Here is a 55,375-nt window from a genome sequence, read left to right as displayed (position 1 = left end):
CCTAAACCTCAACCTCAGATGCCCACCGTCTCTCCGGCGCGTCTCAACCGTCTTTCCAGTCCGTCAGGCCAACCTCAGTTGCGCCGGTGAAGGGGGTTCTAAGTATTACTCTCAAAACCCGCAAGCGGAAAATGACGTTATTGGTCTTTTTTTTGAATTTTCTTTGTTTATTGTTTTACTTCAACGGCTTACATTCATTCAAAATTGACCTCCACCCTTCTGTCCGGGTACTTTTGGGCACGATCTGACTGGCAAGCCCCATGAGACAAAATGGGCCGACACAAGATATAGAGACTCCGCGATTTCAAGATACAAGTCAGGGCGACTCGAAACGGGAAAACGAGTCGGAACTGCGGCCAGAATCCGGTCAAAAACCTCTCACCCCCGCCGGACGCCTAATACTGCGGGTCGCTCCCTGCCGGGATGTGGACGGAACAGGCACGATGTCCGCTATTGAACGCCCTGTCTTGCGCATCGCCTAAAGATGCGGTCAGGTTCCACCAATTCACTCTTCGATCCGAAAGCAGATCAGCAATGGCGCGCAACATTCAGTTTCCTTTGGTCAGAACCGTCGGATTTGACGGCGCGCTGGTGACCTTTGCGGATAGGATGACCGACACCGCGAACCGGGCAGCACTGGCGTTTCGGTCTGAAGTCGATCGTCTGCACTGGGATGAGGTGACCGAGTCGTCAGCCTCCCTGGGCTCGGCCTTTGTTCGGTTCGACACGCAGCGCCTCTCTCATCAGAAGATGCTGCAAAAGCTTCGGGATCTGGTTGACCAGAAGGACTGGTACACTACACCCCTGCCCGCGGGTCGCAGGTTGTGGCGCGTTCCGACGGTTTACGGGACCGACCTTGCGCCCCAGCTTGACGATGCCGCCGCTGCTGCCGGCCTGTCACCGGAAGAAGCAATACGTCGGCTTGGACAATCCCGCGTGCGGGTTCTGACCATCGGCTTCGCTCCGGGGCAGCCTTATCTTGGGCCTCTGGGACCCGAATTCAACATTCCCCGGCTGCAAAGCCTGACCCCCATGGTGCCGGAAGGGGCTCTGGTTCTGGCGATCTCGCAATTTGTTCTGTTTTCCGGGCCGACGCCAACCGGGTGGCGGCATATCGGGCAGACCGCCTTTCGGTGTTTCCGTCCCGAAAGGGTCGAGGCCTTTACCCTTAGACCTGGCGATGAACTGTTGTTCGAGCCCGTTTCCCGCGACGTTCTGGAACACATCAGAGTCAACAACGAGGACGGCACAGGCGGCGCAACCTGTGAGGAGATCGCGCCATGAGCCTGATCGTCCACCGGATTGGCCCGGCCTGCACCATTCAGGATCAGGGGCGCACAGGTTTTCTGGATCAGGGGCTGTCCCGATCAGGGGCCGCGGATATTCTGGCCTTGCATGAAGGGGCGGCGTTGCTGGATCAAAGCCCAAACCTTGCGGCGCTGGAAATGGTCGGGATGGGGGGCGAGTTCGAGGCGACGCATAACATGCGCATCGCCCTGACTGGCGCACGAATGCAGGCCAGCATTGATGGCAGCCCTGCGGCCTGGAACGCGTCGCACCAACTGAGCGCCGGGCAAAAGCTGAACATCGGGGCGACGCTGGCAGGAAACTATGGCTATCTGCATCTGGGCGGCGGCATCGAAGCCGAGGTTTTTCTGGGGTCCCGCTCTACCCATCTGACAGCGCGGATTGGCCGGGCGCTGCAGCAGGGAGACAGGCTGACCTGTGGACCGGATGCAGGCAACATTGGGATGAAACTGGCTGCTGCCGAGCGGTTTTCGGGTGGGGTGCTGCATGTGGTTGCCAGCTTTCAGACCCCTTTGTTTGATGGCGCAACACTTGAACGGTTTGCCCAAACCAATTTCCGGCGCGGCGCACGCGCCAACCGAATGGGCATGCAGGTGGACAGCGACGGCGACGGCTTTGCGGCCTCGGGCCAGCTGAACATCTTGTCCGAGGTGATCACCCCCGGCGATATCCAGATGACCGGCACTGGCGAGCCGTTCATCCTGTTGCCGGAATGTCAGACCACGGGCGGGTACCCTCGTATCGCGACCGTTCTGCCATGCGATATGTCCCGCGCGGCACAGACACCCGCAGGCGGCGACATCCGGTTCGAATTTGTCAGCATGGAACAGGCTGAAGAAATGCACAAAGCGTTCCTGTCAGACCTTGCGCGCCTGCCCTCAAAAGTCGAGGCACTGGTGCGTGATCCCCATGACATACCGGACCTGTTGTCCTACCAATTGATCGGCGGAGTGATCTCTGCCACAGACTAAGGAGATGTGCCAATGCGAAGCGTCGATCTGAATGCCGATATGGGGGAAAGCTTTGGCCCCTGGAAAATGGGCGATGACGAAAGCCTGCTGAAAATCATCACCTCGGCCAACATCGCCTGTGGGTTTCATGCCGGTGATCCGGATGTGATGGCATCAACGATGAAACTGGCGGCCGAAAACGACGTCGGCATCGGCGCGCATCCCGGCTTTCCCGATCTGCAGGGATTTGGTCGGCGGAACATGAAGCTGCCCCATGACAACCTGCGCAATCTGGTCCGGTATCAGTTGGGGGCCGCAATCGGCATGGCCAACGCGGTTGGCACCAAAGTACGGCACCTGAAACTGCACGGGGCGCTGGCCAATATGTGTTCAGCCGATATCGATATGGCGCGCGCCTGTTATCAGGGCGCATTGGATGTTGATCCCGATATCATCGTCATGGTGCTGGCCGCGACAAAACAGGAAGAGGCCGTGCGTGAGCTCGGGTGCAGCTGGGTGGGCGAGATTTTTGCCGACCGTGCATATAATGACGACGGAACACTGGTTGACCGCAGCCTGCCCGGCGCCGTCATCCACGACGCCGACGTCGCCGGACCTCGCATCCTGAACATGGTCCGCGAAGGTGCGATCATCACCGAAAGCGGCAAGCGGCTGGAAACGTCCATCGACACGATCTGCCTGCACGGGGATGGTCCAACTGCCGTTCAGATTGCCCGCTCAGTTCGCGAAAGCCTGATCGGGGGAAGTGTCGAGGTGACGAAATTCACCCGCTGAACATCATGCGTTAACGTCAGCAACCCAATTTCACGACTGTTGCCCGCACAGGTCTCAGCGCCTAGCATGGCGGGCAAGCACATGTTCTGAAAACCACAATTTCAAGCGATGCCTTGCTGCAGTCAGGGCTTCGTGCACGGAGGTAGTCGAATGTCCTTTGATCTGATGTCCTATCAACCCCGGGGCGACAAGAAGAACTCGGACTTCTTTGCGGAATACCTGCCGAAAATCTACGAGCGCCGGACAAGCTCGGGAATTGCCGATCAGGTCGGGCCAATGCGCGCGATCTGTATGCAGGTCGAAACCGGCGCGCTGTTCGATACGCTGGTCGAGCTTTACGTGATGACACCCTATCGCCACACCGCCAGCTATCTGGGGCAGACCCACAAATTTTCGGTCCTGCATTCGCATCCCGATTATCCCGCGCTGATCGTGATGGCCCCGCTCAGCCCCGGTTTCGAAGACTTCATTCCCCGCATCAATCGCATGTACCCGCTGGCCCGCAACACGCCGCAAACGCGGTATGTTGGCGAGGTTTTCGGCGCCAGCGATCTGAAGGCGCTGACCGGGACGCTTGAGGATCAGAATATCCGCTTCGAATATGCAGGAGACACAGAAAACCCGTTCTACACATTGGACGGCTTCCGCTTTACGACCCCGTCGGATTTCACCTGCAACCGGGTCGGGTATTCGACACATGACTTTAACGACACAGACGGCCTCGGCCTTGGTGATCGCGTGTTATTGAGCGACGCGGAACAGGCGCGGCTGGATCAGGCAGCCGCGTTCGGGTCGGACAGCAAAATCGCGCCTTTGATGCTGGGCATCGATCATCTGGCGACCCGCGTGCTGGCGGGTGAGCGCGAGGATGCGATCCTCGAATTCCTGACCATGGTGCCCTACTATTTCTGGGGGGCTTACAACATCTTCGACATGAACTCGTCCACCAATGTGAACCGCAACGCCAATGTGGACGATGACAAGAAATCTCCGGCCAAGGTTTTCACCGCCAACAACACGCCGTCCTTCGTCAACTCATTCGCCAAGCTGCCGATGCCGACCGAGGATTTTGTGCGCAATTTTGGCCGTCGCCTGCATCACATGGCCGTCGAGATCAAGGATGGCGACCATGGTGCCGGGGAAAAGAATGTCGACTTTGTCGTGAACACGCTTAAGGACAAGGGCGTGCCGTTCCTGGCCCATGTGGTGGGCGAATGCAAAGACGACCCGAACCTGAAACAGATCTTCTCGAAACACTCGAAGAACACGCTGCTGATCACTGAATATATCGAACGGTGTCACAAGTATGACGGGTTCTTCACCAAGGACAATGTCGCCGCCCTGACCGCCGCCGCGGGACAGGACGAACAATATCAGCACGGTCACGTCTTCGATTAAAAAAAGGGCCGCGGATGACCGCAGCCCAGACCCAACAGGAGAGATTATGCCGGACCTTATGATGGCCCGATCATGAAACAGGTGACATTGCGGGCTTGCAGACGGCGACACGCCAAATCGGCCTGTTCCCGCGTCATGCCCTGGAATGTCGCATCAAAGCCGCGCGAGCTCTGACTGACCTTGCGCAGACTGCCATCCAGCGTGGTCATTTCCGACAGCGCCGTTTTCAGCAGGATCTTCTCGGCCTCATATCGTGTGGTGTAGCGGCCCACATTGACCCCCCACAGATGCCCACCGGACGAGGACAGGCGGGTAATCACTTCCTGCTCGGGCTCTGGTGGGCTGGCGGGCTCGGTCGAGGCCAGCACCAGATTGTCCGGGCGCAATGCCGGGCGGGTGTCCGACGTTTCAACCGGCGGGGCGGTTGGGGCAACATCCGCTTCGGCAATCGCTGCGGCAATGCCGCTGCTGATACGGTCGCTGTTCTGGTCTGCCGATGCAGCAACCGCACTTGCAACCTGTGTCCCGGCACTCGGGCGCCCAAGCGGGCGCAGGCTGGATTTCGGTGCTCCGCTCAGCGCTGCGACCTGGGTATCGCCCCCCAACCCGACATTGCCCGCATAGACCGGGCGCTCAGGTTTGCGGATAGGTGCACGAGACGGGGCACGGCGAAACCCCAGATCCAGCAGTTCCGCAACTTTGGCATTCCGCGACGCCCCGGATTTACCGCCAAAGACAGTTGCGATGATACGCTCATCCTTGCGTTTGGCCGACGCCACCAGGTTGAACCCCGCCGCACGTGTGTATCCGGTCTTGATCCCGTCCGCGCCTTTGTAGGCAGCCAGCAGGCGGCGGTTGGTGTTGGGAACAGTTTTGATACCGGCATCCGTCGATTGACGCGAGAACAGGTTGTAATACTGAGGGTAATCATACAGCAGATGCCGTCCCAGCGTGGTCATGTCGCGCGCGCTGGACAGGTGCCCTGCCTCGGTCAGACCATGCGCATTCTTGAAGGTTGTGCGGCTCATCCCCATCGCTTTGGCGGTTCGGGTCATACGGCGGGCAAAGGCCGCTTCCGAGCCACTGATGGCAATGCCGATCGCCGTGGCCGCGTCGTTGGCCGATTTTACCGCAGCGGCGCGGATCAGATAGCGGAACGCAATCGTCTGGCCCGCGCGCAGGCCCAGCTTCGACGGGGGCTCTGCGGCTGCCTTCTGGGTAATCCGAACGGGTGTATCCAGTGTGATCTCGCCGTTTCGCACCGCCTCAAACGCGATATAGAGCGTCATCATCTTGGTCAGCGAGGCCGGGTGCAGCCGCGCATCCGCATTTCGTGAATGCAGCACCTCGCCAGTTCGGGCGTCAATCACCATAGCTGCATAAGGCGCCGCTATGGACCTGAGCGGCGCAAACGCCAGCACACATAGCAACGCTATAAGGAAAAAGCCCATTCGGGCCGGAACTGTCCGCCGAATCTGCACGATCTTTGCCTCTGTCTGCCTCGCGCTGCCGGGTTTTCCCGGTCAGCAATATTTATTTTATTGTCTCCAAGGCTATCACAGCGACCCAATGAAATAAACCGAAAGCTGAGGTTTTCGCAGTTTCGTTTTGCCTCTGGGCCGAGGCTATATTTTGCGAATTTCCCCCTCAGAACCACCAGATGTGCGATAAAGGCAAAACTGCGCCCGGTTGCGGCAGGGTTTATGTGAAACTGAGGCGAAAAGGCAACATCACTTCAGGTCGCGCAACAGATCGGCCAGATCACCCAAATCTCTCAACTCGCGGAATCGGGTGCTTTCGACCGGGGCTTCTGCATGTTCCACCTCCCAGACCAGACCGTGGGGCACGTAGACACCCCAGCACCCGGCCTGAATCGGGGCTACGACATCTGACCGCATCGAATTGCCGATCATCATTGCGGCAGTCGGGCCATCACCATGACGGTCGAACACGAACCGATAGGTTTCGGGGGTCTTTTCGGAAACGATTTCCACCCCATCGAACAGATCACCCAGCCCGGACTGGGCCAGTTTGCGTTCCTGATCGATCAAGTCGCCCTTGGTGATCAGGATAACCCGATACGCATCGGCAACACCTTCGACGGCCTCGCGGGCATGGGGCAACAGCTCGATCGGATGGGCCAGCATCTCTTGCCCCGCTTCGATCAGCTGCCGGATGACCCAGGCCGGAACGCGGCTTTCGGTAACTTCGATCGCCGTCTCGATCATCGACAGAACAAATCCTTTGATGCCGTACCCATAGCGCTGAATGTTTCGTTTTTCTGCCGCAAGAAGACGGTCCAACAGGTGATCACGATCGGCATGATCGGCCAAGAGTTCAGCAAAACGAGCCTGCGTCATCTGAAAAAACCGTTCGTTATGCCAAAGGGTGTCGTCTGCATCAAACCCGATTGTCGTCAGCTTGGTCGTCATCCCGTTTACGTCCGCTTGCTCTTTTCACTGGCCATGCACACGTTATATAAGCGCCAAGATAAACCCCAAGCCTGAATCGGACAGTTGCACACGATGCTTGAAATGATCTGGATGATGTCTGACAAGCCGGACGACGACAGTGACGCGTCCGTCCTGGTACAGACACGCCCAAAAACCAAGCGTCCGCCTTTATACAAGGTCCTGTTGCTGAACGACGATTATACACCGATGGAATTTGTGGTGCATGTGCTTGAACGCTTCTTCGGCATGACCCATGCGCAGGCGTTCGAGATCATGCTGACCGTTCACAAGAAAGGCGTGGCCGTAGTCGGTATTTTCAGCCACGAAATTGCCGAGACCAAAGTTGGTCAGGTGATGGATTTTGCCCGCAGGCACCAGCACCCTTTGCAATGCACAATGGAACGCGAAGAGTAAGGCCTTTGGCCTGACGCGCGCGCCTCTCTCAGCCGGAATTGCCCATGTCCCCTCGTCTGGAACTTGCCTTGCAAAACGGCCTGACGCTGTCCCCCCCTCTTAGCGTGATTTGCCCCACACCCGACCATGATCTGTCTGCGCTGGCGGGCGGCGCACAAGTTGTGCAGCCTTTCAAACCATTTCACGACCATTTCGCCGCGCAGGGTTTTGAAACGGTGCCCGACGCAGATGGCCCCTGTCAGGACGCCATTGTCTTTCTGCCCCGCGCCAAGGCACTGGCCCGGTCGCTCATTCATCAGGCCTGTGCGCGGGCGAGCGGCCTGGTTGTCGTCGACGGTGCCAAGACGGACGGTGTGGACAGCATATTGAAGGATGTGCGCAAGCGGGTTCCGGTCGAGGGACCGCTTTCCAAAGCACATGGCAAGATTTTCTGGTTTCAGGCCGATGATCAGGCCTTTGCGGACTGGGCCGCGCCGAAACATCAGATGGTTGACGGATACCACACAGCGCCGGGTGTGTTTTCAGCGGACGGGATTGATCCTGCCTCAGCCCTGTTGCTGAAGACTCTGCCTGACCGGCTTGGTCCCTGCGTGGCCGATCTGGGTGCGGGATGGGGGTATCTGTCTGCGGAAATCCTGAAGCGCTGCGGGATAACCTCGCTGCATCTGGTCGAAGCTGACCATGCGGCCCTGACCTGCTCGCGGCTTAATGTCACTCAATCCCAGGCGCATTTCCACTGGAGCGATGCCGTATCCTGGACCGCCCCGGAACCTATCGACACCGTTGTGATGAACCCGCCATTCCACACGTCTCGCAGCGCGGATCCCGCCTTGGGGCAAGGGTTTATAACCTCCGCCGCCCGCAATCTGACACGCAACGGAACCCTTTGGATGGTCGCCAACCGGCACCTTCCTTACGAAGCTACACTGAACGAACATTTCGCTCAGGTCGGTGAAATTGCCGGCGACAACCGGTTCAAGGTATTCCAGGCCTCTCGCCCTCGGCGTTAAGGCCCGTTAACCTGCGCCCCAATTCAGGAGGATTCGGATGTCCTTTTCCATCGCTGGCAAGACAGCAATCGTAACGGGCGGGGCCAGTGGCATCGGCCTGGCCATCGGGCGGCATTTCGCGGATGCGGGCGCAAATGTCATGTTTGCCGACATAGATGAAAAACGCCTGATCGACGAGCTTGGAGAACAGGCCGAAGGCAGCAATATCCGGTACTTTGCGGGCGATCTGCGCGAAAAGCTGACCATAGCCAACCTGTTATCTGCGACGCTGGATGCGTTCGACCAGGTGGATATTCTGGTCAACGGCGCACGGCAAGTGATCCCGTCTGATCCGCTGGATCCGGATGACGATTCGATGCGCACCCTGCTGAACCAGAACCTGATGCCCGCCTTGCGGCTCAGCCAGTTGGTCGCAAATCGCATGATCAAACAGGCCGACGGCGATGTCGAAAACCCGGCGGGGACGATCATCAACCTGTCCTCGATCGCGGCCCGGCGGACCCACCCCGATCTGATGGCCTATTCCGTTTCGACCGCTGCACTGGATCAGCTGACCCGGTCCCTTGCGGTTGCGCTGGCTCCGAAACGGATCCGCGTCAACTCGATCGCGCTGGGTTCGGTCATGAGCGCATCGCTACAATCGACCCTCAAGGACAATCGCGACTACCGCGTCGATATCGAAAAGCACACGCCCCTGGCCCGTATCGCCTCGGCCACGGAACTGACGGAAACCGCGCAATATCTTGCGTCTGATGCAGCTGGTTTCGTCACCGGGCAGATCCTGACAATCGATGGTGGCCGTACCCTGCTTGACCCGGTCGCAGCCCCTGCACATTAAGACCCATGTTCGAAACAGAAAAATCTACCGCCTCCGCCTGGTTTCGCCAATTGCGCGATGACATCGTTGCAGCGTTCGAAGCCCTTGAAGACAGCCACACCGACGGGCCGTTTGCCGATGCCGCACCCGGTCGGTTCGAGGTCAAGGAAACCAAACGCCAGTCGAACGATGGGTCAGACGCGGGCGGCGGGCTGATGTCGGTCATGCGCGGCGGGCGTGTGTTTGAAAAGGTCGGTGTCAATGTCTCGACTGTCTACGGCACGCTGGGCGAACGTGCGCAACAAGCGATGGCGGCGCGCAAAGGCATCCCCGGAATGACCGAAGACCCGCGCTTCTGGGCGTCGGGTATCAGCCTTGTGGCCCATATGCAGAACCCCCATGCCCCGGCGGTCCACATGAATACACGCATGTTCTGGACACCCCATGCCTGGTGGTTCGGTGGCGGCTCGGACCTCAACCCCTGCATCGAGTATGACGAGGACACCGCGCATTTCCATGCCACGCAAAAGGCGCATCTGGACCCGCACGGACCCGCCCATTACCCGCGCCTCAAGGAATGGGCTGACGAGTATTTCTATATCCCTCACCGCAAACGCGCGCGTGGCGTCGGCGGGATCTTCATGGACGACTATTGCACCGGTGACTGGCAGGCGGATTTTGCCCTGACACAGGATATTGGCAGGGCCTTTCTGCCCGCCTTCCTTCCCTTGGTTGAAAAGCGCCGCGTTCAGAACTTCTCAGAAGCGGACAAGACCACCCAACTGGTGCATCGCGGCCTTTATGCGGAATACAACCTAGTCTATGACCGGGGCACAAAATTCGGTCTGGAAACCGGGCATGACCCGGATGCCGTTCTGATGAGCCTGCCGCCGATGGCAAAATGGGTCTGACGATCAGAACGTGTCCATGATGAAATTGTCGTAGCAATAGTTCTGCGCCGACACCGCCGACATGTTTGCTCCGACTTTCTTGACCGTGATCGAATAGCCGGGTTTCGTATCGGCCCCCGGCGGCGGAGTCATGGAAAACTGCACCGTTCGCACGCCGGGTTCATACGCCCGCCAGATATAGATCCTCTGCGAGTTCGGAACGCCCAGTGTGCGAATGGCATAATCTCCGATCCCGCACCAATAATTGACCGGCGCGGATGAACCGACAGCCTTTACTTCGTAAACCCCGTCCGGCAAGGGCGTGATCTCGGTTCGGAACTGCGGCCGGACTGACAGGCCGAACCCAACGGCCCCGGCCACCGCAGGCGTCATAACAAGTGTGGCAGCGATGAATGGCTTGAGAAAACGCATGATCCAGATATCCCGAAACAATGGCACCAATACCGATAGCATAACCACGACACCCTGCGAGTAAAGTGGGGCAAACCAGCTGCGCCGGCACAGTTATCCGGGGAAATTCCACTATTCATATCGCCGGAAACAAGTACACTACCCCAAAGAATTAATAACGCATCAAACTGTCGGCAGTTCCGTTGAACAAGAGTTTTCCAAAAGACTGGTTCGATTTCCCACCCGAGAAATATGCGGATCTGGGGGCGATGTTCTATCTCGCGGGTCTGACAAAAACGCACCAGAAACGTAACCTTGCGCAAGTTCTTTATGCGTTCGAAACCCCGTTCCGCCTGGGCCAATACCAGATCTTCAGGCAAAATGGCTTTCCCCGCGGATTTGTCACTTTTGCCGGTCTCAGCCCCGACGCCGAATATCGCTATGCGGTGAAAGAAACCTCACTGACAGACAAGGATTTTACCAGCGGGTCTTCCTTCTGGATCATCGACCTTGTCGCGCCGTTTGGACAGACCAGCCAGATTGTTGATATCCTCAAGCAAGAGATCCCGCATCCGCGCGTGCGCACCAACCGAATGGACAGCGACATGACACGCAACCGGATTGTCGAATGGACACGGGACGATGCAGGCGAGGTTCATATGCGCCTGTACCGAAAGAAGGAATTTGAGCGGATGCTGCAACAAGGCGAGGTCTAGTTGGTTTCAGTTCCGATCACAGGTGAATTGACCGGCAACGTGACCGGGTCCCCACCCAATGTGGCGATGGGGCAACCCACGCTGAACAACGGAAACTTTACACCGCTCACCCAAACCTGGACAATTGCGACACCCCCTGCCAACGGTACAGCCACGATCGACCCAAATACCGGTGAGTGGACCTATACGGTCGATCCGACGTTTTTCGACAGCCTCGACAATGGTGAAGTTGTTTTTGATTCCTTCTTCATCAGTGTCTCGGGAACAACGCAAGCCGGTCCGATTACACTTCCGTTTACCGGCTCCCCGGACCCGGTAGAGGTGGTCATCCGGATCGAAGGCGTGTGTTTCGTAGCCGGAACCCTGATCGAGGCCGAAAACGGCCCCCGCGCCATAGAGACCCTGAAGGTCGGGGACAAGGTGGCGACAGCCGATCACGGGTTGCAACCTGTTCGCTGGATCGAAAGCAGCACGATCCCACCCGACCGATTACGCAATGAACCCGCAATGTGGCCCGTTCGCATCTCGGCAAGCAGTCTGGGATCCAACACACCCTCGCGGGATCTTCTGGTGTCTCAGCAGCACCGTATTCTGGTGAAAGGCCCCCGGGTCGAACTGCTTTTCGGAACCACCGAAGCGCTGGTTGCCGCCAAGCACCTGTGCAGATGGCCCGGAATAGGGCTCGATACCTCGGTTGAAACGGTCGAGTATCTTCACATCCTGCTGGATCGGCACGAAATCCTCTCGGCGGATGGGGCACAGGCAGAAAGCCTGTTTCTGGGGGAAGAGGCGCTACATACCCTTTCATCCGACGCGCTCCAGGAACTGGCCGCCATATTTCCCGACCGTCCCTCCTCTGGCCATCAGGGGTTTGGGCGCGCCGCGCGCCTTATCCTGCTGGAACACGAAGCCCGCGCACTTGCCTGAGGTCAGGTGCCAGTCCCGATACGGCCACCGACATTCTGCGGGGCCAGTGCAACCGTCTTGATCACGGCATGGCACGTGCTGCCCGGCTGCAAGTTCAACGCCGCAACTGACCGGCGCGTGACCCGTGCAAGAACAGTCCCAGCCAGTGTCCTGACCGACACGATCGCTCCGGGACCTTCACCCGACCGGATCGAGTCGACCGTCCCGCTGAGCACGTTCAATGCCGACAGACCCTCGGGCTTTTGGACGGACAGGATCACCTCTTGCGCCGGAATGCGAATTCGCAGATGCGCGCCGACCTCCTGCCCGATACGTGGCAGAAACAGACGCGCGCCATTTGCGTTCAGCTCGGTCAACCCGTCAGCGTGGTGCTGGTGCACCTGCACTTCCAACACGGCCCCGACCGCGCGCACACCTGCGGGCGCCACGGACGGATCCGACAGAACCTCGGACGCGGGGCCATGGCGGACGACCCTGCCATCCTGCAAAGCGACAACCGATGTGGCCAGACGGGCCACCTCGTCGGCTGAGTGGGTCACATACAGGATCGGGACAGACACCTCATCCCTGAGACGCTCGAAATAGGGCAGAATCTCCGCCTTGCGGGCCTCGTCCAGCGCCGCAAGCGGTTCATCTGCAAGGATCAGTCGCGGGCTGGCCAGCAACGCCCTGCCTATCGACACGCGCTGTTTCTCGCCCCCTGACAACCCGGCTGGACGGCGATTCAGAAGGTGGCCGATCCCCAGCATCTCGATGACCTTTTCCGGGTCTTCACGCTGCGCGCTTTTGGGGGCGAACCAGCGGCCATAGGCAAGGTTCTGGCGCACGGTCAGATGCGGGAACAACCGCCCTTCCTGAAAGATATAGCCCAGCCGCCGCCGGTGCGGCGGCAGCCAGTGCCCGCGTTCGGTGTCAATCAACACCCAGTCATCCACGGCCACTCTGCCCGCGCGCGGCCGCAGCAATCCGGCCACCGCGTTGACAATCGTGGTCTTGCCCGACCCGGAACGCCCGAACAGCACAGTCACACCGGGTGGCGCGTCAAAACTGACCTCCAGATCGATCCCCGGCAGCTGATGATGCAAGCGAACGGACAGGCTCATGATCCGGCCACCCGCGCGGCGGCGCGCCGTCCCACATATTCCGACAGCAGTAACGCGCCCATGGCAATGACGATCGAGATCAGGACCAGCCGTGTTGCAGCAGCTTCGCCCCCCGGCACCTGCAAAAAGGCGTAAACAGCCGATGGCAATGTCTGCGTCTGGCCCGGAATATTCGACACGAATGTAATCGTCGCCCCAAACTCACCCATGGCCTTTGCAAAGGCCAGAATGGCCCCGGCGATGACACCGGGCAGGATCATCGGCAAGGTCACGGTCAGAAACACCATAAGCCGCGACGCCCCCAGCGTCGCCCCCGCCTGTTCCAGCTTCGGGTCCACCGCCTCGATCGACAGACGTATCGCCCGGACCATCAGCGGAAACGCCATGATACCAGCGGCCAGCGCGGCCCCAGTCCAGCGAAAGGCAACCACAATGCCGAACTCGGCCAAGAACCGCCCCAACGGCCCCTGAATGCCGAAGGTCAGCAACAGCAGATACCCCGTCACAACCGGCGGCAGGATCAAAGGCAAATGCACCAGACCATTCAGAACCTGCCGCCCGGGGAACCGCCAGCGGGCCAGAATGTAGGCAACAAAAATGCCGAACGGCAAGGTCGCCAGCGTCGCCCAAAACGACACGCGCAGCGACAGCTTCAGCGCTTCAACTTCGGCGGGGCCCAACCACTCCAACGCGATCACCCGCCCGGCAGGGAAAATCCCTGCTCCTGAAAAATTGCCAAAGCCGCATCGCTGTGCAGATGATCCAGAAAAGCCCGCGCCGCACCTGTGGCATTACCTGTCATCGCCGCCGGATAGATGATCGGAGGGTGCAGGTCGGTCGGAAAACTGGCCACAACACTGACCCGCTGTTCCGCCTGCGCATCCGATCGATAGACGATCCCCAGAGGCGCGGCACCGGTTGCCACAAGGGCCAGCGCAGCGCGCACATTATCGGTTTGCGCCACACGCTCCTGCACCGCCTCCCACTGGTTCAACCCCTGCAAAGCCGCCTTGCCGTAGATACCGGCGGGCACCGCATCGACCAGCGCCATGGCCAGAAAGCCTTCGCCCAGTTCGGCCCTGAGGTCATGAACCGTCCGAATGTCACCCAGATCAGGACGCCCAGCAGCGCCGATCAGAACCAGACTGTTGCCCAGAAAATCCGACCGTGTCCCCGGCTGCAACAAGCCCTGCTGTTCCAGATAATCCATCCATTCGACGTTGGCCGAGATGAACACGTCCGCAGGCGCACCCTGCTGAATCTGCCGCGCCAGTACCGAAGACGCCGCGTAAGACACGGTGACATCCTGCCCCGTCCGCTCTGTGTATTCCGTTGCAATTTCGTCCAAAGCGGTCTTGAGACTGGCCGCGGCGAAAACCAAAACCCCTTCTGCCCCGGCCCGGACCGGAGCCAGCACAAATGCGCCAAGGACCAGTGCCACCATCCAGATACGGCAGGCGAAGGGTAGGATCATGTGTGCTCCCGACCGGAAAGTTGCAGTCTCTTCGGGCATATCGGAGGCCATAGGGCGCTTGCAAGCGCCTTTGATCTTTTCCAGACCACATGCCTGAAACCCACGCAGACCTGCCTCATAAGCCCATGCTCACCGAGGCTGGCGTCTTTGAGGGCGGCATTTCCTATCCGCAACCCATCGCGGAATAAAAATCTCACAGACCCTCTTGCGCCCGCCCGCTGGCTTGGCTACATGCAGCGTCACGGGTGATTAGCTCAGTTGGTAGAGCGCTTCGTTTACACCGAAGATGTCGGGAGTTCGAGTCTCTCATCACCCACCATCCTTTCCCCACAATTTATCAAGGTCTTACGTGACTGGCACATTTTGCTGTGCTGCGCGTGAAACTGTGTCCGCTGCGCATTGATCGCCCCGCTGAGTAAATAGCGTTTTCTTGATTAGTGACACGTATCTCAGCATGATCCGGATATGTCGGTTGAAATGGACACGTGGCTAAACGACCTCGGATTGGGTCAGTACGCAAGTGCCTTTGCGGAAAACGACATTGATGCGCGGGTTTTGCCATTGCTGACAGGCGACGACCTGAAAGAGCTTGGGGTAAGCCTTGGTCACCGAAAGATCATCCTTGCGGCGGTTCAGGATTTGGTTGGCTCTGGGCGCCTGTCTTCATCAGCGCCAGCCGCAGGGGAGCCAACCAGCGAGAAAACTCAGCCATCCGCCCTTGATGATGTGCATGGCGAAGCTGCACCAGCAAAAAAGCCCATCGCACCTGCGGCTGAGCGGCGTCATCTGACAGTCTTGTTCGCTGATCTGGTCGGCTCGACGGAGTTGACCAACCGATTTGATCCCGAAGACATGCGGGATCTGCTACAGAACTATCAGGATACCGTCGCGGGGGCAGTGAGCAGGTATGGTGGCTATGTCGCGAAATATCTTGGCGACGGTCTTCTTGTGTTTTTCGGCTGGCCAACAGCCTACGAAGATCACGCCATTCGCGCGATAAAGGCGGGGCTTGAGTGCGTCCGTCGGGTTGAAGAGCTCAACGCCCCTGACGGTGAGCGTTTGTCAGCCAGACTGGGTATTGCCAGCGGCGATGTCGTGGTCGGTGACACGATCGGCGAAAACTCGTACGAAGAAGGTGCCATGACCGGGCCGGCGGTCAATCTGGCGGCGCGGATACAGGAACGCGCCCTGCCAAACTCGGTGGTTTTGTCTGCAGAAGAAACCGAAGCCGCCTTGCACCGGATATTCGAGTTCGAGACCCTTGGATCAACTCAGTTGAAGGGTTTCAAAGACCCTCGGACCTTGTTGAAGGTCGTATCGGAACGCAGCGCGGAAAGCCGGTTTCGCGCGTCATACAAGGATGACGCTGGCAGCACCATGATTGGCCGGGACTACGAAAAGGGTATCCTGTTGCAATCGTGGCAACGTGCCCAAAACGGTCATGGTGAGGTCGTTCTGCTGTCGGGGGAGGCGGGGATTGGAAAGTCGCGCCTGACTGAGGGGTTTCTTGCGGACGTTACAGCAACCGGACAAGCCGATGTGATAAGGCTGAACTGCTCGCCCTATCTGACCAGCAGCCCCTTTCATCCGGTCACCCAGCGAATTTCACAGGATGCGGGCGTTGAACCGGATTTTGACGACAATCAAATTCTGGAACATGTCAGGAAGCTGCTGGAAGGCCGGGAAGGTCTGGACTGGGAACAGGTTCTGCCTGTCTTTGCAGCGCTGGTTGCGCCGCGCAGCGCGCTGGCTCGTGAAGTTCTCGAGATGTCGCCGCAGGAGCAACGCGACATAACGATCCAAACCCTTATCCATACGGTGCAGGTCCGGGCCGGCGTGCGCCCGGTTATTCTGTGTGTTGAGGATGCACATTGGATCGATCCCTCGACGCAAGCCCTGCTGGAGCGGTTCAAGGCGATTTGCACCGATCTTCCCCTGATGATCTTGATGACCCACAGACCTGGGTGGGACCTGGCCCGCGATGACGGGGACACGCATGTTCAAACACTCCTGTTGCGCCGGTTCGGTTCTGCTGATGTCTCGGATCTGGTCCGCAATATCACCGGCAAGGACCCGGACGATGCCTTGATCGCGACAATCATCGAAAAAACGGACGGTGTGCCCCTGTTTGTCGAAGAATTGACCCAGGCGATCGTGAATGCTGATGAGCAGGGACAAGTCCACATACCATCCTCGCTGAAGGGTGCCTTGATGGCGCGGCTTGATGCAGTTTCGCCCGAGGCCAAACAGGTCGCGTTGACGGGGTCAGTCATTGGGCGGGAATTTGAACCAGATTTGTTGAGGGCCGCGATGGGGCTGGAACGCGCGGATATCAATCTTCGTCTCGAAGAACTGTCGCGAACGGGACTGATCTTTGAAAGCGGAAACAACCGCGGGCATTTTGTGTTCCGCCATGCCCTTATCCGCGATACGGCATATCAATCCATGCTGAGCTCTACCCGCAGGCAGCAACATTCAAACGTTGCCCGTGCACTGATCGCAATGCGATCAGCTGAAATCGAACGCCGCCCCGAACTGGTGGCCCGCCATCTGTCAGAAGCAGAAGATTGGCGCGCCGCATTCGACAAATGGGAAGCTGCGGCTGAAATGGCATTGGCCCGGTCAGCCAGCCAGGAAGCGATGACCAATGCCCAGGAGACGCTCAAAGCGGCTAAGCGGCTGAACTCGGAAACCAGCCCGGAAATGGTCAGGGGCATGATCCTGGTTGGCCGCAGCCATGACAGCCAGGGTCAGTTGTCCGAGGCGATGGCGGTTCTGAAAACTGCATCTAACGCTGCACGGAAACTCCACGATGTGCAGTTGTCAGCCGATGCAGCCAATCATTTTGCTGACTCGTGCATGATGACAAGCAAGCGACATCACGAAGCCATTGACCTTTGTGAAAAGGCGCTGAAAGACCTGTCTGACAGTGACGAAGTCAGGCGGTGCCGGTTGATGAGCCAACTAGCACGGGCGTATATGTTTGTCGGCCAGTTTTCCGAAGGCACCCGCTTTGGTCAGCAATCCATGGAACTGGCAGCAAAGCTTGGGGATCATAAATCCCAGTTTTCGGTAATGATGATGCATTTTGGGGCGCCATTCATCGCGCGCAACGGGCGAGAGGCGCGCCATTGGCGTGATAACCTGGATGCCATGCATCGGGTCGCAGAAAAGCTTGGCACCATTGATCAGGGCCGCGACCGGACGCTCAGCCTGTTTGTCGGTGCTGAAATGGCCGACCGTGACCTGATGGACAACTCGCTCGAGTTGCTGACAGCGATTTCCGAAAAGGACAATCATCTGCAACTCTATTGGGTTCAGAAACACGCACGCGCCATGGTTGCAATCATGGACGGCGACTTTGTTCAGGCTGAAAAGCACGCCACCGAAGCAGTCAAGATCGGCCGAAAAACGCACGGCGAACATGTCGAGGGCGTTTTCGGCGTTCAGATGTTCACCATCCGCCGCGAGCAGAACCGCCTGCACGAGGTCGCGCCTGTGATCAAGAAACTGATGACCGACAGCCCCGAAGACATCTCGTGGAAGCCGGGTTTTGGCCTTATCGCAGCCGAACTGGGGTACACGGAACCAGCCGGAAAAATACTGAATGAAATGGCGGAAAACGGCTTCGACCTGCCGCCAGATGCCATGTATTCAACAACACTGTCCTATCTTGCCGACATCTGCGTGGCAGTCGGGCATCCGGATCATGCCCAGACGCTTTACGGTATGCTGCAACCCTACGAGGACCTGACGATCACCGCAGGGGCAACCACAGTCTGCACAGGTGCCGCAGCCCGACGCTTGGGGAACCTGGCAACGGTGCTGAAAGACTGGGAAATTGCCGGGAAGATGTTCCGGAAAGCCATCGAGATTGACACGAGGATGAATTGCCCGCCATGGATTGCGCATTGCAAGGCAGCGTATGCATCCGCACTCAGACAACAGGGCCGCCCCAGCGATTTGGAACTGGCGTTTCAACTGGAAGGGGAAGCGTTGGCAATATCACAGAAATTGAGTATGGTTTCCCTTAAGTCAAAGCTCGAAGGGGTAGCCAGTTAAGGCCCGGAAAATGCTTGGGGGGCATAATGCCACGATACATCATTGAACGGAATTTTGCCGAGCAGCTGAATATCAGCGACAACGACAAAATTCACATCAAAGAAATCAACGACGAAGTCGGCATTGAATGGATCTTTTCCTTCCTCAGCGCAGATAAGCGCAAAACATACTGCCTTTACGAAGCCCCGGATGAAGAAAGCCTGCGAAAAGCGGCCGAACGTCTGAACATTCCAGCCGATGTCATCACGCCGGTAGATCGGATCGATCCGGGAATATTTGCCTGACGACCAGCTTTCTCCCACAACCAAATATCCCCTTCCCAGGGCAATAACAAACTCACGAGGCAGCCGTGCGCGAAACCTTTCCTGAAACAAGGGAGGCCTAAGCATGTTTGACCTGAAAGCACTCGACGGACATATCGCAACTGTGGATCAAGGCGATTTGGACGCGCTTGATGCCTCACTGCGCGGCGGGGTCTACCTGCCGGGAACCCCGGAATACGAAGAAGCCAGGATTACCTGGAACAGCATGTTCGAGCGTTTCCCCGCCTTCGTGATCCGTGCGATGGGGGCGAGCGACGTCCAGAAGGCAATAAACTTCGTCCGACAAGCAGGCCTCATGATGACCGTTCGATCAGGTGGGCACCAGATTGCAGGGCACGCCGTCGCGGACAAGGCCGTCATGCTGGACCTGTCCCAGATGCGTTCGGTTCACGTGGACTCTGCCCGCAAAACTGTCCGCGTTGCACCCGGTGCGTTGCTTGGAGACGTTGATCGCGAAACACAGGCCCATGGTCTTGTCGTCCCCACAGGCATAAATTCGACCACCGGCATCGCCGGGCTGACCCTGGGCGGCGGTTTCGGCTGGACGACCCGGAAATTCGGCATGACAATCGACAACCTTCTGTCGGCAGAAGTTGTCACAGCGGATGGCACGATTGTCACCGCATCATCCACGAGCCACCCGGAACTTTTCTGGGCCATTCGTGGTGGTGGCGGAAACTTTGGTGTCGTCACCTCATTCGAATTCCAGTTGCATGATCTTGGGCCCGATATCCTGTCCGGCCTGATCGTGCACCCGATCGAAAAGGCACCAGAACTGCTTTCCGAATTTGTGGCCATTGCGGACACGTCCCCCGATGAGCTCACCGTCTGGAGCGTGATGCGAAAGGCGCCGCCGCTCCCGTTCCTGCCGGAAGAGTGGCACGGGCGCGAAGTGCTGATTTTCGCAGCGTGCTATAGCGGCCCGATGGATGAAGGTGAAAAAGCGATGTCGGCCTTGCGCGCGCTGGGTGAGCCGATTGTGGATGTCATTTCACCGCACAGATTCGTGGACTGGCAGGCGGCTTTTGATCCTCTGTTGTCGCCGGGCGTCCGCAACTATTGGAAAAGTCATGACTTCAACACGCTGCCCCCGGCCGCCATCACGGACCTGCTGGACGCGATTTCCACTCTTCCTGATCCCGCCTGCGAGGTATTCATTGCTCATGTCGGTGGCGCGATGGCCCGCGTTGAGCCCGCTTCTACCGCCTACCCACAAAGATCTGCGCATTTCATCATGAATGTCCACACGCGATGGGAAGACCCTGACAAGGATGACACCTGCATCGGTTGGGCACGCCAGCTGTACGAACAGATGAAACCGTACTCAACAGGCAGTGCCTATGTGAACTTCATGCCTGAAGACCAATCCGATCACATGAAAGGCGCTTATGGAGTGAACGGCGAAAAGCTGTCCAAGATCAAAGGAAAGTACGATCCCACCAACTTGTTCAGGATGAACCACAATATTCTACCAACGTAAGACAACCAGAGTGGCAATTCCCGAACTGCATTGATGTTGGGACCGCTGTCTTAGCACCACTCAATTTTTCTCGCTGTTCGGCTATCGCGCCAAGCGGTTCCTCTCACCTATGGCCGCGCTGGCACTCATGCCCTCTTGTCGTGCAGCTACCCTAGATGCTGTATCCTTAGAGCGTTGAACTTGCGGGGCGCGACCGAACCGACGTCCCTGATCCCGCTTCAAACACCTGTTTTACGCTTAAGCCTGCAATCTGGGTCGCTAAGAACAATTCATCGAATAACCGCCTCGGAATTCGCGGGGCAAGTTTCTTTCGACTACTGGCCGAAACTATCCGACAAGCCCATTGCGGCGTCCGGTTCCCAGAACCTTCACCTCGAGCCAGTGGAACACCAAAGCAATTACGCCCGCTACGAGAATGTAGAATACAGCCAACAGGATAAGCGGTTCGTAGACGATAAACGTATCGGCACGCACACGGGACGACACGGCATAGATATCAACCACGGTTATTGTGGCGACCAGCGGTGTTGCCTTTAATTGCAGGATAGTTTCACCGCCCAAAGTCGGCAGAACATTGCGGATTGCCTGCGGTAACCAGATGCGGCGAAACATCGTCAGCCTTGGCATACCAAAAGCCTTGGCCGCCTCCAGCTGTCCTTTGGCAACGCCCTTGAAGGCTCCGCGCATGACCTCGCCTTCATAACCCGCATAAGAAAGTGTCAACGCCAGCACCGCATAGGGCCAAGCCTGACGCAGGTACGGCCAAAGTTCAGACGATCGTATCCATGGAAACTGCGGAAACAGAGAGCCGAGGCCATAATACAACAACCAAAGCTGCAAAAGCAGCGGTGTGCCGCGAATGATGGTACAGAACGCCTTTGAGGGTGCCGCAAGATACCATGGCCCAACGGCCTGCGCTAATCCAAGGGGTACAGCCAGTAAAAATCCAAGAACGATCGTGACAACCAGCAACCAAAGCGTGGTCCAGATACCCTTCAATGCAAGAGGCGCATAATTGGGTATCCAATCCCACCGCAATGTCATCGCGCACCAAACCGCGATCCCGGCAAAGATCAGCATCATCACGATACGATGAGGTTGCATCAGAGATCTGAGGTCGATCATCTGCTGCCTCCGTTCAGAGCGGGTTGGCCGCGACGGGCCCATTTCTCAATCCGCGCAAAGATTCCACCCGAAAACAGCGTAACCATCAGATAAAGGAAGCCCGCCGCTAGGAAAAAGGTGAAGTAGGCCCGCGTGCTGCTGGCCGCCTGGCGCGTTTCCAGCGTCAGCTCGTTAAAGCCGACAACGGCCAGCAATGCGGTGTCTTTGGTTGCAATCAGCCACAAGTTGGCCAGACCCGGTACCGCAAAGCTCATCATGGCGGGGATTGTGACGCGCCGCATGGTCATGAAGGCCGGCATCCCGTAGGATTTCGCCGCTTCGATCTGACCGGGCGGAACCGCCTGAATGGCACCGCGCAGAATCTCGGTCGCATACGCGCCCTGAACGACGCCCAGCACCCAAATGCCTGCGGCAACGCCGTTGATCTCGACGCGGCCACCACCCATGGCAGCAGATATTTTGTTGATAATATCGGATCCCACGTAATACAGGATCAGGATCAGGACCAGTTCCGGCACGGCCCGGATCACGGTCGTATAAATGGCAAGAAGGTCGCGCGTGACCTTCCCGCCGTAAAGTTTGCCATACGCTCCGAACAATCCGATCACGAGGCCCAGCGCATATGCGCCAAAAGCGATCTGCAAGGAGTGGGACAATCCGCGTAGCAGATTGGCCCCCCACCCCGGCGGCGAGAGCGACAGAAGCTCTGCGCTCTGCGCCAAACCAAGTGATTCCAGAAATCCGGTCACGGCAACGGCTTAGTAGATGCTGGTCGAGAAATAGTTCGACGTGATCTTCTCATGCGTGCCATCGGCAAGAATTGCCGCGATGCCCTTGTTCAACGCCGCAAGCAGGTCATCCTGCCCTTTACGAACGCCCGCACCGACACCACGCCCCAAAATGGCGGGATCGTCCTTCACGGCACCTTTTATTTCGCAGCAAGCACCGGCATCCGAATTCACAAAATCGGCCATCGCAATGCTGTCAGCTTGTGTGGCGTCGATCCGACCCGCAAACAGGTCCTGATTGGCCTCATCCTGAGTTTGATAGACGCGCAGTTCGGAATCCTTGAAGTATTCCTGCGCATAGGCTTGGTGGATCGTCGAAGCCTGAATGCCAATGACTTTACCCGCCAGCGATTCCGGGGTTGCTTCGATATCCATCGATTTATCGGCAACGATAACCGCAGGTGTGTTGTAATAAGGATCGCTGAAATCAATGGTTTTCAACCGTTCCTCGGTGATCGACATCGAGGCCATGATGGCGTCGATCTGCTGCCCCGTCAGCGAAGGGATGATACCGTCCCAGGCCACCGGCGTGATAACACAGTCAAGTTCCGCAGCGGCGCAAACTGCATTGATGACGTCGATCTCCCAACCAACCCAGTTGCCTGAACTGTCCAGCGACGCGAAGGGCGGATAAGGCTCGGCCGCGATGCCGATCTTGACCTCTTCTGCACTGGCAACACCAGCCGAAAGGACAGCGGCGGCAAGACCGGACGCGAGCAGTTTCTTGACGTTCATTTTGTTACTCCCTTTAGGTTTATTTTGTTGTTTTTTGTAGTGGATCAGGCGACCGAGCTGAGGAACTGCTTCAATCGTTCTGATTTTGGATTTCCGAAGACCTCGGCAGGTGGACCCTGCTCTTCAATGCGGCCCTCGAAAAGATAGACGACATGGTTCGCGACTTCGCGCGCAAATTTCATTTCATGGGTCACAAGCAGCATGGTGCGCCCTTCCGCTGCAAGATCCCGGATCACGGTCAGAACCTCGCCGACAAGCTCTGGGTCAAGCGCTGAAGTTGGCTCATCGAAAAGCATCACCGAAGGATCCACCGCAAGCGCGCGTGCGATGGCGGCGCGCTGTTGCTGACCGCCTGAAAGATAGGCCGGATAGGTGTCGGCCTTGTCACCAAGCCCCACCCTTTTCAGCAGGTCATGCGCCCGCGCGACAGCTTCGGCCTTTGGTACCTTAAGGACATGTACCGGTACCTCGATCACGTTTTCCAGAAGCGTTCGATGTGTCCACAGGTTGAACTGCTGGAAAACCATCGCAAGCCGCGTACGGATACGTTCTATCTGGCGGCGGTTCGAGGGGCTGCCGTCGGCATGCATTTCAACCAGCTCACCGCCGATGGTGATCTTTCCCGAGCTTGGTGTTTCCAGAAAGTTGATACAGCGCAGCATGGTGGATTTGCCCGAGCCTGAACCCCCAATGATGGCAACGACATCGCCCTTGTTCGCTGTCAGCGAGACACCTTTCAAAACCTCCAGCGTGCCGAAAGACTTGTGCAGGTCCTCAACCCTTATCGCCTCTTCAGACGTGGTTGCTTCGCGTGCGGGTGTTGCTGCTTTGGCTGTGTCCATATCCAAGAATCTTCTGATTTCAGCTTGCAGTAAGCCTCGAATCTCGCAATTATGCAAGTGTATAATAATTCCGTACCATGGATGGCCCGGACGTGCAGGACGACAGCCGTAAATTTACACGTGAATCTGCCGAGTTTCGGCGCGAGGCGCTGATCCTGGCGACTTTGGACCTGATTGCCGAGATGGGCGTTCGGGGTGCCACTGTGCGTCAGATCGCGGCCCGCGCGAACGTGACCCAAGGGCTGATCCGGCACTATTTCTCATCCAAGGAGGAACTGGTTCAGGCTGCGTACGAACATCACATGAATACGCTGACCGATCAGACAGCTGCGTCGTCAGGGAAAGGCAGCGCAGTATCTCAGTTGACCAACTTCGTTGATGCGTCGCTGCGACCGCCAATCGTTGATCCAAGCGCTGTGGCCTTGTGGGCCGGCTTCCTGAACAAGGTGCAGCGTGATCCGAAAATGCAACGCATCCACCAGCAAACCTATAACTATTTCCGGGATCAGCTTGAAAAGCTGATCGTCGCCGCATTGCAAGAAACCGGACGTCCAGTCACCACGCCGCAAGCCGTGCAACTGGCCATTGCCTGCAACGCGGTTATCGATGGTCTTTGGCTGGAAGGCGGTGCGCTTCCAGATGAATTTTCCGAAGGTCAATTGGCGCAGATCGGATTAGATTCCGTCAGTGCTATCGTCGGTATCCCATTGATCAAAGAGGTGGAACAACCATGAAGACCACATCTGTGACAGAACGGTTAGCGGGCTTGGGTGGCGCCAAATGGGGCGTACATCTGAAAGCGCGCGACCTTATCAAGGCCGGAGCGGACATCGTCGAAATGACGATAGGTGAACCGGACGTGCCGGTGTCGGACGCGCTGGTCGAAGCCACCGTAACCTCACTGCGGGCCCAGCGAACGGGCTACTCCAATGGCCGTGGCGAAGCTGGCTTGCTTGACGCGCTTTCCGCCCGTTACTCGGCTTCCCGCGGACGTGTTTTCGGGCCCGAGAATTTTCTGTGCTTTCCCGGAACGCAGACCGCACTGTTCGCTGCCATGGCCGGCGTTGCCGAGGCCGGTGACGAAGTTCTGGTCGGTGATCCGATGTATGCAACCTACGAAGGGGTCGTGCGTGCTTCCGGGGCGGAAATGGTGCCCGTACCTCTGCGCCCGGAACACGGGTTTCGCATGCAGGCCAAAGATATCGCCGCACGCGTAACACCGCGCAGCCGCGCCGTTCTTCTGACAACGCCACACAACCCAACGGGCGCGATCCTGACCGCCGAGGAGTTAACCGAGATCGGACAGCTCGCGATTGCGCATGATTTGTGGATTATCTCGGACGAGGTCTATGAAGAACTGATCTTTGACGGGGCCAGATTTGTGTCGCCACTGGCAGACCCGGAACTGGCGGATCGTGTCATAGGCGTATCATCCATCTCGAAATCACATGCCGCGCCGGGGTTCCGCAGTGGCTGGTGTGTCGGGCCAGCCGCGTTTTGCGAAGCGCTGCTGCCCTATTCCGAGACCATGCTTTTCGGCAATCAGCCCTTCATCGCCGATATGACCGAAAAAGCGATCCGAGACGGGTCCGAGGTTGCCTCCGGCATGGCCGCCCGTTTTTCAGCGCGCGCTACGCTTTTGGCTGATCGCCTCGAAGCAGAAACGGATCTGACCGTTCACCGGCCTCAGGCGGGAATGTTCGCCATGATCAACGTCTCCGCCACCGGGTTGGACGGCGAAGCCTATGCCTGGGACCTGTTGCAGACCGGGGTGGCTGTCATGCCGGGTTCCGCCTTTGGGGACAGCTTGAAAGACTGGGTACGGGTCGCACTGACGATCAGTGACACCGACTTTGCCACTGCGGTCTCTCGCATAATCGATCACGCCAACAGAAAATCACGCGAGGTTGCATGAGTGAAATGACCGTGGGCGAAGCATTGGTTGCCAGGCTTCGCCAAAGGGATGTGACCTGCGTCTTCGGAATTCCGGGCGTTCATACGGTCGAGCTTTACCGCGGGCTTGCAGGCTCGGGCATTCGTCACGTTACACCCAGACACGAACAGGGCGCAGGATTTATGGCCGACGGCTATGCGCGCGTGTCAGGCAAACCGGGTGTGGCCTTTGTGATCACCGGGCCCGGATTAACCAATACATTGACGCCGATGGCGCAGGCCCGCGCGGATTCAATACCAATGCTGGTGGTGTCTGGGGTCAACAAAACCGCGTCGCTTGGCAGGGGTTTAGGGCATCTGCATGAGTTGCCAGACCAGTCGGGACTGGCCAGGACCGTTGCGTTGTTGTCCGAACAGGTTTCCGCCACCAACGCTCTGGACCCGGCCTTGGACCGCGTGTTCCACACCCTCACCAACGGTCGACCCGGACCGGTGCATATCGAAGTTCCGTTGGATATTGCAGCGGCTGATTATCAGGAAACACAGGTCGAACCGCTTGTCTCAGCCTCTCCGATTGACCCGGCTTTGATTACACAAGCCGCACAGCAACTGGCCAAAGCGAAGAACGTTGTCATTCTGGCGGGCGGCGGCGCAAAACGTTCCGAGGCTGGATTGCAGGCTCTGGCCGAAGCTCTGGATGCGCCCGTGGTGCAAACGGTCAACGCGCGCGGCCTGATGCACAGGCATCCACTGACCGTTCCGGCCAGCCCCAGCCTGAACGCCGTACGCGGCTTGATAGAAAGCGCCGATTGCGTCCTTGCACTGGGAACCGAGCTGGGCCCAACCGACTATGATATGTATGCCACCGGCCAAATTGCCAAAATGTCAGGGTTGATACGGATTGATCAATGTGGCGGGCAACTGACGCGACATGAGGCAGCGCTCATCATTCAAGGTGACGTCAACTTGGCTGTATCAGCGCTGGTTGACGCCTTGCCGCACAAGCCAAAGCAAAGCGATGGCGCGGAACGTGCAAGCAAAACACGTGACGCCGCCTGGGCGGAAATTGGTCCGGACTATCGCAAACAGGTGGAAATCCTCAACGCAATGCGTTCTGCGGTCCCCAACACCCTGATGGTCGGAGACTCCACCCAACCGATCTATGCCGGCAATCTTTTCTACGATCACGACCGGGCCGGAGGCTGGTTTAACGCGGCAACCGGGTACGGCGCGCTGGGCTATGGAATCCCCGCTGCCATCGGCGCTTCGGTCGCCGATCCCACGGCACGTGTGATATGCATCGCGGGCGATGGGGGCGCGCAGTTTTCTCTGCCTGAAATTATGGCCGCGGTCGACGAAGACCTGCCGGTCACCTTCGTGATCTGGAACAACCACGGATACCAGGAAATTGCCACGTCAATGCAGGATGCGGGCGTGACAGTCATAGGATGTGATCCCTCGCCTCCTGATTTTTCGGCGACGGCCAAGTCATACGGTATTCCATTCGCTTCGGTTCCAGCTGAACCGCAGGCTGTCGCGCAGGCATTGCGCCAAACTGCCGCCCAGAACGGGCCGGTAATGATCGAAGTCACCGCTCCGAAATTCGCAGCTCAGAAAGATTGAAACATGTCAGACCCAACCTTTGAGTTTTCCCGCGCCATCACCCGCCGTCCGGCTCCGACTATTGCAGGCGGGTTGCGTGCAGAAGATATCGGAAACCCGGATTTCGACGGGATGACAACGGCGCATAAGGCATATGTGGCAGCACTGAAAAGCACCGGAGCAGAGGTGATCGAACTGGATCCCCTGAACGCGTTTCCCGACGCGCAATTTGTCGAGGATACAGCCCTTTGCCTGCCGCAAGGTGCGATATTGATGCGGCCCGGCGCACCTTCGCGGATGGGTGAAGTGGCTGAAATGGCGCCGACCCTTCGCGACTGCTACGACACGGTTCTGGAAATTCAGGGACCCGGCCATGTCGAGGGTGGAGATATCCTTGTTACCGGTCGCGAAATTCTGGTGGGCCGGTCAGACCGGACTGACGCGGAAGGTGTCGCCGAGCTGGCGAAAATCACCTCGGAGTGGGGGCACAAACTGCGCGAAGTTTTCACGCCCGAGGGCGTCCTACACTTCAAGACAGATTGTTCGCTGATGGACGCCGAGACAATACTGTCGACCCGACGGCTGGATGCATCGGGCTGTTTTGAGGGCTACCGGGTGCTGCATGTTGCGGACGGAGAGGAAGCTGCCGCCAATGCGATCCGCTTCAACAATCTGGTGCTGATGGCCGCCGGCTTCCCACGCACCGCTGAGATGTTGGATCGCGAAGGGTATGAGGTCGTAGAAATCGACAACACCGACTGCGCAAAGCTGGATGGTGGAATGTCCTGCCTTTCGTTAAGGTTCTAAGGGCGTAACCGGTAGCGTTCGATCCTTGGTGTTTCTTGCGAGAACCGTCGCCTGTACCGGTCTTTCCTTTCCCGCCATTCGCTCATAAACATAGGTGGCCGCCGATGATCTCGTCCGCCTAGTGCGACCTGCAACCGGTTGCAAGACTTTTGCGATGGTGCATAATGAATCTCTGATGCAAAACACCTTGATATCTCTGACCATCAACGACCGGAGCCGCACTGCGTGAGCGTGACCCTGAAAGACGTCGCAGCCTTGGCTGGTGTATCGCGATCCGCGGTGTCGCGCACCTTTACCGAAGGCGCCTCGGTCTCTGCAAAAACACGCAGCAAAGTTGAAAAGGCCGCGCGAGAGCTTGGCTACAGTCCCAACGCCCTCGCCTCGTCCCTGACCACCGGGCGCACCAAGTTGATCGGGTTGATTTCGAACAACTTTCACAACCCGATTTTCCTTGAGGTGTTCGATCAGTTCACCCGCGCCTTGCAGGAACGCGGGCTACGCCCTTTGATCGTGAACCTGACGGACGAGACCGAGCCCGCAAACTCGGTCCGCATGCTGCGCCAGTATTCGGTTGACGCGGCCATCGTTGCCTCTTCGACGCTGCCGCCCAGCTTTGCCAAGGCGTTCCACGATGCGGGCGTACCGGTGGTGCACACGTTCGGGCGCTCGGCAACCTCACCCGAGGTGCATGTGGTGGGAATCGACAACGTCGAATGCGGGCGCATGGCCGCACGCGAGCTTTTAGCGCGCGGATACAGGCGTGTCGGCTATCTGGGCGGGCCCAAAGATGCAACCTCGGCACTCGACCGGTATCGCGGGTTCATGGAAGAATTGGCAGATCATCCCGATATCGAAGTAAGCCATTGTTTCGCGGGGGCTTATTCCTTCGAGGCCGGCCGCGCCGAAATGTTGCGCCTGTTGGCCAACATCCCGTCCGAGGCGTATTTCTGCGGCGATGACATCCTGTCTGTAGGCGCATTGTCCGCACTGGCTGATCATGGGCTGAAACCCGGTCAGGACATTGGAATTATCGGACTGAACGACATGGAAATGTCGCGCTGGGAAAGCGTTAACCTGACAACGATCCACCAGCCGATCAAGCAGATCATCACCTCATCCGTCGATCTGGTTGTCGAGATGCTGAAAGAGCCTCAGCGCTATCCCGAGGCCCGCATTTTCCCCTGCCGCGTGATCGAACGGGGCACATTGCGGCCCCGCCCCTGATCAGCGAAACATCGGCGGCCGCGCATCCCGCCACGCGCCATCGGCCTTGCCCGACGCAACAGCCGCGTGAACGGCCGCAATGGACCGCAGCCCATCTGCCGCACCGGGCAGACCGTCGCGCCTTTCCCCGCGGATTGCATCCGCCAGATCGCAATAGATATTGGCAACGGCCAGCGGGAACCCTTCGGGGTGCGCGATAGCGACCCGAGACAGGCGCTGCACTTCATCATGCAAACCGCCCTCACCCTTTTCGATGATCTGCGTACGCCCGCCGACCGGAGTATAGATCAACTGGTTGGGCTGTTCGGATGCCCAGCGCAGCCCACCGGTTTCGCCAAAGACCTGAATGTCAAAGCCATGCTGCCGCCCGATCGCCACCGAAGATGTCCACAGGCGTCCAACCGTGCCGCCCTCCATCCGGAAGTTGATCATTGCATCATCTTCCAACTCACGGCTGGCGATGGTCGAGGCCATGTCGGCAGACAGGGTTTTCACCTGATCGTCACAGATGAAACTGGCCATGTGCAACGCATGGATGCCGCAATCGGCAAACTGCCCCGAAACACCGGCCATCGCTGGGTCATAGCGCCAGCGCACGCGCGGATTATCCGCATCTGTGGCGTCGCCATGATGACCGTGGCTGAAATTGGTCACCACCAGACGTACCTTGCCGATATCGCCTGCACGCACCATCGCGCGGGCCTGACGCACCATCGGATAGGCAGAGTAACAGTAGTTCACCGCACAGATCCTGCCCGAGGCTTCGGCCACGCGCACAATCTCTTCGCCCTCTTCCACCGTCATGGTCATCGGCTTTTCACACAACACGTTAAAACCTGCCTCAAGATAGGCCTTGGTAATCTCAAAATGGGTCGAATTGGGTGTCGCGATGGTTACCAGATCAATCCGATCCTCTCGGTCTTTTTCACCCGCCAGCATCTCTTGCCAGTCGCCATAGGCGCGATCGGCAGCAACCCCCAATCGCTGCGCGTATTCGCGGCCCACGTCGGGCCGGTGATCCAGCGCGCCAGCAGCAAATTCGAACAACCCGTCCGCCTGCGCCCCAAGGCGGTGTGCCGGACCAATCTGGCTGCCTTCACCACCCCCGATCATGCCCCATCTCAACTTAGCCATGGTCATTGTCTCTCATTGGAATTGTCACATAGAGCGATCAGAAATCGCTGATGTCCTGCCATTGCCGCTGATCGGACGAGGCCAGCGCGGCGGCCAGCACGCGGTTGACCTCATGCCCGTCGCGGAACGTGGGCCAGATCGCCTCGCCGGTGTGGATGGCCTGTAAAAAGTCCTTGGCCTCGATGATGATCTGATCCTGATAGCCGGTTCCGTGACCCGGACCCTGACAGAAGGGCTCATAATCCGGGTGTGCTGGGCCGGTCAGGATCTTGGTGAAGCCGCGCGCGGCTTCGGGCCCTTCGCGCTTGTACAGCCACAGCGCGTTCTGGTCCTCCTGATCGAACCGGATCGCGCCTTTTGTGCCCGAAATTTCATAGGCATAGCCCATTTTCCGACCCGTCGCGACGCGGCTGAAATACAGGTTTCCCATAACCCCGTTTTCAAACCGACACATCATCTGGGCATGGTCGTCATTTGTTACCTCACCACCGGGGCGGGTTTTGTGAACGGTCTCAACATCTGCCATCACCTGCGCAATGGGCCCGATTAGCGCCAATGCGCCGTTGACCATATGCGGGGCAAGATCGCCGATTGTGCCGTTGGCCCTACCGGTTGTGCGCCAGGTGGCCGGGGCCTGCGGATCTGCATAGAAATCCTCGGTATGCTCGCCCCGGAACCACGTGATGTCACCAATCGCGCCATCGGCAATCAACTGGCGGGCATATTGGCTGGCGGGTGTGCGGATATAGTTGAACCCCACCATGTTCACCGCCCCCGAAGCCTCTGCCGCGGCAACCATCGCCCGACTGTCTTCAAGCGATGCACCCAATGGTTTCTCGCACAAGACCGGTTTACCCAAGGCAAAAGCCGCTTCGGCAATCTGACGATGTGTTGACTGAGGCGAGGCGATCACGATTGCCTCGACCCTGGGGTCTTCAACCAACATGCGCCAGTCATCGGTTGCCCGCTGAAATCCATAGGCCGCCCGGTAGCGTTCGGCACTGTCCGGGCTCGACGCGCAGATGACCTCAAGCCGGGGGCGCAACGCCGTGTTGAACACCGCACCGACGGCCGACATGGCAACGGAATGGGCCTTGCCCATATAACCGCCCCCCACGATTCCCACTCCGATTTCAGGCATCTGCCATGGCCTCGCACATTGTGTTTGCAACCGGTTGCAAAATCAGTATCGTGTGAATCGATTCAACGCAAGGTCCAAACTTTGCCCACCCCACTTTGCCGGAGGACATGACGTGAGCGCTTTGATGGAGGGTATCAAAGGAAACAGCTTTGCCGTTCTGGGGCGTGCGGGTATGGACCTTTACGCAGACCCGATCGGTGTCAAAAGCGAAGAGGCCGATACGTTCCATGCCGATCTTGGCGGCTCGTCCGCGAATATCTGCGCCGGTCTGGTCAAGCTGGGCAGTCAGGCATCCTTGATCACCTCCGTCTCGGACGATGCAATTGGTCGGTTCTGCCTCAACCGGTTGCAACATTACGGGGTGGATACCTCTTATATCCGCGTGTTGGGGGGTGAGTATCGCACCTCTCTGGCCCTGTATGAAAGCCGGACCGATAACTTTCAGAATGTCATCTACCGCAACGGTGCGGTCGATTTTCAGGTTACTGACGCGGATGTCGACAAGGTTGATTATTCATCCTTCTCGGCCCTGATCTCGGCTGGTACCGTCTTTGCGTCGGAACCCTCGCGCAGCGCCACGTTCCAAGGGTTTGAAAACGCGCGCAAAGCTGGCCTTCCGATCATTTTCGATGTTGATTACCGCCCCTACAGCTGGCCATCGCCAGAAATTGCCGCTGACGTTCTGTCCCGTGCGGGCGAAGCCTGTGACCTGATTGTCGGCAATGATGAAGAGTTCGGCTTCATGGCCGGCGGCATGGAAAAGGGCTTTGCCAAGGCACAGGACCTCGCCAGGAAACCGGGCCGGGTTGTCATTTACAAGATGGGCGAAAAAGGCGCCGTGACGCTGGCGGATGGGCAGGAAATCAGAACCGGGATCTACCCAGTGGACGCCATCAAGCCAGTCGGGGCTGGTGACAGTTTCATGGCAGGGCTTCTGGCTTCGATCGCGGCGGGGCACTCGCTGAAAGACTCGGTGATGCGCGGTTCCGCCTGCGCATCCATTGTCGTTTCCAAACCCGGCTGCGCCCCCGCCATGCCGACGACCCCCGAACTGAACGCGTTCCTCGCCTCTCACCCCGGCCCGACCACATAGGAGTATCCCATGCATATCGCGCCCTATGACAATCAGAACAAGCCCATCGTTGACGCCGGTGATCCGTCCGTTCCGCTGAACTATTTCAACATCGTCAAACTGAAAAAAGGCGAGGCGTTCGAATACCAGGTGCCGGGCTACGAGACCTGCATCGTCCCTGCAACCGGCAGCGTCGATGTGGATGTCGAAGGCGTTTCCTTCCCCAGTCTGGGCAACCGGGGCGAAGATGTCTGGGATGGCGAGCCCGAGGGCATCTATGTGCCCGTCGGCGCAAAGGTACAGGTGGTCTGCGTTTCTGACGCGACCGAGGTGTTCATTGCCGGTGCGAAATACGACAAGGTGCTGGACCCGTTCGATGTGCGCGAACACGACCTTGTGCAATATGGCAGCGACGACACCAAAACCCACCGCAAGATCAAACACATCCTTGGCCAAAAGCAACACGACAAGGTCGGCCGCCTGCTGGTGAGTGAGCTGTTCACCGTCGGTCAGGGCGGCTGGTCGGGCTTCCCCAGCCACAAGCATGACACCAACCGCCTGCCGGACGAGACCCGCCACGATGAGACCTATAATTTCCGGTTCAAGCCCAACTGGGGCTCGGGCCTTCAGATGTTGCAGCGCGAAGATAACCAGCCGGGCGACGCCTATCACATCGTGGATGGATCGACCGTTTGCATCGACAAGGGCTATCACCCCTGCTGCGTTTTGCCGGGGTACGAGATGTATTATTTCACCATCCTCGGCGGCCTGACCCAGCGTTCTCTGGTGCAGTATTTCCAGCCCACACATGCCTATCAGATCGAGACCATTCCTGGCATCAAAGACATGATTGCGAAATTCAAATGACCCTCGTCACACTGAAAGACGTCCTGCAACCCGCTTATGAACAGGGCTATGCCGTAGGCGGGCTGGTCACACTCGGCTGGGAAGACATGCGCGCCTATGTAGCCGCGGCCGAGGCCGAGAATGCGCCCGTGATCCTGCAAGCCGGACCCAGCTGCCGCGAGCACACGCCACTGCCGATCCTGGGCAAGATGTTCCGGTATCTGGCCGAAAACGCCTCGGTGCCCGTCGTGGCGCATCTGGACCACGGCTATACCTTCGAGGACTGCAAGATCGCGCTGGACAGCGGGTTCACCTCGCTGATGTTCGACGGATCGCGCAAACCCCTGCGGCAAAACATCGATGAAACCGCCGCAATTGCCGAGATGGCCCATGCGGCAGGGATTTCCTGCGAGGGCGAGATTGGTTTTGTCGGGTACTCGGGCGGTGAAGGATCGAACGGCACCGACCCGGCAGAAGCGGCCCAGTTCGCACGTGAAAGCGGTGTGGATGCGATGGCGATATCGGTCGGCAACGTCCATCTGCAACAAAACAAGGAAGGCGGTCTGGACGAAGCCCGTATTGCCGAGATCGACGCCATGACCACAGTACCTCTGGTCATTCATGGCGGGTCGGGCGTGCCGATAGATCAGCGCGTGAAGCTGTCCCGCGAAACCTCGATCTGCAAGTTCAACATCGGGACCGAGCTGCGTATGGCGTTCGGAAATGCCATGCGTGAGGCCGTCAATCGTGACCCGGATCGGTTTGATCGCGTCACGATCCTGAAAGAAACCCACGATCCGGTCGAAGCCGCCGCGCGCATGGTCATCCGTGCCTTTGGCGCACCACCGCAACGTTAACGCGCGCTTTCGCCTTCAGATCGAGCCGCCCTCGACCATGAAGTTGCCCGCGCTGCACATGGCGGCGTCGTCCGAGGCCAGAAACAGAACCATGCGCGCGACATAGACAGGCTCTATCGGATCGGGCAGGCATTGACGGTCCACCTGTTTGGCCAGCGCCTCGGGCGTGACCCACAGGTCTTTCTGGCGCTCGGTCATGATCCAGCCCGGCACCACCGTGTTCACACGAATGCGGTGATCGCCCAATTCGCGCGCCATGGTGCGGGTCAGGCCATGCACCGCCGATTTGGCGGTGGCATAGGCCGGAAAACCTGCCCCGGCCTCCCACCAGGAATTCGATCCTATGTTGACGATCGAACCTGCGCCCTTGGCGATCATACCCGGGGCCACAGCCTGAATGGCAAAGAACATATGGCGGATATTGGTCGCCATCCGCTCATCCCAATAGTCCGGCGTCACCTCGCGCCAGTCGTGGCGGTCATCCTGGGCGGCGTTGTTGACCAGCACATCCGCCTCGCCCAGCTCCTCGACCAGTTGCTCCAGCGCAGCCCGCGTCCCTTCGATATCGCGCAGGTCACATTGCGCAAAGGCGTGTTCACCGTCCAAGTCCGCCAGCAGAGCATGGCCCGCATCCGCATTGATATCCAGAAACCCGACCTTCGCCCCTTGCGCGGCAAAGGCGCGAACGGTTTCCGCACCAATTCCCCCGGCCCCGCCGGTGATGATAACCGTTTTGCCCGCAAGGCTAGGGTAATTGGCGAAGTCTTGGCTCATCCGTCACGCTCCATGATCCATTCGACCTCGGGGGCCAGGGCAAACCGCCATTTGCGCAGCGGGCCCGCCATGACGTTCAGGTAATACATCTCAAACCCATAGGGCGCGCCGCAAGGGTGATGGCCACGCGGAACGATCACAACATCGCCATCGGAGACAGCCATCGTCTCATCCAACTGGCTATCATCGGTATAGACCCGCTGAATTCCGAACCCGTTGGCCGGGTTTAGGCGGTGGTAATAGGTCTCTTCCAAATAGGTGATGCGGGGGAAATCATCCTCATCATGTCGATGACTGGGGTAAGAGGACCAATGCCCATTGGGCGTAAAGACTTCGGTCACCAGCAGGCTGTCGGCATAATCCTCGTTCTCCATCGCGATATTGTTGATATATCGCGTATTCACACCCTTGCCGCGTTCGGTCAGCGTGATGCCATCTGGCCCGATCCGGCGCGCTTTGTGGCCGCCCTTGCCCGGGGCCGAGCAGACCGCCACAACACAATCGGTTTCCGCCACAGCCTCCCACTCGGTTCCGTTGGGCAGATACAGGCTATGCGGCGGTGTCTTTTCGAACACGTTCATCCGACCGCCCAATACACCCCAGTCCTGACCGGCCCCGGTGATCCGCGCCTTGCCTTCGACCATCACCAGAATGACTTCGCGGTCTCCTGTCGCCTCGGCCGCCCTGTCGCCTGCTTGCAGATGATACAGCCCAAAACCCACATATCGCCATCCGGCACTGTCCGGAGTGATGTCATGTACCTTGCCACGGGTTCCAATAGGCTTCTTCAGCAGGTCTGCCATTCTTGTTCTCCTTATTGGGCGGGCCTAAACGGCCCGCCTGTATCGCCCTCAGGCCGCTTGCCGTGTTTGCAGGGCCGAAAGCGCCTCGGACAGTCGGGCCTCGGCCCACCCTTCCGATACGGCCCGGTGCAATATGTCAGCCTGGCTTTCGGGCGCATTGCCACCAATCGGCGGGTCGGTGTCCAGATTGGTCGGGAACGGATAGCCCTCAGCCGTTGCGGCAATCGCCGCAATCAGCTCTGGCGCACTCAGCGCCCCCCGTTGTTTCAGGGCGGCCAGCGACGGAAACACCGCCTGCGACATGGACTGCCGGTCAACCATCTCCATCGCACGACCGAAGGCAGACGAGACCTGCAACAGGTTCGCCATCCGCTGAATATCCGCACTGCTGTTTTCCCCGGCAGCGTGAAACAGCGCCGGGTTGAAGAAAACGGCATCCCCCTTTTCAAGGGGCAACTGAATGTAGTTCTCTTCGAAAAACGCCCGGTGTGCCGCATCGTGAAAGGCCAGATATCCCGGCGCATAAAGCTGCGAAAACGGCAGCAGTTTGGTTGGGCCGCTTTCCACGGGCATGTCACAATGCGCAACCGCCCCCTGCAAGGTCAGCGAAGCCGTCACCAGATGGGCATGGGCCGGATACCGGGCGGCGCTGTCGGCGGTTTGAAAGCCCAGATGATAATCCCGATGCGCCTGCTGTGCCTTGCCGCCGGGGCGCACCTGATTGATTTGCGCGGTCATTTGATAGTTCGGCCCCAGCCACGCCTCGCAAGCCGCTGCAATGGCCACATTCCCGAAATAGAGCGCAAAGCCCTCGGGATCGCGCAAGCACTGTTTCTGCAATGCGTTCCATATCCGGTCATTCGCGCCCGAGGCCGCGAAGTGGTCACCTTCCCCGGCCCCGCCCTGACGTTCTTCCTCGATGATCTGATGGAACACAGCGGTCGCCCGGTCGATCACGGACGTATCCGCAAATGCGCCTTTTAGAACGATCACACCCGCAGATTTGTCCAACACGCCTGCCCATTCTGCCAGCAGCGCTTTTCTTTGATCCGCATTCTCCAGCGCCGGGCGCAGGGCGTGCATATCATAGATCGGAACGTTCTTTTGTACCGATGCGGCATGAGGCACCGCACCGGTTGTCAGGTTTTGCGAGGTCAACACCTTGAACTCATCCAGATCGCAGGATTCCCGGTCAAAATAGCCGACATATCCAAGTTCTTGATGTACCATGACAAACTCCTCTTTCATGGCTTCGGTGTTGCCCCGAGGGGCGGTGATTAAACGGTGATCTCCAACCCTGCCTTGCCGCAAACCTCGACGATATGGTCATAGCCCAGCTTGGAGTACTCATAGGGCGGCGCCTTGGCGGGGTCCTGCTCGGCCTCGACCACGATCCAGCCGGTGTAATCCATTGCTTTCAACGCGTTGGCTACGGCCTGAAAGTCGATGCACCCATCACCCGGCACGGTGAACGCGCCGGCGATCACCGCATCCAGAAAGCTGCGATTGTTCTCGCGCGTGTCCTGCACGATGTCCGGGCGGATGTCCTTGAAGTGGACATGGTGCACCCGGTCGCCCCAACGGTTCAGCGTGGCCATCACATCGCCACCGCCAAATAGCAGATGGCCCGTATCGAAACACAGCTTAAGTTCGGGGCCTGAACCCTGCATCAGCCAGTTCACCTCATCTTCGCTTTCGATGATCGTGCCCATGTGATGGTGATAGGCCATCGGCATACCCTGATCTGCCATCCATTTGGCAAGCTCGGTCAGCTTGGCCGCATAGGCCAGAACCTCGTCTTTGGACAGCTTCGGGCGGTCATTGACCGGCGTTCCGATCTGCCCCTGGACGGTATTGGAACACTCGGCGTAAACGATGCAGGGGCTGTTCAGCGCAACAAACTGTTCGACCTGTTCACGCACGACAGCGATTTCGGCGTCCAGGTCATTGACCAGAGTACTGCCCGAGCACCAGCCGCCACACAACGCGATGTCATTGGCCTCCAGATAGGCGCGCAACCCTTCGGTGTCGCCGGGCATCCGCTGGCCCCGTTCAACACCGGTATAGCCGATCTCGCGCGCTTCTTTCAGCGCCTGCTCCATCGTGTAGGCTGCGGTCAGGTCCGGCAGATCATCATTCTGCCAGGCAATCGGAGAGATACCGATCTTCACGCTCATTTGGTGTTTCTTTCCTTGATGGCGACCTCATAGGCCGCACGTTTTTCATTAACTTCCGGGCGGATGCTGACCTCGGGCACCGCCACTTCCCACCACGTTCCGCCATATTCGGTCGAAGGATAAGGATCGGTGTCGATCACCACAACATAAGGGCCTCTGACCTCGGCGCGTTTGGCCAGTGCCTCCTCAAGCTCGGCGATCGAGCTGACCTTGACCGCGGTCGCTCCCATTGCTTCGGCATGTTTGGCAAAGTCGATCGCCGAATTTTCGCCGCCGACCGCGTGATCCAGCAGGTTGTTAAACTCGGCCCCGCCGGTTCCCATCTGCAAACGGTTGATGCAGCCAAAGCCGCGATTGTCGGTGACCACAACGGTGAACGAAATCCCCATCATCGCCGCCGTCGCCATTTCCGAGTTCGCCATCATGTAAGTGCCGTCGCCGGTAAAGCAGATCACGTCGCGGTCGGGCTGGGCCATCTTGATGCCCATCGCACCGGCGATCTCATACCCCATGCAGCTGAAGCCATATTCCATATGATAGGCACCGGGGCGCGGTGCCTTCCACAGCTTGTGCAACTCACCCGGCATCGTGCCCGCGGCACACATGGCAACGGTGTTTTCATTGGCCACCCGCTGCACGGCACCAATCACCTGCATATCCGTGGGCAGCGCATTGGTGTCTGCGGGCGCGTCGGTCAATGCGTCGACCTTGGCAAACCATTCCGACTTCAGCGTTGCAGGCATATCAGGCGCGCGGTAACCGCCCAACGCGTCGCTCAGTTCACCCAGCCCAACGCGGGCGTCAGACTGCAGCGGCATCGCGCCGTGCTTTGCCGCGTCATAGGCGGCGGTGTTCAGGCTGATCAATTCCCGCTCGGGGTTCGCGAACAATCCCCAAGACCCGGTGGTGAAATCCTGAAAACGGGTGCCGACGCCCAGCACAAGATCCGCCTCGGCGCAGATATCGTTGGCAGGCTCACCGCCGGTGACGCCAATCGGACCAAGGTTCAGCGGATGATCCCAGGCCAGCGCGGATTTACCTGCCTGCGTCTCGGCCACCGGCACATTGTGCGCCTCGGCAAAGCGCTGCAACGCGGTGGTCGCATCCGAATAATGCACACCGCCCCCAGCCACGATCACAGGGCGCTTGGCTGCCTTGATTGCGGCCACGGCTCGTGCCAGTTCCCCCTCATCCGGGCGAATGCGGCGCTGATACCAGACGCGCGGCTCAAAAAAGCTTACGGGATAATCATAAGCCTCGGCCTGCACATCCTGACAAAAGGCCAGCGTCACGGGACCGCAATCCGCCGGGTCCGTCATGGTGCGGAAGGCGCGCGGCAGAGCCGTCAGCAGGTGCTCCGGCCGGGTGATGCGGTCGAAATACCGGCTGACCGGTCTGAAGCAGTCATTCGCACTGATGGTTCCGTCCGAGAACACTTCGGGTTGCTGCAAAACCGGGTCGGGTCCACGCGTGGCGAACACGTCACCGGGCAGCAACAAAACCGGCAGGCGGTTCACATGGGCCAGCGCAGCAGCGGTAACCATGTTGGTGGCCCCCGGCCCGATGGACGAGGTGACCGCCATCGCCCGCCTGCGCCCCAACTGCTTGGCATAGGCAATCGCGCAATGCGCCATGGTTTGTTCATTATGACCGCGATAGGTGGGCAAGCTGTCTTTCACACCGTGCAGCGCCTCGCCCAGACCGGCCACGTTGCCATGGCCGAAAATCGCCCAGACACCTGCGATAAAGGGCTCTCCGGTCTCGTTCATCTGCGCGCCCAGATAGCGCACCAGAGCCTGCGCCGCGGTCAGTCGGACTGTCTTGCTCATCATGATCCCTTTCAACTCAGCTCCGCCTTTGGCGGCCTGCGGGTTTTCTCATTTGCGAAGGTGCCAGCTTTTGTATCAAAGCCTGAATACAGAGTGGCGTCACGTGCCACCGCCCGATGGATGCCCCATTGGGACATCCAAATTCTGTACTTTAAACCGTGCCGCCCAGCGATCCCTCAAGCTCGGCCATTTCCTGACCGCCCGCCATCAGGTCCTGCAACTGCTCTGGCGTGATCTCGCCACGCGTTGCTGTGCCCAGCGTCTTGCCCCGGTTCAAAACGGTGAACCTGTCGCCCACCGCCAACGCGTGACGCACGTTGTGGCTGATGAAAACCACGCCAACGCCCTGACTTCGCACCTTGTCGATGGTGGCCAGAACGTTCGAGGTCTGGCGCACACCAAGGGCCGAGGTCGGTTCGTCCAGGATCAGAATCTTGGCACCGAAATACACGGCGCGGGCAATGGCGACGGTCTGCCGTTCCCCCCCAGACAGGGTGCCAACGGCCTGATCCGGCCCACGCAGGTTGATGCCCATCTTGCGCATCTCTTCCATGCAGACCTCATTTGCGTGTTCAACATCGAACCGCTTCAGCAGACCCTTACCCTTGGTCGGCTCGCGCCCCATGAAAAAGTTGCGCGTGACGCTCATCAGCGGGATCATCGCAAGGTCCTGGAACACGGTCGCAATGCCTGCCTCCATCGCATCCCGCGGAGTGTCAAAATGCAGCGGTTTGCCCTCGAAAAAGATCTCGCCCTTGGTGGGTTTATGTACCCCGGACATGGTCTTGATGAAGGTCGACTTGCCCGCGCCGTTATCGCCCAGCAGGCAGTGGCATTCACCCGGTTTGACGTCGAAACTGACGCCCGCCAATGCGATGATGTTGCCAAAGTGCTTCTCGATATCCTTCATTTCCACGATGGGGGCCTGATCACCCGCCGCATCGCCATGGTGGAACTTGGTATCTTCGGTCATATCAGCGCTCCCCGGTTACGCGTTTGCGGATCGCGTTGTTGAACAGAACGGCAATCAGCAGCATCGCGCCCAGGAACACCTGGAACCAGTCCTGATCGAAATCCGTATAGGTCAGTCCGATGACAACCATGCCAAAGATGATCGAACCAAAGAACGCCCCGATGGCCGAGCCATATCCGCCCGTCAGCAGACAGCCCCCGATCACGGCAGCGATGATCGCCTCGAATTCTTTCTGGAAACCGCGCCGCGCGTCGGTCGAGCCCGCGTCGATCACCGTAATGATGGCAACAAGTGCAGCACAGCAGGCGGTCAGCATGAACAGGGACACCTTGATCTTGCTCACGGGAACACCTGAATTCGATGCCGCAGTGCTGTCACCGCCCGCCGCGAAAATCCAGTTTCCGGCCGGGGTCCGCAGCAACACGTAGGTGGCTGCCAATGCCAGCACGATGAACCACAGGATTTCGACCGGGACGCCGGGTACCTTGGGTGCTCCGCTTTTGAAGGTATCAATCATGCCGTTGGCCGCCAGCCAGGCAAACAGGCTGCCAAAGGCTTCGCCCGAAAAGAACGGCGCCAGCCAGTCGTTTTCGACCACGTCACGCACACCGCGCAACTGGGTCGACCCTCCGGTCGCCGCCTTGAGGCCAACCAACGACAGACCGCGCAGAATAAACAGGAAAGCCAGCGTCACGATAAAGGACGGCAGGCCGGATCTTATGACGATATTGCCGTTCACTGCCCCGACAAATGCCGCGAATACAAATGTCATGGGGATCGCAATGATCAGTGGCAACTGCCATGTCACCACACAGACGCCGAAAAACAGGCCCGCAAACGCCACCATGGAACCGATGGACAAATCAAACTCGCCGCCGATCATCAGAAGGGCCGCACCGATTGCCAGAATGCCCAGCTGTGCCGCAGGTGTCATGAAGTTCATGACCCCGGCCAGGGTAAACATCGAATCGTCTGCTGTGATGGCAAAGAAGATGACCACCAGAACGACGCCCGCCATTGCACCGAGTTCGGGCCGTTTCATGAGCTTGGTCATGAAAGGTTCTTTCTTGACCCTTTCGTCCCCGGCGATTTGCGCTGAGTCACTCATCGTTTCCTCCCACTTGGGTGGGAACGGCGCCAACGCGCCGCCCCGTTTTGTTCAGGTTGCGGTATGGATCAGCGGATGCCCTGCGCGGACAGCTCGATCACCTGCGCGGCCTTGTCCTGAGTGATCAGGTTCGGACCCGAAGGAACATTACCACCGGGCATCAGGCCGTATTTGGCGTGCAGGCCCATGAAGTTCACCGACAGATACCCTTGCAGATACTGCTGCTGATCAATGGCAAAGGCCGCGTCGCCATCCGCAATCGATTGCAGGAAGTTGGCCGACAGGTCGAAGGACGCAACATTCACGTCACGGCCCGATGCTTTGACAGCGGCAACAGTCGGCTCTCCGGCCGAGCTTGCACCCAGCGCCATAACCGTATCGACGGCTTCGTTAGCGGCCAGAGCAGCCGAGACTTTCGACTCGATTTCCGACGGATCGTTCGAGGTCGGCAGAACTTCGACATTACCGCCAAAGCCTTCCGCGAAACCTGCACAACGCAGGTCCAGCGCAACGTTGCCCACTTCGTGGTTCACACAGATCGCGGTTTTGCCCCCCATCGAAGCCAGTTGTTCGCCCGCAGCTTTCCCGGCGTCAAACTCGTCCTGACCCACGTGCAGCAACGCACCCAGCTGTTTCGACACATCCGACCCCGAGTTGATCGAGATCACCGGGATGCCTGCGGCAACGGCGCGTTCGATCGACGGGCCAAGCGCATCCGCATCCGGGATCGAAACGATCAGGCCATCGGGCTCCTGGTTCACGGCAGCGTCGATCAGCTGCGACATGGCCACCATGTCGAAAGTTTCCGGAGCGCGGTATTCCACATTCACTCCGACATCCTTGCCAGCCTGTTCTACACCGTTCTTCACGACGTTCCAGAATGCGTCATTGGCCTGGCCATGCGATACGACCACGATGTCCTGCGCAAGAGCGGGCGTCGCCAGGGCCAGTGCCCCTGCGGCAAGTGCACCTTTAACGAATTTCTTCATTTCAGTTTCCTCCCATTGGTTCAGTCTGATCTTCTGTTGGGGTACCGGCCCCAATCATCCGGCTGTGCCGAATCTCAGTGGCTGCGGCTCAGGGCCGAGCTGTCGTTAGTTTGAAGAATTTTGGTCATTTTGCAACCGGTTTCAAAATTTCCTCCATCCGGACGGGCATTCCCGTCTGCGCTGACAGGGTCGCGGCCTCGGCCATCGCCAGCGCTGCCACACCATCCTGCAACGTGACGGGAACGTCGGAACCGCCGCCGACAGCATCAACAAATGCGGCCCATTCCACGCGGTAGGCCGGCATGTAGCGTTCCAGAAAGAAATAAGTCGGCTTCGCGCCCACAACGCCATCCGCCGTCGATTTCACGACGGTGTTTTCCAGCATGTTATGCGCCTGCAACAACCCTTCCGAGCCCAGCAACTCGACCCGCTGGTCATACCCATAGGCCGCCCGGCGCGAGTTCTTGATGACCGCAATCCGGCCGTCTGCGTAAGTCATTGTGACCACGGCCGTGTCCACATCGCCTGCTGCGCCGATCTCTGCATCCACAAGCGACGATCCCACCGCTGTGACGGTCTGGGGCACATCCCCCATCAGAAAGTTCGCCATGTCGAAATCGTGGATCATCATGTCCCGAAACAGTCCTCCGGACACTTTTACGTAGCTGACCGGTGGCGGGGCCGGGTCAAATGACGTGATCGACAACAGTTCGGCCTTGCCGATTTCACCTGCGTCCAAACCGGCCTTCAAAGCCGCAAAATTAGGATCGAACCGCCGGTTAAACCCGATCATGACAGGTTTGCCGCGCCCCGCTACGGCGCTCAGACAGTCCTGTGCCCTCTGAAGGCTCAGATCGACGGGCTTTTCGCACAGAACGGCTTTGCCAGCGCCCGTGGCCGCCTCGATCAGGTCGGAATGCGTATCCGTCGGCGTTGCAATCAGAACCGCGTCAATTTCGGGATCAGCGATAATTTCTTCTGAACTGCGTGCCTCGGCCCCATATTCATCCGCGAGGCTGTTCGCCGCCTCGGGCAGCGCATCGGATATCGCACACAGCCTGCTCCCCGGATGGGAAGATATGGCCTGCGCATGAACGCGCCCAATACGCCCGGCACCCAGCAATCCGACCCTCAACATGCAGCTCTCCCGAATCTTGTTGTTGTGCGTAACAATGATTTTCTTTGCAACCGGTTGCAATATATTTTTTGCATCACCCCCGGATTTGCCAGCGGCTTCTACAGCCTCAACACGAATACCGCGCAAAAACCCGGTCTGATCTCAACAGGATTGCACTGCCTGACACGCATATTTCCGCGCAAATGCCAACCTACGGGAATCCCCCAATATCGCCGCACGGTGAATCACGTTAGATTGTACGTAAGGAACACATACTACCACTCTGTGACCCCCTTAGAGGGGCTGGCATGACCCCCTCGTCCAGCCCCTCATACCACACCAAACAGCCACAAGATCACGACGCGCCGACCAAAGCAGGCGCATGTCCGGTATAGATCTGGTTTGCAAATGGCGATCCCTGAAGGACTCGAACCCTCAACCTGCTGATTAGAAGTCAGCTGCTCTATCCAGTTGAGCTAAGGGACCGCTGCGCCCTTCTTGCGGTTTTTACCCGCGGGGTTCAAGAGGCAAGCGCATGAATGCGCTGTTGGGATCATCAACATATCCAAAGATAGGCCCGCAATAGGAATATCCCAGCGACTCATACAGCTTGCGGGCGGCATCATATTCGCGAAGATGGCTCGCCCCGGTCTCAAGAACCAAAGCCTCGCACCCCTCTGCGCCGGCCTGTTCAGCCAGATGCACCATCAGCACGCGCGCCAGCCCGCGCCCTCTTGCCTGCGCCAGAATATGCACTGATTTTACTTCGGCGGTTCCATCGGGCAGCGCTTTCAGCGCACCGCATCCCAATGGCTGCTGTCCGTCAAAAATGGCCCAGAACCGCACCCCCGGCCCGGCCAAGGCTTCAGCATCCATCGTGTGGTTGCTTTCCGCGGGTCCCGCGGTTTCACCATGGGCAAAATGCGCATCGACAATCGGGCGCAATACGTCCGATGTCGGGTCAGCCTCTCGGATTTCGATCATTCAGTGCGTCCAGGGGCCGCGCCGGTCGGTTGCGAAATTCTCGCCATAGCCCCGCGCGCGCAGATTGGGCTTGCGCTTGTGCGGCTCGCTGACCTGCGCATCGATACCGTGGGCCTTGGCATAATCCAGCGCCTCTTCCCGCGTGTCGAACTTCAGGCGTACCTGAGCCTGCGTGTCACTGGACGACGTCCAGCCCATCAGCGGATCAACCTCGCGCGCCGAGGCCGGGGCGTATTCCAGAACCCATTTGCGGGTCTTGGCCATCCCCGAGGTCATCGCATTTCTTGCGGGCTGGTAGATCCGTGCGCGCATGTCGCCTCTCCGTACTCACTTGGCTGAGCCCGTTTATGCGTCAGAGCGCGCCCGGGGGCAAGATTGCAATTGTCGCGGCCCTCGCCTGCGAACTCATGCCAGAAACTGTCATCAGGTCGGAATAGGGTCTCGCCAAACAAACCCAAGAACATCACACCGTCTCACCCGTCGCACGGCCTCAGACCGCATAGCGGGCAATGAATCCGGATCGGCCCTTGCAGTTGGACAAAATAAGAACAAATGTAAGGGCCTGACGCCTGGAGCCTACCAATGCCTTACGCCCATTCCGACAAGACCCAACTGACCACCGAAGACGTGCGCGCGCGTCTGAAACTGGAAGGCGGCAAGCAATTCGTGATGCATACCGAATTCAATCCGGCGGGCGATCAGCCCACGGCGATCAAGGAACTGGCGGGCGGCGTGCTGGACGGGGAACGCGATCAGGTGCTGCTGGGCGCGACCGGGACGGGCAAGACCTTCACCATGGCCAAGGTGATTGAAGAAACCCAGCGTCCGGCCATCATCCTCGCCCCCAACAAGACATTGGCGGCGCAGCTATATGGTGAGTTCAAGGGCTTCTTCCCCGAAAACTCGGTGGAATATTTCGTGTCCTATTACGACTATTACCAACCCGAAGCCTATGTGCCGCGCTCTGACACCTACATAGAAAAAGAATCCCAGATCAACGAACAGATCGACCGGATGCGCCACTCGGCCACGCGGGCGTTGCTGGAACGCGATGACGTGATCATCGTCGCCTCGGTCAGCTGCATCTACGGTATCGGCTCGGTCGAAACCTACGGGGCGATGACGCAGGATCTGAAGGTCGGTCACGAATACGACCAGCGGCAGGTGATGGCCGATCTGGTGGCCCAGCAATACCGCCGCAACGATCAGGGGTTTCAGCGCGGCTCATTCCGGGTGCGGGGCGACAGCTTGGAAATCTGGCCCGCCCACCTCGAAGACCGCGCCTGGAAACTGTCCTTCTTCGGCGAGGAACTGGAACAGGTCACCGAATTCGACCCGCTGACCGGTGAAAAGACCGACACGATGGACCATATCCGGGTCTATGCGAATTCCCACTACGTGACGCCGAAACCGACGATGCAGCAGGCGATCATCGGGATCAAAAAAGAACTGCGGATGCGCCTCGACCAGCTGGTCGGCGAAGGCAAACTGCTCGAGGCGCAGCGGCTGGAACAGCGCACCAATTTCGATCTGGAAATGCTCGAGGCCACCGGCGTCTGCAACGGGATCGAGAACTATTCGCGCTATCTGACCGGCCGCGCTCCGGGCGAACCGCCCCCGACCCTGTTCGAATTCATCCCCGACAACGCCATCGTCTTTGCCGACGAATCCCATGTCAGCGTGCCGCAGATCGGCGGCATGTACCGGGGCGACTACCGGCGCAAGTTCACGCTGGCCGAACACGGGTTCCGCCTGCCGTCCTGCATGGACAACCGGCCTTTGAAGTTCGAGGAATGGGATGCCATGCGCCCGCAATCCGTCTTCGTCTCGGCCACCCCCGCCGCGTGGGAACTGGACCAGACCGGCGGCGTCTTCACCGAACAGGTGATCCGCCCCACCGGCCTGCTGGACCCGCAGGTCGAAATCCGCCCCGTGTCGATGCAGGTCGACGACCTGCTGGACGAGGTGCGCAAGGTCGCCGCCGATGGCTATCGCACATTGGTCACGACGCTGACCAAACGCATGGCCGAGGATCTGACCGAATACCTGCACGAACAGGGCATCAAGGTGCGCTACATGCATTCCGATATCGACACGCTGGAACGGATCGAGATTCTGCGCGACCTGCGTCTGGGCGCGTTCGACGTGCTGGTTGGCATCAACCTGCTGCGTGAAGGGCTCGACATTCCCGAATGCGGGCTGGTCGCCATTCTGGACGCCGACAAGGAAGGCTTTCTACGGTCCGAGACCTCGCTGGTTCAGACCATCGGCCGCGCCGCGCGCAACGCCGATGGCCGGGTGATCATGTATGCCGACAAGATCACCGGTTCGATGGAACGCGCGCTGGCCGAAACCGACCGCCGCCGCGCCAAGCAGATGGCCTATAACGAGGAACACGGTATCACGCCCGCGACCGTGAAAAAGAATGTCGAGGATGTTCTGGCCGGGCTGTATGAGGGGGACGTGGACATGAACCGCGTCACCGCCACCATCGACAAACCGATGCACGGCGCCAACCTCGAGGCGCACCTGAACGGGCTGCGCGACCAGATGCGCAAAGCTGCCGAGAACCTGGAATTCGAAGAGGCCGCCAACATCCGGGATGAAATCAAACGTCTGGAAGCGGTCGATCTGGCCATCGCCGACGACCCCATGGCCCGCCAATGGGCGGTCGAGAAAGCCTCGGAAGATGCCGTGAAATCGCGCGGGCGGTCAACGGCTGGACGGCCGGGGCAGCGGGGCGGGAATGTGAAGAGGCGGAAGCGGTAGGTTTAAACGCAACTGATGGTTGCAATTTGCCTAAAAGCAAGAAATCTATCTTCTTAGACAATCGGTTTAGGAAAGTTTTTTGATCACGCTTCTTATTGCAGTTGGGCTGCTCGGAACCATTTCACTCCTATCAATGGTTTGGGTATGGGTAAGTGTGCTCGCAGGATGGCGCGAAGCGTCGCCCGGCAGAAGTTTGTCAATGCTATGGTTCGTGCTCCTTTTGATGATCATCTGGGGACTTGGAGTAGATTCGGGCGTCGGTAGCTCACCAGTGCTGGCACTCACTATTTGGCCCGCCGCAGTCCTGTTTTTTCTAGGAACCGCTTTAACCGCGAGACTTTTCATTTTTATCATTGCGGCGTTGATGTTGCTGGTTTTGGTAGCCGCAGCCGCTTTGATCATGCCGGGCAAAGCAAAAGTACCGATTATAATTGTTGGCGCAATGCTTACAGTAATAGGTCCGGTCGCGTTGCAAAACCTGCAAGTGCAATGGCAAATGAAAAGATATGCGAAAACATCCGAGTTACGCATCATAGAACGTTCGTCTTTGTTCAAGTCTATTCGGGAACGATCTGACGGTTACCAGTCCCCACATGGCGTCGCGTGTAACAGCGAGAATTGGCCGTTTCTTTGGAGTTATCGACACAGAGACTGGATCGCACTGCCGTCCAACACCCGTTACGGCGGTGATACTAAGGAAAGAGTTATGAGCGTTTGCCTGAGTAGGTAAGTCACATCCCACACTCCACCCTTGCACCCCGCTCCACCCTCCTCCACGTTTGAAATCACAAATTGTGTTTCCAAGCGGTTGCCATGACGAACCCGAACACCCTGGCCAGACCGCATGAGGTCCAAATCGCTGTTCTCTCCAAATAAAAGAAAGGGCGGGTCTATCCCCGCCCTAACCGCTACCCCTTATCCCAATGGGCAATCACGTCGTACCCAACCGGCGTCGGTGGGCCTTCCATGAATTCGGCGAAATGGCCCCACAGCTCGGCCACTTTAGGCGCGTTTGCGTTCGAGGTCGCCTCGCTTTCGACCACCGAGATCACATAGCCTGAACCATCCTCGTTCATCACGTTGGTAAAGCTGTGCATGCCGGGCATACCCATGATGTCGGATTTCAATTCATTCATCTTCGCCGTTGCCGCCTCGCGCGTACCGGGCTTCATTTTGTATTGGGTAATTCGTGCAAACATCACTTTCCTCCCTCGTCTGGCGAAATTGCCATGTAACACGGCCGGAACGGCCCCGCCGCGCGTACCCTAGCACGACGGCCCGAAATCTCGTATTGATACCGGCGATTTGCGCCGATTTTCAACCATACACCGCACTGCATCCGGGCGGCTGTCCCTTCAGGGTTGCAGCCTCGCCCCCAGTGCGGTTGTTTTTGCACCGATGGATGCTTGATCCCAATCAATGTCGAAACGCGCATGCCTCGGCAAAGTGGGTCCCATGCAAACACAGAACCCAACCGGAATTGACGCCTACAAACCCGCCCAGATCGCCGAGCTGGTTGAAACCGCTGGCGTTGCCAAGGCACATCTCACGGTCGGCCAGACGCTGACTCTGGCGATACTCGCGGGTGTGTTCATCGGCTTCGGCGGGGCCGCCTTCACCATGGTCATGACCGGCGTTGACCCCGGATTCGGACCGGCCCGGTTTCTGGGTGGCGTCGTGTTCTCGCTGGGCCTGATCCTTGTGGTCGTCGGCGGGGCCGAGCTGTTCACCGGAAACGCCCTGATGACCATCGCGGCGGTGGATCGGAAAATCTCGCCGCGCGCCCTGCTGCGCAACTGGGGCCTCGTGTACCTTGGGAATTTGGTCGGGGCCATCGCGCTGGCTCTGGCCTTCGCTGCAACCGGCTTGCTGGACGGGCCCATGGGGACCACCGCATCAGCAATCGCAAATGGCAAGGCCGACCTCTCGTCCACCCAGGCGTTTGCGCGCGGCGTTCTGTGCAACGCGTTGGTCTGCCTTGCCGTCTGGCTGAGCTTCGCGGCCAGAACAGCGGCGGGCAAGATCATGTCGGTACTCTGGCCCATTGCGGCGTTTGTCCTGTTGGGGCTCGAGCATTCCGTCGCCAACATGTACCTGCTGCCGCAGGGCGCGCTTGCCGGTGCCGATTTCGGTTTGGGCGCGGCCATGGGCAACCTCTTCTGGGTCACGATCGGCAATATTGTCGGTGGCGCAGGCGGCGTCGCGCTTGCCTATCGCTTTGCCTATCTGCGCAATACGCCCGGCTGAGCACGCGGTTTATCAGGTTTTGGGCAGGGAGATCCCCACACTCCACCCTTGCACCCCGCCCCACCCTCCTCCACGTTTGAAATCACAAATTGTGATTCCAAACGGCTGCCATGACGAACCCGAAAAACCTGCCCAGCACGCATGAGGTGCAAAACGCCATTCACAGGGTGCGCGGCAGCCGTGTTGTGCTGGCCGAGGATCTGGCGCAGTTCTACGGAAAATCCGTCAGCGCCTTCAATCAGGCTGTGTCGCGAAACACCGACCTGTTCGAAGGCTACCGCTTTCAGCTGACCGATGCCGAGGTTGCCGATTTGCAATCACAGAATGTGATATCAAAACCCAAAGGCCGCGGCGGGCGGAGGGTCAACCCGTGGGTCTATACCGATTACGGCGTGGCCATCGCCTCGGCCCTGTTCAAGGACCCGCGCGCGATCAAGATCACGCGGATGATCACCGAAGCCTTTGTCGATGGCGCGAACGCCCTGGCCGAGACCCCGCGCAACCTGCCGGAAATCCTGCCGCCCGAGGATGCACCCGCCCCGCTGCTGCCCAATGGCGACCAACTGCGTGAACTGGCTGAAAACATCCTCGATTCCGGCCAGCAGAGCCTTGTCGATTACATCGCCAACCCAACCACCAAGCGCCAACAGGCCGTGGCGGTGATCATGAAGACGCTGGCCGAAACCGCCGGGGAAGAGGTCCGCACTCAACAGGAACGCCTGCGCCTGCGTATCGCCGAACGGCTGGCCACCGGTGATTATGCCAGTGACGACGATCGCAAAGGGTTGTTGGAATTGCTACAGGCGATGAAAGGCTAGCCCCTTCCCGCCCCCCGAAAATCAGGGGCGCACGAACTTGGCGCTTCCCACCGACCGTTCGCGCGGCTTTGGCTGGTCCTGCGCCTGCACGGTGGTCGCGCGTGGCAGCTCTAGCTCGGCATACCCGCAGGCCACCCCGTCACCATCCGGGTCGTTGCGCTCATGATATCCCGGCTGCCCAGCGCGGAATGGACCGATCCCCATGGCCTGTGTCGCATCACACCCCGCCAGCGCGATCAGGTGGATCATCGCCTCGTCCCGCTCATAGCCCGAGGTGCGCAGAAAGACGCCCGTGGCAATCAGCACGGTCGTCAGCGGCAGCAGCAGAACCATGATCAGGATCCGCAGCGGGGACAGCGCCTGCCGCCGCGCCGCCTCGGCGCGCTGGTGTCGTCTGGCCGAGCGCGGGTTCAGATCAGGTGCTTCCTGCGTTGGTTTCTTGAACAACATGCCCCGACCCATAAGAGCAATATGTGGCAAAGCCGAGGCAGCACAGTTCCACCGGGTTCAAAAAATCTGGCCCGGCCCGAAACCACCGCCAGCACAGGCACAATTTTGCTTACTGCCAGTGATGTCCGACCGTTACCGGACCACATGCACCGCGCAAGGGGCGTGGCGCACGATATGGAACGCGGTTGACCCCAGCAGCAGATCCTGCATCCCCGGCCGGTGCGAGGCCACGATGATCAGGTCCGGGTGATGCGCCTCGGCCCAATCCAGAATGGTCCGGCCGGAATGCCCTTCGACCACCACGCCCGTGGCATTCGGCAATTGCGACGCCAGCGTATCAAGCTCTGACTGAATCGCCTTTCGGGCCTCGGACAGATATTCCGCCGGCATGTACGAGATTGCATAATTCGGAATATGCTCAACCACATGCAGCAATGTGACCTGCGCGTCCGGCGTGGCCAGAACCCGGGCCAGTTTCAACGGCCCGGACGTATCTCTTTCGGCATCGAAAGAGATCGGAACGAGAATGTTGTGATACATAGCATGCGCCTCCGTTTTGCAGACTTACTTTGAAACAGACATGCACCGCAGGCTTTGATTCAGGTCAGGTAGAGCCAAATGTCTCTGCAACGTCATACATGACCGGCTCAAAGCTCTTGCACAGCTCGTTGATCTTGCGGTTGCGGTCGCGCATCTCGGGGGTCCGCAGCATGGCCAGGAAATCCTCGCGACGTTGCCATTGCGAATAGTTGGCAATCCGGGTTTGCGCATCATTCACATGAAGCCCCGCAGAAACAAAGCCGGGCTGCTTCGAGATGAACTCGGAATAGGCGTCGGTCAGCGCTTCCAAAAGGTCCTGACAGGTGCCGGGCGTCATTTCAAACGTGGTGATAACTGTCTGAACACTGGCGTTTTTGGCGATTTTCGGCATCGGGATTCTCCATTTCTTTCCCCAAGCCTAGCACATCAGATTGAAACGTCGCCTATTTCCTTGCCGATGCGCCAATCAGCGCTTTTCTGCGCCCGTTTGTCAGGCGGCTGCCCACCCCGGAATGGGCGGCCAGCCGCTGTTTCAACGCTCCATTCGCATCGTGACCGAGACTTCGCCTTTCAGGTGATCCGGCCAGCGCAGAATAAGACTGTCGCCACTGACCCCCTGTTCGGTCAGAACATGAGGGGCCGAATAGACAAGGTTGTTGAACACCCCGGTCAGCGACCCGATGGCAGTGACCCCGTCGCAGCCGCGCGCCTTGCCGCCAAATGGCAATTCGCCGTTTGCCGAAACAGTCCAGACATTCGCGACCGAGTTCTGTTGGCTGCGGATGCGCAGCGGGTTCGAGGATCTCTTGCCAATCCCGTGATAGGTATTGTTCTCGTAGGTCACGTTCGAATGCCTGTTATTGTCCAGATCGGCAAAAGACGTATCGACCCGTTCCGCCCGCTCAATCGAACCGCTGGTGGCGCGGAACTTGTTGCCGGTCACCGTCACGCCATTCAGGTAATGGCCAGCGCCATAGGGGCGGATGATGATATAACTGAACCAGGCCGGTGCATCGCTTGAGAAAAAGATATTGTCCGTGATGCTCATCGAACTGAACGAGAAACCACTGGTATAATTCGGCGCCGCATCGCGTTCGTTGGTCCATTCGATAAAGCAGTTGTCGACATAGTTCTCGGCAATGGTCGAAGTGTTGTAGGTGCCGATCATGATCAGCCCCGCGGTACGGACCCCCTGCGGGATGCCGTCGCCCTGAAAGAAATGGTTGCCCAGAACCAAATTAGTACCGCCGCCCAGAACGGCAAAATGCTTGAACCGCACCACCTGATTGTGACGCAGCTTCACATCGTTCGAGTTGGTGTTCAGCCCGATGGAATTCCGGTCCGTCACGTCAAGCGCTTCTTCTGAGGACAGGAACTGGCAATTGTCGATCAGCAGCCCCTTGCACCCCGTCGCGGTCGAGGTCAGGCCCCGATCCTTCGGGCGACTGATAAAACAGTCTTTCAACGAAAACGTACTGCCCGAGGCCGCCAGACGAATACCGCTGCACCGGCTGTTGCACTGAAACTCGATCTGTTCCATGCCGAATTTCCGCAACGTATCGAAACCGCTGAAATCCAGCAGGTATTTGAACGACTGAAAGGTAAAGGTCTGGGTACCGGCGGCGTCATAGATGGGTGCACTCAGGGTTATCTCACCGGCACCTATGTTTTTCGAGCGCACGTAAACCTCACGCCCGACACCACTGCCTTCAACCAGCGATCCTACCGGAATATTGGCCACATTGGCGACATTGGTCAGGCGTGTCTTGTCCAAGGGGTCATAAGTAGCGACAGAGGTGAAGGTTTCGGTGTCCCAGGCGGTACCGCTTTTGACATCGAACTGCCCGTTGCGGATCACGCGGCGCGTGGAAAAGCCGCTTTGCTTGTTGGGAACCGCAGCGGCCATGTCGATTGGCGCGGAAACGGAAATCTTGCGCCCGCCAAGATCCAGCGAGTCGTGGTCCGAGTTGTTCAGCAGCGCCTGAAACGCCTTCTTGAAGGCCAGCTCCTCATCTCCGAACGCCTCAATATATGCGGGCAGATGGAAATCCTTGGTCAGCAACAGCATCTTGTCATCCGGCATGGTGACGGTGCCTTCGAATTCAATCTCCGCATCGATGCTGGTGTTTTCCGCAAGGTGATAGATGCCTTGCGGAACAAAGACCCGGCGGCCACCGGCCGCCTGATCCGCCGCCTCAAACGCAACCGAGTCATCCGTCACACCATCACCAACGGCACCAAAGTCGCGCACATCGACCAGGCTGATCATCTCGCGCAGAAAGAACCCGGTGACATCGGTGATCTCAAGATCATCGACACGCACCAGCGCGCCGTTGGCCCCTTCGATATCCAGGCCGAAATGCCCGTAAAGGGCGGCAAGCCCCCAGGGCATGTCCACGCCCGGGCGCTGGCCGGTGCCGACAATCGCGGTGATCTCGTGAACCGTGCCATAGCCCGACAGCTGGGTGGCAGGCCCCTGTTCCACAACACCGGCCACATGCACATCACCCGCGCCACCGGCCCAGGCTGCTATGCGCACCGACGGCAACGGGCCGCTGATCGCCTTGACCCGGGCTTTGATCTGCAAATAGCAACCGGGCAGGATCGGCGTCTGCCCCATGTAACGCAATTGCTGGGTTGTGTTGACCTTCAGGATCTCAAGACAACCGGCAAAATCCGCATCCGCCGGAACAAACACGCCCGTGCCGGACCCGCCATATGTGGGCGACCCGGGCGTTCCGTCCCCCGCAGACCAGACCGTCAGACCATTCGCGAATTGAGGCGGCATGAACACGATGCCGTCGGTGATTGCCTTGTTCATTGAAAACCCTTTCCCAATCGCGTCGCGCAAATCCGGCGACGCGTTCAAACCCCGTGTTCAGGTCCGCCCCGAACGCGACAGTCTGGATATCGAAAAGGAATTAACCACGGCTCATCTCACCGTGACGGTGGTGTTGCCTCAGGCCGCAGGGTCAGCGGCACCCAACAGTTGCACCCCGTTGATCTTCCAGCCTTCCGTCAGCGGGATCATCTGATAGTCCAGAAGATGCACCCGCCCGTTACCGTCCGTAATCATCACCTTCTGCCACAGCGCGCCATCGACCTCGCGCAGTTCCAGAAAACGCACATCGGCGGGGCGCCAGACCATGGGATAGCCATTGCGCACCATCGCGCCGAAATTGTCGGGGTTTCGGAACAGA

54 protein-coding genes and 2 tRNA genes (1 of these 56 cut by a window edge) are annotated in these 55,375 nt (G+C 58.8%); 26 read left to right on the top strand and 30 right to left on the bottom strand.

The window, feature by feature from the left end; translation table 11 throughout:
• The first annotated feature begins 534 nt into the window (after nucleotides 1–534).
• The 4 genes from ACR3E2_RS16425 (at nucleotide 535) to ACR3E2_RS16410 (ending at nucleotide 4,451) form a co-directional block, all read left to right on the top strand.
• Nucleotides 535–1,284, top strand: a complete 750-nt coding sequence (locus ACR3E2_RS16425; RefSeq protein WP_480483357.1) for a 5-oxoprolinase subunit B family protein — start codon at nucleotides 535–537, stop codon at nucleotides 1,282–1,284.
• Nucleotides 1,281–2,279 carry a 5-oxoprolinase subunit C family protein gene (locus ACR3E2_RS16420; protein ID WP_480483355.1) on the top strand — a complete coding sequence of 333 codons (999 nt, stop codon included), beginning with the start codon at nucleotides 1,281–1,283 and terminating at the stop codon, nucleotides 2,277–2,279. The genes ACR3E2_RS16425 and ACR3E2_RS16420 overlap by 4 nt, the downstream gene beginning before the upstream one ends.
• Nucleotides 2,280–2,291: 12 nt before the next feature.
• Nucleotides 2,292–3,053 carry a LamB/YcsF family protein gene (locus ACR3E2_RS16415; protein ID WP_480483353.1) on the top strand — a complete coding sequence of 254 codons (762 nt, stop codon included), beginning with the start codon at nucleotides 2,292–2,294 and terminating at the stop codon, nucleotides 3,051–3,053.
• A 150-nt stretch (nucleotides 3,054–3,203) separates the two neighbouring features.
• Nucleotides 3,204–4,451, top strand: a complete 1,248-nt coding sequence (locus ACR3E2_RS16410) for a hypothetical protein (protein WP_480483351.1) — start codon at nucleotides 3,204–3,206, stop codon at nucleotides 4,449–4,451.
• A 56-nt stretch (nucleotides 4,452–4,507) separates the two neighbouring features.
• Here the strand turns inward: ACR3E2_RS16410 and ACR3E2_RS16405 are convergent, their stop codons facing one another.
• Nucleotides 4,508–5,902, bottom strand: a complete 1,395-nt coding sequence (locus ACR3E2_RS16405; protein ID WP_480483349.1) for a D-alanyl-D-alanine carboxypeptidase family protein — start codon at nucleotides 5,900–5,902, stop codon at nucleotides 4,508–4,510.
• 279 nt (nucleotides 5,903–6,181) lie between these two features.
• Nucleotides 6,182–6,883: an HAD family hydrolase gene (locus tag ACR3E2_RS16400; protein ID WP_480483347.1), complete on the bottom strand. Its 702-nt coding sequence runs from the start codon at nucleotides 6,881–6,883 to the stop codon at nucleotides 6,182–6,184.
• Nucleotides 6,884–6,976: 93 nt separating this feature from the next.
• On the opposite strand from ACR3E2_RS16400, the gene clpS reads away from it, so the two are divergent.
• The 4 genes from clpS to hemF are packed head-to-tail and all read left to right on the top strand — an operon-like array spanning nucleotide 6,977 to nucleotide 10,056.
• Complete coding sequence (gene clpS / locus ACR3E2_RS16395) at nucleotides 6,977–7,318, top strand: ATP-dependent Clp protease adapter ClpS (RefSeq protein ID WP_480483345.1); 342 nt, start codon at nucleotides 6,977–6,979, stop codon at nucleotides 7,316–7,318.
• 44 nt (nucleotides 7,319–7,362) lie between these two features.
• Nucleotides 7,363–8,328: a class I SAM-dependent methyltransferase gene (locus ACR3E2_RS16390; protein WP_480483343.1), complete on the top strand. Its 966-nt coding sequence runs from the start codon at nucleotides 7,363–7,365 to the stop codon at nucleotides 8,326–8,328.
• A gap of 37 nt (nucleotides 8,329–8,365) precedes the next feature.
• On the top strand, nucleotides 8,366–9,166 hold the full coding sequence (locus tag ACR3E2_RS16385) for an SDR family NAD(P)-dependent oxidoreductase (protein WP_480483341.1): 801 nt from the start codon (nucleotides 8,366–8,368) through the stop codon (nucleotides 9,164–9,166).
• A gap of 5 nt (nucleotides 9,167–9,171) precedes the next feature.
• Nucleotides 9,172–10,056 carry an oxygen-dependent coproporphyrinogen oxidase gene (gene hemF / locus ACR3E2_RS16380; RefSeq protein ID WP_480483339.1) on the top strand — a complete coding sequence of 295 codons (885 nt, stop codon included), beginning with the start codon at nucleotides 9,172–9,174 and terminating at the stop codon, nucleotides 10,054–10,056.
• A 3-nt stretch (nucleotides 10,057–10,059) separates the two neighbouring features.
• Here the strand turns inward: hemF and ACR3E2_RS16375 are convergent, their stop codons facing one another.
• Nucleotides 10,060–10,509 carry a hypothetical protein gene (locus ACR3E2_RS16375; RefSeq protein ID WP_480483337.1) on the bottom strand — a complete coding sequence of 150 codons (450 nt, stop codon included), beginning with the start codon at nucleotides 10,507–10,509 and terminating at the stop codon, nucleotides 10,060–10,062.
• A gap of 140 nt (nucleotides 10,510–10,649) precedes the next feature.
• Between ACR3E2_RS16375 and ACR3E2_RS16370 the strand changes: the two genes are divergently transcribed.
• Nucleotides 10,650–11,162 (top strand): toxin-activating lysine-acyltransferase, encoded by a 513-nt coding sequence (locus ACR3E2_RS16370; RefSeq protein ID WP_209507836.1) that lies wholly within the window; start codon nucleotides 10,650–10,652, stop codon nucleotides 11,160–11,162.
• A gap of 39 nt (nucleotides 11,163–11,201) precedes the next feature.
• On the top strand, nucleotides 11,202–12,089 hold the full coding sequence (locus ACR3E2_RS16365; RefSeq protein ID WP_480492799.1) for a Hint domain-containing protein: 888 nt from the start codon (nucleotides 11,202–11,204) through the stop codon (nucleotides 12,087–12,089).
• Nucleotides 12,090–12,091: 2 nt separating this feature from the next.
• Here the strand turns inward: ACR3E2_RS16365 and modC are convergent, their stop codons facing one another.
• Genes modC through modA form a run of 3 tightly spaced genes read right to left on the bottom strand, consistent with a single transcriptional unit; the run spans nucleotide 12,092 to nucleotide 14,666 of the window.
• A complete protein-coding gene (modC, locus tag ACR3E2_RS16360) occupies nucleotides 12,092–13,192 on the bottom strand; it encodes a molybdenum ABC transporter ATP-binding protein (RefSeq protein ID WP_480483333.1) in 1,101 nt (366 codons plus the stop codon).
• A complete protein-coding gene (gene modB / locus ACR3E2_RS16355) occupies nucleotides 13,189–13,881 on the bottom strand; it encodes a molybdate ABC transporter permease subunit (protein WP_480483331.1) in 693 nt (230 codons plus the stop codon). Before modB ends, modC begins: the two co-directional genes overlap by 4 nt.
• Nucleotides 13,882–13,886: 5 nt before the next feature.
• Nucleotides 13,887–14,666, bottom strand: coding sequence for a molybdate ABC transporter substrate-binding protein (gene modA, locus ACR3E2_RS16350; RefSeq protein WP_480483329.1), 780 nt, complete (start codon nucleotides 14,664–14,666; stop codon nucleotides 13,887–13,889).
• A gap of 243 nt (nucleotides 14,667–14,909) precedes the next feature.
• On the opposite strand from modA, the gene ACR3E2_RS16345 reads away from it, so the two are divergent.
• The 4 genes from ACR3E2_RS16345 to ACR3E2_RS16330 all read left to right on the top strand — a co-directional run bounded on the left by ACR3E2_RS16345 (nucleotide 14,910) and on the right by ACR3E2_RS16330 (nucleotide 20,531).
• Nucleotides 14,910–14,985: transfer RNA gene (locus ACR3E2_RS16345), tRNA-Val, on the top strand.
• A 146-nt stretch (nucleotides 14,986–15,131) separates the two neighbouring features.
• Nucleotides 15,132–18,728 carry an adenylate/guanylate cyclase domain-containing protein gene (locus ACR3E2_RS16340; RefSeq protein ID WP_480483327.1) on the top strand — a complete coding sequence of 1,199 codons (3,597 nt, stop codon included), beginning with the start codon at nucleotides 15,132–15,134 and terminating at the stop codon, nucleotides 18,726–18,728.
• A 26-nt stretch (nucleotides 18,729–18,754) separates the two neighbouring features.
• Nucleotides 18,755–19,012 (top strand): DUF4242 domain-containing protein, encoded by a 258-nt coding sequence (locus ACR3E2_RS16335; RefSeq protein WP_209504668.1) that lies wholly within the window; start codon nucleotides 18,755–18,757, stop codon nucleotides 19,010–19,012.
• 103 nt (nucleotides 19,013–19,115) lie between these two features.
• Complete coding sequence (locus tag ACR3E2_RS16330; RefSeq protein ID WP_480483325.1) at nucleotides 19,116–20,531, top strand: FAD-binding oxidoreductase; 1,416 nt, start codon at nucleotides 19,116–19,118, stop codon at nucleotides 20,529–20,531.
• Nucleotides 20,532–20,858: 327 nt separating this feature from the next.
• On the opposite strand, the gene ACR3E2_RS16325 is transcribed toward ACR3E2_RS16330, so the two are convergent.
• From ACR3E2_RS16325 to ACR3E2_RS16310, 4 genes are read right to left on the bottom strand one after another with little or no spacing between them, the layout of a single operon-like run.
• Nucleotides 20,859–21,656: an ABC transporter permease gene (locus ACR3E2_RS16325; protein ID WP_480483323.1), complete on the bottom strand. Its 798-nt coding sequence runs from the start codon at nucleotides 21,654–21,656 to the stop codon at nucleotides 20,859–20,861.
• Nucleotides 21,653–22,405 carry an ABC transporter permease gene (locus ACR3E2_RS16320; RefSeq protein ID WP_480475310.1) on the bottom strand — a complete coding sequence of 251 codons (753 nt, stop codon included), beginning with the start codon at nucleotides 22,403–22,405 and terminating at the stop codon, nucleotides 21,653–21,655. Before ACR3E2_RS16320 ends, ACR3E2_RS16325 begins: the two co-directional genes overlap by 4 nt.
• Nucleotides 22,406–22,414: 9 nt before the next feature.
• A complete protein-coding gene (locus ACR3E2_RS16315; protein WP_480475308.1) occupies nucleotides 22,415–23,179 on the bottom strand; it encodes a transporter substrate-binding domain-containing protein in 765 nt (254 codons plus the stop codon).
• A gap of 44 nt (nucleotides 23,180–23,223) precedes the next feature.
• Nucleotides 23,224–24,021 carry an ABC transporter ATP-binding protein gene (locus tag ACR3E2_RS16310; RefSeq protein ID WP_480483321.1) on the bottom strand — a complete coding sequence of 266 codons (798 nt, stop codon included), beginning with the start codon at nucleotides 24,019–24,021 and terminating at the stop codon, nucleotides 23,224–23,226.
• Between the two features lie 77 nt (nucleotides 24,022–24,098).
• Between ACR3E2_RS16310 and ACR3E2_RS16305 the strand changes: the two genes are divergently transcribed.
• The 5 genes from ACR3E2_RS16305 to ACR3E2_RS16285 all read left to right on the top strand — a co-directional run bounded on the left by ACR3E2_RS16305 (nucleotide 24,099) and on the right by ACR3E2_RS16285 (nucleotide 29,547).
• Nucleotides 24,099–24,755 (top strand): TetR/AcrR family transcriptional regulator, encoded by a 657-nt coding sequence (locus ACR3E2_RS16305; protein WP_480475304.1) that lies wholly within the window; start codon nucleotides 24,099–24,101, stop codon nucleotides 24,753–24,755.
• Complete coding sequence (locus ACR3E2_RS16300; protein WP_480483319.1) at nucleotides 24,752–25,936, top strand: pyridoxal phosphate-dependent aminotransferase; 1,185 nt, start codon at nucleotides 24,752–24,754, stop codon at nucleotides 25,934–25,936. The genes ACR3E2_RS16305 and ACR3E2_RS16300 overlap by 4 nt, the downstream gene beginning before the upstream one ends.
• Nucleotides 25,933–27,537: a 5-guanidino-2-oxopentanoate decarboxylase gene (locus ACR3E2_RS16295; protein WP_480483317.1), complete on the top strand. Its 1,605-nt coding sequence runs from the start codon at nucleotides 25,933–25,935 to the stop codon at nucleotides 27,535–27,537. Before ACR3E2_RS16300 ends, ACR3E2_RS16295 begins: the two co-directional genes overlap by 4 nt.
• Before the next feature lie 3 nt (nucleotides 27,538–27,540).
• Nucleotides 27,541–28,323: a dimethylarginine dimethylaminohydrolase family protein gene (locus tag ACR3E2_RS16290; RefSeq protein ID WP_480483315.1), complete on the top strand. Its 783-nt coding sequence runs from the start codon at nucleotides 27,541–27,543 to the stop codon at nucleotides 28,321–28,323.
• 225 nt (nucleotides 28,324–28,548) lie between these two features.
• Nucleotides 28,549–29,547: a LacI family DNA-binding transcriptional regulator gene (locus tag ACR3E2_RS16285; RefSeq protein ID WP_480483313.1), complete on the top strand. Its 999-nt coding sequence runs from the start codon at nucleotides 28,549–28,551 to the stop codon at nucleotides 29,545–29,547.
• Here ACR3E2_RS16285 and ACR3E2_RS16280 read toward each other — a convergent pair whose 3' ends face one another.
• Nucleotides 29,548–30,681: a Gfo/Idh/MocA family protein gene (locus ACR3E2_RS16280; RefSeq protein WP_480483311.1), complete on the bottom strand. Its 1,134-nt coding sequence runs from the start codon at nucleotides 30,679–30,681 to the stop codon at nucleotides 29,548–29,550.
• A gap of 37 nt (nucleotides 30,682–30,718) precedes the next feature.
• Entirely contained in the window at nucleotides 30,719–31,822 is a 1,104-nt protein-coding gene (locus tag ACR3E2_RS16275; RefSeq protein WP_480483309.1) for a Gfo/Idh/MocA family protein, read from the bottom strand.
• A gap of 124 nt (nucleotides 31,823–31,946) precedes the next feature.
• On the opposite strand from ACR3E2_RS16275, the gene iolC reads away from it, so the two are divergent.
• From iolC to ACR3E2_RS16260, 3 genes are read left to right on the top strand one after another with little or no spacing between them, the layout of a single operon-like run.
• Complete coding sequence (iolC, locus tag ACR3E2_RS16270; protein WP_480483371.1) at nucleotides 31,947–32,915, top strand: 5-dehydro-2-deoxygluconokinase; 969 nt, start codon at nucleotides 31,947–31,949, stop codon at nucleotides 32,913–32,915.
• A gap of 9 nt (nucleotides 32,916–32,924) precedes the next feature.
• Nucleotides 32,925–33,761 carry a 5-deoxy-glucuronate isomerase gene (locus ACR3E2_RS16265; protein ID WP_480483307.1) on the top strand — a complete coding sequence of 279 codons (837 nt, stop codon included), beginning with the start codon at nucleotides 32,925–32,927 and terminating at the stop codon, nucleotides 33,759–33,761.
• Complete coding sequence (locus ACR3E2_RS16260; protein WP_480483305.1) at nucleotides 33,758–34,597, top strand: class II fructose-bisphosphate aldolase; 840 nt, start codon at nucleotides 33,758–33,760, stop codon at nucleotides 34,595–34,597. Before ACR3E2_RS16265 ends, ACR3E2_RS16260 begins: the two co-directional genes overlap by 4 nt.
• Before the next feature lie 15 nt (nucleotides 34,598–34,612).
• Here the strand turns inward: ACR3E2_RS16260 and ACR3E2_RS16255 are convergent, their stop codons facing one another.
• The 12 genes from ACR3E2_RS16255 to ACR3E2_RS16200 form a co-directional block, all read right to left on the bottom strand.
• Nucleotides 34,613–35,371 (bottom strand): SDR family NAD(P)-dependent oxidoreductase, encoded by a 759-nt coding sequence (locus tag ACR3E2_RS16255; protein ID WP_480483303.1) that lies wholly within the window; start codon nucleotides 35,369–35,371, stop codon nucleotides 34,613–34,615.
• Entirely contained in the window at nucleotides 35,368–36,174 is an 807-nt protein-coding gene (gene iolB / locus ACR3E2_RS16250) for a 5-deoxy-glucuronate isomerase (RefSeq protein WP_480483301.1), read from the bottom strand. The genes ACR3E2_RS16255 and iolB overlap by 4 nt, the downstream gene beginning before the upstream one ends.
• 48 nt (nucleotides 36,175–36,222) lie before the next feature.
• Nucleotides 36,223–37,404, bottom strand: a complete 1,182-nt coding sequence (locus ACR3E2_RS16245) for a phytanoyl-CoA dioxygenase family protein (protein WP_480483299.1) — start codon at nucleotides 37,402–37,404, stop codon at nucleotides 36,223–36,225.
• Between the two features lie 47 nt (nucleotides 37,405–37,451).
• Nucleotides 37,452–38,351, bottom strand: a complete 900-nt coding sequence (gene iolE / locus ACR3E2_RS16240) for a myo-inosose-2 dehydratase (protein ID WP_480483297.1) — start codon at nucleotides 38,349–38,351, stop codon at nucleotides 37,452–37,454.
• Complete coding sequence (iolD, locus tag ACR3E2_RS16235) at nucleotides 38,348–40,180, bottom strand: 3D-(3,5/4)-trihydroxycyclohexane-1,2-dione acylhydrolase (decyclizing) (RefSeq protein ID WP_480483295.1); 1,833 nt, start codon at nucleotides 40,178–40,180, stop codon at nucleotides 38,348–38,350. The genes iolE and iolD overlap by 4 nt, the downstream gene beginning before the upstream one ends.
• 151 nt (nucleotides 40,181–40,331) lie before the next feature.
• On the bottom strand, nucleotides 40,332–41,153 hold the full coding sequence (locus ACR3E2_RS16230; protein WP_480475274.1) for an ATP-binding cassette domain-containing protein: 822 nt from the start codon (nucleotides 41,151–41,153) through the stop codon (nucleotides 40,332–40,334).
• Nucleotide 41,154: 1 nt separating this feature from the next.
• Nucleotides 41,155–42,261, bottom strand: coding sequence for an ABC transporter permease (locus ACR3E2_RS16225; protein ID WP_267364099.1), 1,107 nt, complete (start codon nucleotides 42,259–42,261; stop codon nucleotides 41,155–41,157).
• 68 nt (nucleotides 42,262–42,329) lie between these two features.
• A complete protein-coding gene (locus ACR3E2_RS16220) occupies nucleotides 42,330–43,250 on the bottom strand; it encodes a sugar ABC transporter substrate-binding protein (protein WP_267364100.1) in 921 nt (306 codons plus the stop codon).
• 124 nt (nucleotides 43,251–43,374) lie between these two features.
• A complete protein-coding gene (gene iolG / locus ACR3E2_RS16215; RefSeq protein ID WP_480483293.1) occupies nucleotides 43,375–44,388 on the bottom strand; it encodes an inositol 2-dehydrogenase in 1,014 nt (337 codons plus the stop codon).
• 388 nt (nucleotides 44,389–44,776) lie between these two features.
• Nucleotides 44,777–44,853: transfer RNA gene (locus tag ACR3E2_RS16210), tRNA-Arg, on the bottom strand.
• Between the two features lie 21 nt (nucleotides 44,854–44,874).
• Entirely contained in the window at nucleotides 44,875–45,351 is a 477-nt protein-coding gene (locus ACR3E2_RS16205; RefSeq protein ID WP_267366437.1) for a GNAT family N-acetyltransferase, read from the bottom strand.
• Nucleotides 45,352–45,663, bottom strand: a complete 312-nt coding sequence (locus tag ACR3E2_RS16200; protein ID WP_209507877.1) for an ETC complex I subunit — start codon at nucleotides 45,661–45,663, stop codon at nucleotides 45,352–45,354.
• Between the two features lie 270 nt (nucleotides 45,664–45,933).
• On the opposite strand from ACR3E2_RS16200, the gene uvrB reads away from it, so the two are divergent.
• Entirely contained in the window at nucleotides 45,934–48,120 is a 2,187-nt protein-coding gene (gene uvrB / locus ACR3E2_RS16195) for an excinuclease ABC subunit UvrB (protein ID WP_480483291.1), read from the top strand.
• Nucleotides 48,121–48,199: 79 nt separating this feature from the next.
• Complete coding sequence (locus ACR3E2_RS16190) at nucleotides 48,200–48,850, top strand: hypothetical protein (RefSeq protein ID WP_480483289.1); 651 nt, start codon at nucleotides 48,200–48,202, stop codon at nucleotides 48,848–48,850.
• A 178-nt stretch (nucleotides 48,851–49,028) separates the two neighbouring features.
• On the opposite strand, the gene ACR3E2_RS16185 is transcribed toward ACR3E2_RS16190, so the two are convergent.
• Nucleotides 49,029–49,319, bottom strand: coding sequence for an antibiotic biosynthesis monooxygenase family protein (locus ACR3E2_RS16185; RefSeq protein WP_209507883.1), 291 nt, complete (start codon nucleotides 49,317–49,319; stop codon nucleotides 49,029–49,031).
• A 256-nt stretch (nucleotides 49,320–49,575) separates the two neighbouring features.
• On the opposite strand from ACR3E2_RS16185, the gene ACR3E2_RS16180 reads away from it, so the two are divergent.
• Together ACR3E2_RS16180 and ACR3E2_RS16175 are read left to right on the top strand one after the other, a co-directional pair.
• Nucleotides 49,576–50,367, top strand: a complete 792-nt coding sequence (locus ACR3E2_RS16180; protein WP_480483287.1) for a formate/nitrite transporter family protein — start codon at nucleotides 49,576–49,578, stop codon at nucleotides 50,365–50,367.
• A gap of 110 nt (nucleotides 50,368–50,477) precedes the next feature.
• Nucleotides 50,478–51,185, top strand: coding sequence for an ORF6N domain-containing protein (locus ACR3E2_RS16175; protein WP_480483285.1), 708 nt, complete (start codon nucleotides 50,478–50,480; stop codon nucleotides 51,183–51,185).
• 21 nt (nucleotides 51,186–51,206) lie between these two features.
• Here the strand turns inward: ACR3E2_RS16175 and ACR3E2_RS16170 are convergent, their stop codons facing one another.
• The 5 genes from ACR3E2_RS16170 to ACR3E2_RS16150 form a co-directional block, all read right to left on the bottom strand.
• Nucleotides 51,207–51,635, bottom strand: coding sequence for an excalibur calcium-binding domain-containing protein (locus tag ACR3E2_RS16170; RefSeq protein WP_480483283.1), 429 nt, complete (start codon nucleotides 51,633–51,635; stop codon nucleotides 51,207–51,209).
• 132 nt (nucleotides 51,636–51,767) lie between these two features.
• Entirely contained in the window at nucleotides 51,768–52,175 is a 408-nt protein-coding gene (locus tag ACR3E2_RS16165; RefSeq protein ID WP_480483281.1) for a universal stress protein, read from the bottom strand.
• 64 nt (nucleotides 52,176–52,239) lie between these two features.
• Nucleotides 52,240–52,566: an antibiotic biosynthesis monooxygenase family protein gene (locus tag ACR3E2_RS16160; RefSeq protein WP_209507893.1), complete on the bottom strand. Its 327-nt coding sequence runs from the start codon at nucleotides 52,564–52,566 to the stop codon at nucleotides 52,240–52,242.
• 141 nt (nucleotides 52,567–52,707) lie between these two features.
• Nucleotides 52,708–54,996, bottom strand: a complete 2,289-nt coding sequence (locus tag ACR3E2_RS16155) for a glycosyl hydrolase family 28-related protein (RefSeq protein WP_480483279.1) — start codon at nucleotides 54,994–54,996, stop codon at nucleotides 52,708–52,710.
• A 138-nt stretch (nucleotides 54,997–55,134) separates the two neighbouring features.
• Nucleotides 55,135–55,375, bottom strand: the 3' portion of a protein-coding gene (locus tag ACR3E2_RS16150; RefSeq protein WP_480475250.1) for a DUF4864 domain-containing protein. The gene runs 161 nt beyond the window's last position; only the last 241 of its 402 coding nucleotides appear in the window; its start codon lies off the right edge, out of view; its stop codon occupies nucleotides 55,135–55,137.

It is taken from the genome of Ruegeria sp. AL7 (genome assembly GCF_056536105.1).
The sequence above is the reverse complement of the archived record's forward strand: the minus strand, read 5'-3'. Positions and strand labels throughout refer to the sequence as shown.

What these genes read in the sequence shown, in the direction of transcription:
- ACR3E2_RS16425 (WP_480483357.1), top strand. Translation starts at nt 535, where the DNA reads ATGGCGCGCAACATTCAGTTTCCTTTGGTCAGAACCGTCGGATTTGAC.
- ACR3E2_RS16420 (WP_480483355.1), top strand. Translation starts at nt 1,281, where the DNA reads ATGAGCCTGATCGTCCACCGGATTGGCCCGGCCTGCACCATTCAGGAT.
- ACR3E2_RS16415 (WP_480483353.1), top strand. Translation starts at nt 2,292, where the DNA reads ATGCGAAGCGTCGATCTGAATGCCGATATGGGGGAAAGCTTTGGCCCC.
- ACR3E2_RS16410 (WP_480483351.1), top strand. Translation starts at nt 3,204, where the DNA reads ATGTCCTTTGATCTGATGTCCTATCAACCCCGGGGCGACAAGAAGAAC.
- ACR3E2_RS16405 (WP_480483349.1), bottom strand. Translation starts at nt 5,902, where the DNA reads ATGGGCTTTTTCCTTATAGCGTTGCTATGTGTGCTGGCGTTTGCGCCG.
- ACR3E2_RS16400 (WP_480483347.1), bottom strand. Translation starts at nt 6,883, where the DNA reads ATGACGACCAAGCTGACGACAATCGGGTTTGATGCAGACGACACCCTT.
- clpS (WP_480483345.1), top strand. Translation starts at nt 6,977, where the DNA reads ATGCTTGAAATGATCTGGATGATGTCTGACAAGCCGGACGACGACAGT.
- ACR3E2_RS16390 (WP_480483343.1), top strand. Translation starts at nt 7,363, where the DNA reads ATGTCCCCTCGTCTGGAACTTGCCTTGCAAAACGGCCTGACGCTGTCC.
- ACR3E2_RS16385 (WP_480483341.1), top strand. Translation starts at nt 8,366, where the DNA reads ATGTCCTTTTCCATCGCTGGCAAGACAGCAATCGTAACGGGCGGGGCC.
- hemF (WP_480483339.1), top strand. Translation starts at nt 9,172, where the DNA reads ATGTTCGAAACAGAAAAATCTACCGCCTCCGCCTGGTTTCGCCAATTG.
- ACR3E2_RS16375 (WP_480483337.1), bottom strand. Translation starts at nt 10,509, where the DNA reads ATGCTATCGGTATTGGTGCCATTGTTTCGGGATATCTGGATCATGCGT.
- modC (WP_480483333.1), bottom strand. Translation starts at nt 13,192, where the DNA reads ATGAGCCTGTCCGTTCGCTTGCATCATCAGCTGCCGGGGATCGATCTG.
- modA (WP_480483329.1), bottom strand. Translation starts at nt 14,666, where the DNA reads ATGATCCTACCCTTCGCCTGCCGTATCTGGATGGTGGCACTGGTCCTT.
- ACR3E2_RS16340 (WP_480483327.1), top strand. Translation starts at nt 15,132, where the DNA reads ATGTCGGTTGAAATGGACACGTGGCTAAACGACCTCGGATTGGGTCAG.
- ACR3E2_RS16335 (WP_209504668.1), top strand. Translation starts at nt 18,755, where the DNA reads ATGCCACGATACATCATTGAACGGAATTTTGCCGAGCAGCTGAATATC.
- ACR3E2_RS16330 (WP_480483325.1), top strand. Translation starts at nt 19,116, where the DNA reads ATGTTTGACCTGAAAGCACTCGACGGACATATCGCAACTGTGGATCAA.
- ACR3E2_RS16325 (WP_480483323.1), bottom strand. Translation starts at nt 21,656, where the DNA reads ATGATCGACCTCAGATCTCTGATGCAACCTCATCGTATCGTGATGATG.
- ACR3E2_RS16315 (WP_480475308.1), bottom strand. Translation starts at nt 23,179, where the DNA reads ATGAACGTCAAGAAACTGCTCGCGTCCGGTCTTGCCGCCGCTGTCCTT.
- ACR3E2_RS16310 (WP_480483321.1), bottom strand. Translation starts at nt 24,021, where the DNA reads ATGGACACAGCCAAAGCAGCAACACCCGCACGCGAAGCAACCACGTCT.
- ACR3E2_RS16305 (WP_480475304.1), top strand. Translation starts at nt 24,099, where the DNA reads ATGGATGGCCCGGACGTGCAGGACGACAGCCGTAAATTTACACGTGAA.
- ACR3E2_RS16300 (WP_480483319.1), top strand. Translation starts at nt 24,752, where the DNA reads ATGAAGACCACATCTGTGACAGAACGGTTAGCGGGCTTGGGTGGCGCC.
- ACR3E2_RS16295 (WP_480483317.1), top strand. Translation starts at nt 25,933, where the DNA reads ATGAGTGAAATGACCGTGGGCGAAGCATTGGTTGCCAGGCTTCGCCAA.
- ACR3E2_RS16290 (WP_480483315.1), top strand. Translation starts at nt 27,541, where the DNA reads ATGTCAGACCCAACCTTTGAGTTTTCCCGCGCCATCACCCGCCGTCCG.
- ACR3E2_RS16280 (WP_480483311.1), bottom strand. Translation starts at nt 30,681, where the DNA reads ATGGCTAAGTTGAGATGGGGCATGATCGGGGGTGGTGAAGGCAGCCAG.
- ACR3E2_RS16275 (WP_480483309.1), bottom strand. Translation starts at nt 31,822, where the DNA reads ATGCCTGAAATCGGAGTGGGAATCGTGGGGGGCGGTTATATGGGCAAG.
- iolC (WP_480483371.1), top strand. Translation starts at nt 31,947, where the DNA reads ATGGAGGGTATCAAAGGAAACAGCTTTGCCGTTCTGGGGCGTGCGGGT.
- ACR3E2_RS16265 (WP_480483307.1), top strand. Translation starts at nt 32,925, where the DNA reads ATGCATATCGCGCCCTATGACAATCAGAACAAGCCCATCGTTGACGCC.
- ACR3E2_RS16260 (WP_480483305.1), top strand. Translation starts at nt 33,758, where the DNA reads ATGACCCTCGTCACACTGAAAGACGTCCTGCAACCCGCTTATGAACAG.
- ACR3E2_RS16255 (WP_480483303.1), bottom strand. Translation starts at nt 35,371, where the DNA reads ATGAGCCAAGACTTCGCCAATTACCCTAGCCTTGCGGGCAAAACGGTT.
- iolB (WP_480483301.1), bottom strand. Translation starts at nt 36,174, where the DNA reads ATGGCAGACCTGCTGAAGAAGCCTATTGGAACCCGTGGCAAGGTACAT.
- ACR3E2_RS16245 (WP_480483299.1), bottom strand. Translation starts at nt 37,404, where the DNA reads ATGGTACATCAAGAACTTGGATATGTCGGCTATTTTGACCGGGAATCC.
- iolE (WP_480483297.1), bottom strand. Translation starts at nt 38,351, where the DNA reads ATGAGCGTGAAGATCGGTATCTCTCCGATTGCCTGGCAGAATGATGAT.
- iolD (WP_480483295.1), bottom strand. Translation starts at nt 40,180, where the DNA reads ATGAGCAAGACAGTCCGACTGACCGCGGCGCAGGCTCTGGTGCGCTAT.
- ACR3E2_RS16230 (WP_480475274.1), bottom strand. Translation starts at nt 41,153, where the DNA reads ATGACCGAAGATACCAAGTTCCACCATGGCGATGCGGCGGGTGATCAG.
- ACR3E2_RS16225 (WP_267364099.1), bottom strand. Translation starts at nt 42,261, where the DNA reads ATGAGTGACTCAGCGCAAATCGCCGGGGACGAAAGGGTCAAGAAAGAA.
- ACR3E2_RS16220 (WP_267364100.1), bottom strand. Translation starts at nt 43,250, where the DNA reads ATGAAGAAATTCGTTAAAGGTGCACTTGCCGCAGGGGCACTGGCCCTG.
- iolG (WP_480483293.1), bottom strand. Translation starts at nt 44,388, where the DNA reads ATGTTGAGGGTCGGATTGCTGGGTGCCGGGCGTATTGGGCGCGTTCAT.
- ACR3E2_RS16205 (WP_267366437.1), bottom strand. Translation starts at nt 45,351, where the DNA reads ATGATCGAAATCCGAGAGGCTGACCCGACATCGGACGTATTGCGCCCG.
- ACR3E2_RS16200 (WP_209507877.1), bottom strand. Translation starts at nt 45,663, where the DNA reads ATGCGCGCACGGATCTACCAGCCCGCAAGAAATGCGATGACCTCGGGG.
- uvrB (WP_480483291.1), top strand. Translation starts at nt 45,934, where the DNA reads ATGCCTTACGCCCATTCCGACAAGACCCAACTGACCACCGAAGACGTG.
- ACR3E2_RS16185 (WP_209507883.1), bottom strand. Translation starts at nt 49,319, where the DNA reads ATGTTTGCACGAATTACCCAATACAAAATGAAGCCCGGTACGCGCGAG.
- ACR3E2_RS16180 (WP_480483287.1), top strand. Translation starts at nt 49,576, where the DNA reads ATGCAAACACAGAACCCAACCGGAATTGACGCCTACAAACCCGCCCAG.
- ACR3E2_RS16175 (WP_480483285.1), top strand. Translation starts at nt 50,478, where the DNA reads ATGACGAACCCGAAAAACCTGCCCAGCACGCATGAGGTGCAAAACGCC.
- ACR3E2_RS16170 (WP_480483283.1), bottom strand. Translation starts at nt 51,635, where the DNA reads ATGTTGTTCAAGAAACCAACGCAGGAAGCACCTGATCTGAACCCGCGC.
- ACR3E2_RS16165 (WP_480483281.1), bottom strand. Translation starts at nt 52,175, where the DNA reads ATGTATCACAACATTCTCGTTCCGATCTCTTTCGATGCCGAAAGAGAT.
- ACR3E2_RS16160 (WP_209507893.1), bottom strand. Translation starts at nt 52,566, where the DNA reads ATGCCGAAAATCGCCAAAAACGCCAGTGTTCAGACAGTTATCACCACG.
- ACR3E2_RS16155 (WP_480483279.1), bottom strand. Translation starts at nt 54,996, where the DNA reads ATGAACAAGGCAATCACCGACGGCATCGTGTTCATGCCGCCTCAATTC.